The sequence below is a fragment of the Aminobacter aganoensis genome (assembly GCF_014206975.1).
Taxonomy (GTDB): domain Bacteria; phylum Pseudomonadota; class Alphaproteobacteria; order Rhizobiales; family Rhizobiaceae; genus Aminobacter; species Aminobacter aganoensis.
Window position 1 is genome coordinate 1 of sequence record NZ_JACHOU010000002.1, and the last position, 57,671, is coordinate 57,671.

At 63.8% G+C, this 57,671-nt stretch carries 48 protein-coding genes (1 of these 48 running past the window's edge); 20 read left to right on the plus strand and 28 right to left on the minus strand.

Annotated features, from left to right (window positions below; all coding sequences use genetic code 11):
* Positions 1-389 precede the first annotated feature (389 nt).
* Complete coding sequence (locus GGR00_RS04000; RefSeq protein ID WP_343065517.1) at positions 390-1,139, plus strand: DeoR/GlpR family DNA-binding transcription regulator; 750 nt, start codon at positions 390-392, stop codon at positions 1,137-1,139.
* Here GGR00_RS04000 and GGR00_RS04005 read toward each other — a convergent pair.
* The 4 genes from GGR00_RS04005 to GGR00_RS04020 are packed head-to-tail and all read right to left on the minus strand — an operon-like array spanning position 1,134 to position 5,367.
* Positions 1,134-1,310, minus strand: a complete 177-nt coding sequence (locus tag GGR00_RS04005; RefSeq protein ID WP_184698113.1) for a hypothetical protein — start codon at positions 1,308-1,310, stop codon at positions 1,134-1,136. The genes GGR00_RS04000 and GGR00_RS04005 overlap by 6 nt on opposite strands.
* 26 nt (positions 1,311-1,336) lie before the next feature.
* Positions 1,337-2,305, minus strand: coding sequence for a nucleoside hydrolase (locus GGR00_RS04010; RefSeq protein ID WP_184698117.1), 969 nt, complete (start codon positions 2,303-2,305; stop codon positions 1,337-1,339).
* Positions 2,305-4,524, minus strand: a complete 2,220-nt coding sequence (locus tag GGR00_RS04015) for an arylsulfatase (protein ID WP_184698120.1) — start codon at positions 4,522-4,524, stop codon at positions 2,305-2,307. The genes GGR00_RS04010 and GGR00_RS04015 overlap by 1 nt, the downstream gene beginning before the upstream one ends.
* A gap of 15 nt (positions 4,525-4,539) precedes the next feature.
* Positions 4,540-5,367, minus strand: coding sequence for a formylglycine-generating enzyme family protein (locus GGR00_RS04020; RefSeq protein ID WP_184698124.1), 828 nt, complete (start codon positions 5,365-5,367; stop codon positions 4,540-4,542).
* Between the two features lie 224 nt (positions 5,368-5,591).
* Here GGR00_RS04020 and GGR00_RS04025 point away from each other — a divergent pair, with 224 nt between their 5' ends.
* Positions 5,592-6,536 (plus strand): LysR family transcriptional regulator, encoded by a 945-nt coding sequence (locus tag GGR00_RS04025; RefSeq protein WP_055979193.1) that lies wholly within the window; start codon positions 5,592-5,594, stop codon positions 6,534-6,536.
* A 17-nt stretch (positions 6,537-6,553) separates the two neighbouring features.
* Here the strand turns inward: GGR00_RS04025 and GGR00_RS04030 are convergent, their stop codons facing one another.
* The 5 genes from GGR00_RS04030 to GGR00_RS04050 all read right to left on the minus strand — a co-directional run bounded on the left by GGR00_RS04030 (position 6,554) and on the right by GGR00_RS04050 (position 12,503).
* Positions 6,554-8,785: an arylsulfatase gene (locus tag GGR00_RS04030; protein WP_055979308.1), complete on the minus strand. Its 2,232-nt coding sequence runs from the start codon at positions 8,783-8,785 to the stop codon at positions 6,554-6,556.
* A 108-nt stretch (positions 8,786-8,893) separates the two neighbouring features.
* A complete protein-coding gene (locus GGR00_RS04035; RefSeq protein WP_055979189.1) occupies positions 8,894-9,721 on the minus strand; it encodes an ABC transporter permease in 828 nt (275 codons plus the stop codon).
* Positions 9,722-9,724: 3 nt separating this feature from the next.
* A complete protein-coding gene (locus GGR00_RS04040) occupies positions 9,725-10,543 on the minus strand; it encodes an ABC transporter ATP-binding protein (protein ID WP_184698923.1) in 819 nt (272 codons plus the stop codon).
* A 5-nt stretch (positions 10,544-10,548) separates the two neighbouring features.
* Positions 10,549-11,553, minus strand: coding sequence for an ABC transporter substrate-binding protein (locus tag GGR00_RS04045; protein ID WP_055979186.1), 1,005 nt, complete (start codon positions 11,551-11,553; stop codon positions 10,549-10,551).
* Between the two features lie 92 nt (positions 11,554-11,645).
* Positions 11,646-12,503, minus strand: a complete 858-nt coding sequence (locus GGR00_RS04050) for a formylglycine-generating enzyme family protein (protein WP_055979183.1) — start codon at positions 12,501-12,503, stop codon at positions 11,646-11,648.
* Between the two features lie 187 nt (positions 12,504-12,690).
* On the opposite strand from GGR00_RS04050, the gene GGR00_RS04055 reads away from it, so the two are divergent.
* From GGR00_RS04055 to GGR00_RS04075, 5 genes are all read left to right on the plus strand, one after another.
* Entirely contained in the window at positions 12,691-13,440 is a 750-nt protein-coding gene (locus tag GGR00_RS04055) for a GntR family transcriptional regulator (RefSeq protein WP_162244947.1), read from the plus strand.
* The gene (locus GGR00_RS04060) at positions 13,437-14,408 is read left to right on the plus strand and encodes an ABC transporter substrate-binding protein (RefSeq protein WP_184698128.1); all 972 of its coding nucleotides are present in this window, start codon (positions 13,437-13,439) and stop codon (positions 14,406-14,408) included. Before GGR00_RS04055 ends, GGR00_RS04060 begins: the two co-directional genes overlap by 4 nt.
* Positions 14,409-14,419: 11 nt before the next feature.
* Complete coding sequence (locus GGR00_RS04065) at positions 14,420-15,235, plus strand: ABC transporter ATP-binding protein (protein WP_184698132.1); 816 nt, start codon at positions 14,420-14,422, stop codon at positions 15,233-15,235.
* The gene (locus GGR00_RS04070) at positions 15,235-15,993 is read left to right on the plus strand and encodes an ABC transporter permease (RefSeq protein ID WP_184698135.1); all 759 of its coding nucleotides are present in this window, start codon (positions 15,235-15,237) and stop codon (positions 15,991-15,993) included. The genes GGR00_RS04065 and GGR00_RS04070 overlap by 1 nt, the downstream gene beginning before the upstream one ends.
* A 66-nt stretch (positions 15,994-16,059) precedes the next feature.
* Positions 16,060-18,294, plus strand: a complete 2,235-nt coding sequence (locus GGR00_RS04075; protein ID WP_184698139.1) for an arylsulfatase — start codon at positions 16,060-16,062, stop codon at positions 18,292-18,294.
* Between the two features lie 84 nt (positions 18,295-18,378).
* Here the strand turns inward: GGR00_RS04075 and GGR00_RS04080 are convergent, their stop codons facing one another.
* The 6 genes from GGR00_RS04080 to GGR00_RS04105 all read right to left on the minus strand — a co-directional run bounded on the left by GGR00_RS04080 (position 18,379) and on the right by GGR00_RS04105 (position 25,786).
* Positions 18,379-19,503, minus strand: coding sequence for an acyl-CoA dehydrogenase family protein (locus tag GGR00_RS04080; protein ID WP_377863425.1), 1,125 nt, complete (start codon positions 19,501-19,503; stop codon positions 18,379-18,381).
* Complete coding sequence (locus tag GGR00_RS04085) at positions 19,503-20,687, minus strand: acetyl-CoA C-acyltransferase (protein ID WP_184117351.1); 1,185 nt, start codon at positions 20,685-20,687, stop codon at positions 19,503-19,505. Before GGR00_RS04085 ends, GGR00_RS04080 begins: the two co-directional genes overlap by 1 nt.
* Positions 20,688-20,808: 121 nt before the next feature.
* Complete coding sequence (lpdA, locus tag GGR00_RS04090) at positions 20,809-22,194, minus strand: dihydrolipoyl dehydrogenase (RefSeq protein ID WP_055979162.1); 1,386 nt, start codon at positions 22,192-22,194, stop codon at positions 20,809-20,811.
* Positions 22,191-23,501 carry a dihydrolipoamide acetyltransferase family protein gene (locus GGR00_RS04095; RefSeq protein ID WP_055979160.1) on the minus strand — a complete coding sequence of 437 codons (1,311 nt, stop codon included), beginning with the start codon at positions 23,499-23,501 and terminating at the stop codon, positions 22,191-22,193. Before GGR00_RS04095 ends, lpdA begins: the two co-directional genes overlap by 4 nt.
* Before the next feature lies 1 nt (position 23,502).
* Entirely contained in the window at positions 23,503-24,516 is a 1,014-nt protein-coding gene (locus GGR00_RS04100; protein ID WP_055979158.1) for an alpha-ketoacid dehydrogenase subunit beta, read from the minus strand.
* Position 24,517: 1 nt separating this feature from the next.
* Entirely contained in the window at positions 24,518-25,786 is a 1,269-nt protein-coding gene (locus GGR00_RS04105) for a thiamine pyrophosphate-dependent dehydrogenase E1 component subunit alpha (protein WP_055979155.1), read from the minus strand.
* Positions 25,787-25,916: 130 nt separating this feature from the next.
* Here GGR00_RS04105 and GGR00_RS04110 point away from each other — a divergent pair, with 130 nt between their 5' ends.
* Positions 25,917-26,378, plus strand: coding sequence for an Lrp/AsnC family transcriptional regulator (locus GGR00_RS04110; RefSeq protein ID WP_055979152.1), 462 nt, complete (start codon positions 25,917-25,919; stop codon positions 26,376-26,378).
* A gap of 162 nt (positions 26,379-26,540) precedes the next feature.
* On the opposite strand, the gene GGR00_RS04115 is transcribed toward GGR00_RS04110, so the two are convergent.
* Both GGR00_RS04115 and GGR00_RS04120 read right to left on the minus strand, forming a co-directional pair.
* Complete coding sequence (locus GGR00_RS04115; protein ID WP_343065518.1) at positions 26,541-27,746, minus strand: NAD(P)/FAD-dependent oxidoreductase; 1,206 nt, start codon at positions 27,744-27,746, stop codon at positions 26,541-26,543.
* A 110-nt stretch (positions 27,747-27,856) separates the two neighbouring features.
* Positions 27,857-28,225, minus strand: coding sequence for a cupin domain-containing protein (locus tag GGR00_RS04120; RefSeq protein ID WP_055979299.1), 369 nt, complete (start codon positions 28,223-28,225; stop codon positions 27,857-27,859).
* Between the two features lie 117 nt (positions 28,226-28,342).
* On the opposite strand from GGR00_RS04120, the gene GGR00_RS04125 reads away from it, so the two are divergent.
* Complete coding sequence (locus tag GGR00_RS04125) at positions 28,343-28,867, plus strand: TetR/AcrR family transcriptional regulator (protein WP_162244946.1); 525 nt, start codon at positions 28,343-28,345, stop codon at positions 28,865-28,867.
* A 3-nt stretch (positions 28,868-28,870) separates the two neighbouring features.
* The gene (locus GGR00_RS04130) at positions 28,871-29,062 is read left to right on the plus strand and encodes a hypothetical protein (RefSeq protein ID WP_055979143.1); all 192 of its coding nucleotides are present in this window, start codon (positions 28,871-28,873) and stop codon (positions 29,060-29,062) included.
* A gap of 53 nt (positions 29,063-29,115) precedes the next feature.
* On the opposite strand, the gene recQ is transcribed toward GGR00_RS04130, so the two are convergent.
* Entirely contained in the window at positions 29,116-30,915 is a 1,800-nt protein-coding gene (recQ, locus tag GGR00_RS04135) for a DNA helicase RecQ (protein WP_055979296.1), read from the minus strand.
* A gap of 325 nt (positions 30,916-31,240) precedes the next feature.
* Between recQ and GGR00_RS04140 the strand changes: the two genes are divergently transcribed.
* From GGR00_RS04140 to GGR00_RS04170, 7 genes are all read left to right on the plus strand, one after another.
* Positions 31,241-34,141, plus strand: coding sequence for a monovalent cation/H+ antiporter subunit A (locus GGR00_RS04140; protein ID WP_377863455.1), 2,901 nt, complete (start codon positions 31,241-31,243; stop codon positions 34,139-34,141).
* Positions 34,141-34,479, plus strand: a complete 339-nt coding sequence (locus GGR00_RS04145) for a Na+/H+ antiporter subunit C (protein WP_055979137.1) — start codon at positions 34,141-34,143, stop codon at positions 34,477-34,479. Before GGR00_RS04140 ends, GGR00_RS04145 begins: the two co-directional genes overlap by 1 nt.
* Positions 34,476-36,119, plus strand: a complete 1,644-nt coding sequence (locus GGR00_RS04150; protein ID WP_184698142.1) for a monovalent cation/H+ antiporter subunit D — start codon at positions 34,476-34,478, stop codon at positions 36,117-36,119. Before GGR00_RS04145 ends, GGR00_RS04150 begins: the two co-directional genes overlap by 4 nt.
* On the plus strand, positions 36,116-36,601 hold the full coding sequence (locus GGR00_RS04155) for a Na+/H+ antiporter subunit E (RefSeq protein WP_184698145.1): 486 nt from the start codon (positions 36,116-36,118) through the stop codon (positions 36,599-36,601). The genes GGR00_RS04150 and GGR00_RS04155 overlap by 4 nt, the downstream gene beginning before the upstream one ends.
* Positions 36,598-36,879 (plus strand): K+/H+ antiporter subunit F, encoded by a 282-nt coding sequence (locus tag GGR00_RS04160; RefSeq protein ID WP_055979129.1) that lies wholly within the window; start codon positions 36,598-36,600, stop codon positions 36,877-36,879. The genes GGR00_RS04155 and GGR00_RS04160 overlap by 4 nt, the downstream gene beginning before the upstream one ends.
* Complete coding sequence (mnhG, locus tag GGR00_RS04165; protein WP_184698150.1) at positions 36,876-37,244, plus strand: monovalent cation/H(+) antiporter subunit G; 369 nt, start codon at positions 36,876-36,878, stop codon at positions 37,242-37,244. The genes GGR00_RS04160 and mnhG overlap by 4 nt, the downstream gene beginning before the upstream one ends.
* A gap of 112 nt (positions 37,245-37,356) precedes the next feature.
* Positions 37,357-38,688, plus strand: coding sequence for a sensor histidine kinase (locus GGR00_RS04170; protein WP_055979123.1), 1,332 nt, complete (start codon positions 37,357-37,359; stop codon positions 38,686-38,688).
* Between the two features lie 30 nt (positions 38,689-38,718).
* Here GGR00_RS04170 and nadE read toward each other — a convergent pair whose 3' ends face one another.
* Genes nadE through asnB form a run of 4 tightly spaced genes read right to left on the minus strand, consistent with a single transcriptional unit; the run spans position 38,719 to position 43,531 of the window.
* Complete coding sequence (gene nadE, locus GGR00_RS04175) at positions 38,719-39,720, minus strand: NAD(+) synthase (protein WP_055979120.1); 1,002 nt, start codon at positions 39,718-39,720, stop codon at positions 38,719-38,721.
* Positions 39,717-41,258, minus strand: coding sequence for a class I adenylate-forming enzyme family protein (locus GGR00_RS04180; protein ID WP_055979117.1), 1,542 nt, complete (start codon positions 41,256-41,258; stop codon positions 39,717-39,719). Before GGR00_RS04180 ends, nadE begins: the two co-directional genes overlap by 4 nt.
* Before the next feature lie 19 nt (positions 41,259-41,277).
* Entirely contained in the window at positions 41,278-41,565 is a 288-nt protein-coding gene (locus GGR00_RS04185) for an acyl carrier protein (protein ID WP_055979114.1), read from the minus strand.
* A gap of 22 nt (positions 41,566-41,587) precedes the next feature.
* The gene (gene asnB / locus GGR00_RS04190; protein ID WP_055979111.1) at positions 41,588-43,531 is read right to left on the minus strand and encodes an asparagine synthase (glutamine-hydrolyzing); all 1,944 of its coding nucleotides are present in this window, start codon (positions 43,529-43,531) and stop codon (positions 41,588-41,590) included.
* 275 nt (positions 43,532-43,806) lie between these two features.
* Between asnB and GGR00_RS04195 the strand changes: the two genes are divergently transcribed.
* Together GGR00_RS04195 and GGR00_RS04200 are read left to right on the plus strand one after the other, a co-directional pair.
* On the plus strand, positions 43,807-44,490 hold the full coding sequence (locus GGR00_RS04195) for a N5-glutamine methyltransferase family protein (RefSeq protein WP_246441277.1): 684 nt from the start codon (positions 43,807-43,809) through the stop codon (positions 44,488-44,490).
* A gap of 81 nt (positions 44,491-44,571) precedes the next feature.
* On the plus strand, positions 44,572-45,687 hold the full coding sequence (locus tag GGR00_RS04200; protein WP_184698157.1) for a GNAT family N-acetyltransferase: 1,116 nt from the start codon (positions 44,572-44,574) through the stop codon (positions 45,685-45,687).
* A gap of 12 nt (positions 45,688-45,699) precedes the next feature.
* Here GGR00_RS04200 and GGR00_RS04205 read toward each other — a convergent pair whose 3' ends face one another.
* The 5 genes from GGR00_RS04205 to GGR00_RS04225 all read right to left on the minus strand — a co-directional run bounded on the left by GGR00_RS04205 (position 45,700) and on the right by GGR00_RS04225 (position 55,612).
* Positions 45,700-48,045 carry an SEL1-like repeat protein gene (locus tag GGR00_RS04205; RefSeq protein ID WP_156381330.1) on the minus strand — a complete coding sequence of 782 codons (2,346 nt, stop codon included), beginning with the start codon at positions 48,043-48,045 and terminating at the stop codon, positions 45,700-45,702.
* A gap of 32 nt (positions 48,046-48,077) precedes the next feature.
* A complete protein-coding gene (locus tag GGR00_RS04210; protein WP_184698160.1) occupies positions 48,078-50,246 on the minus strand; it encodes a tetratricopeptide repeat protein in 2,169 nt (722 codons plus the stop codon).
* 160 nt (positions 50,247-50,406) lie between these two features.
* Positions 50,407-52,131, minus strand: a complete 1,725-nt coding sequence (locus GGR00_RS04215) for a hypothetical protein (RefSeq protein ID WP_184698165.1) — start codon at positions 52,129-52,131, stop codon at positions 50,407-50,409.
* A 170-nt stretch (positions 52,132-52,301) separates the two neighbouring features.
* Positions 52,302-54,854: a phosphotransferase gene (locus tag GGR00_RS04220; protein ID WP_184698169.1), complete on the minus strand. Its 2,553-nt coding sequence runs from the start codon at positions 54,852-54,854 to the stop codon at positions 52,302-52,304.
* Positions 54,767-55,612: a glycoside hydrolase family 16 protein gene (locus GGR00_RS04225; RefSeq protein ID WP_082496672.1), complete on the minus strand. Its 846-nt coding sequence runs from the start codon at positions 55,610-55,612 to the stop codon at positions 54,767-54,769. The genes GGR00_RS04220 and GGR00_RS04225 overlap by 88 nt, the downstream gene beginning before the upstream one ends.
* 508 nt (positions 55,613-56,120) lie before the next feature.
* Here GGR00_RS04225 and GGR00_RS04230 point away from each other — a divergent pair.
* A complete protein-coding gene (locus GGR00_RS04230) occupies positions 56,121-57,203 on the plus strand; it encodes a GNAT family N-acetyltransferase (protein ID WP_055979087.1) in 1,083 nt (360 codons plus the stop codon).
* 9 nt (positions 57,204-57,212) lie between these two features.
* Here GGR00_RS04230 and GGR00_RS04235 read toward each other — a convergent pair whose 3' ends face one another.
* On the minus strand, positions 57,213-57,671 hold the end of the coding sequence (locus GGR00_RS04235; RefSeq protein ID WP_156381328.1) for a BamA/TamA family outer membrane protein. It continues 579 nt past the right edge of the window; only the last 459 of its 1,038 coding nucleotides appear in the window; the start codon falls outside the window, past its right edge — the gene reads right to left on this strand; its stop codon occupies positions 57,213-57,215.

The window sequence follows — 57,671 nt, forward strand, 5'->3', positions numbered from 1 at the left end:
TGGTCAGCGTGCCGACCCGACGCTCAAGTGCCGAACGATTGACGCAACGCATCGATTCCAGAAAACCAAGATCAAGCGCCATGCCCGGATTGCGCGGCAAGCCGATGTCAGCATCTGACACAGCATGCACCACACGCACACTCGCGCCGCTGCCCTCATGCATTTCCATTGCCAATCCCACCACAAGGCCCACCAGATAAGCGGCCACGTGCCGCGATTGAGGTCACAGCCATACAGCCGCCTTGAATGAAAGGAGGCATTATATATGTGATAATGTCAACATAATTCATGTTATAATTCTCACATTCATGCGGCGAAAAATGCAAAACCTTGTACTGCCCAGGCCAACTTGTTAGGTCTCTGACATCCAGCAACAATGGAGTCTTCCGGTGGCGAGAGCCGGCTCAGCAAAAGCGCAGCGTATGGAGCGCCTCCAGGCAGAGCTGGCACAGGGCCGGGCGTTGCACATCAGCGCTGTCTCCAAACTCCTGGAGGTCTCCGAGATGACGGTGCGTCGAGACATCCAGCAGAACCCAGGCAAACTCGGGTATCTCGGCGGTTATGTGGTGCCACGCGGCATGTTCGAACCAGAGAACTCCTATACGCTCGATATGGCTGCCGACCAGCAGCGCGATGCCAAGCGACGGGCCTGCGAAATCGCCCTGCGCCATGTCCGCGCCGAAGAGACCATCTTCATCGACTGCGGCACGACCCTGATCGAGTTGGTCGACCTCATCCCTAACGACATGCGGCTTACCGTCGTCTGTTACGCGCTCAACGTTGCCGAGCGGCTGGCACACAAACCGAATGTGACGCTCGTGATGCTCGGCGGCGTCTACTATCCCGCGTCCGCTACCTTCTTCGGTCCAGAGGCGCTGGCCACCATCTCGTCGCTGGGAATAAATGTGGCACTGTTGTCTGCTGCCGGTTTCGATTGGGCGCGAGGCGCGACCTGCGCGCATTTTCACGAGGCCGAGATAAAACGGAAGGTCATGGCCACTGCCAGCCGCAATATTCTCGTCATCGACACCAGCAAGATAGGCAGATTGCGCTCCGTCCTGTTCGCAGAAAGCACGAGCTTCGACGCGATCGTCACCGAACTCAGTGGGGATGAGACCTCACAGCACCCCGCGTCATGAGATAACTAGACCGGTCGAGTTGTTCATCAGGGCCAGCCGGTCGAGCGACACCCTTGCATTTGAGACGCCGCCGGCCGGCTTGAAGCCGACGGGAGAGACGGCCTGCTGGTGATGACGTCGGCAACCGCCATCGTTGCCACCATCGAGGCGCGCGAGACATCGCGCTGACATGGAGACTTCTCCAACGATCTGCTTCATCAGGAGCCCAGGATCGTCCGGCGGAACAGCCGCGCGTAGCGGCCGCCATCGACCGCCAGGGCAACATCGACAGGCTGCCCAAGGCTTGCGCCGTTCAATTCGGATTCGCCGCGATGGGCGCGGCGGTCGACGAGCGTCTGGCCGCGCGAACGCGATCCATCGGTGCACACGCTGACCGGAAACCGCTGCGTCGTCAGGCCTTCGGGGTCGATCACGGCACAGACCGCGCCGGCATCGCCGAGTGCCGCAATGGTTCCCGACGGGATGCGTTTCTGGCCAGCATCCTTCACCGCAAGGTGCCGGAAGAGCTTCGCGCACAGCTGCGCGCTCTGCACGCTGGATGTCTCCAGCGCAAACACGTCATCTTCGGATACCGCGGCACTGTAGAAGACGTCGAGGCCATACATCATCGTCGGAATGCCACTGTCGACGACGATCGCCGCCGCCTCGGGGTCGGCCCAGGTGTTGAACTCGGCGACCGGGGTGGCATTGCCGACGCTGGCGCTGCCTCCCATGAAGACGATCCTGTCGAGCCTGGCGGCAACGTCGGGATACATCCGGATGAGCAGCGCGACATTGGTCAGCGGTGCAAGGGCGATCAGGACGGGCGGCGTCGGGCTGGCCAGAATCTGCTGGCGCATGAGTTCGACGGCATGCATGTCGCTGGCGTTTGATGCCGGTGCTTCGAGTTCCAGCCCGGCCAATCCGTTGTGACCGTGGACATGCGCCGCGTTGCGCGGTGCCGCAATCAGCGGACGGGAGGCACCGCGGGCAACGGGGACGTGTGCCGCACCGGCGACGGACAAGACGGCGCGGGTGTTGCGATAGACATCGTCGAGCGGCGCGTTTCCGGCCACGCAGGTCACCGCACGCAGGTTGAAACCCGGGTGAAGGGCCGCAAAAACGAGCGCAAGGGCGTCGTCGACGCCGGTGTCGACGTCGACCAAGATTTCAATCGGCTGCGGCATCACTCAGTGCTTTCCATGGCTTCGGCGACATCCTCGATCAGCGGCTGGTCGAGGAAGTCTATGGTCAATGTCTCGAACGACCTGCCTCTATAGGCGAATTCGCCGGAATATTCGTTCGATACCCGGTCGGCGGCATCCTTGCCTATGTCGATGCCCCAGAACGACAGATGCGCGGCAGTTGTCGGAATGCGCACCGCCCCTACCCTCTGGCGGCCATGCAGGAGCACGAGCTCGGCAGAATGGCCCTGCCGGTTGTGCAGGGCAAATCCGGCCTCGCATGTTCCCGCCGGCAGCGGGGCATCGGCGACGCAGGTGGTACGGCGGCCAAGCTGGACATGTTCGAACACCAGGCGGCCGTCCTTCACGTAGAGCGTGTACCCTCCCCTCCGGTCGCCGCTCGCGACCAGGACGCCGCCCTCTGCCAAGGCCCGATCTCGGAACGAGGCGGTCACGAGCATGGATCGCTCCGAACCGGCGATCATGCTGCTGATCGGCACGTGGCTCTGGCCCGGTCGGAAGACCAGCCTGTTGCGCGACATCAGGCCGATCGGCGGCCGGGCGCGCAACAGCTGCACTAGCGTGCGGTCGTCGAGCGGCAGCACGTTGTTCGCCTCCGCCTCCTGCCACCAGCGGCCGATCATCTCCTTCAAGCGCTCGGGCTCGTCATCGGCACGATCCCTGGACTCCGAAAAATCGCCCTCGGTGTCGTAGAGCCGCCAGTCGTCATCGTCGTAGGCGACGCCTTGCCTGTGTTCGGTTACCGCGCGCCAGCCCTCGTGCCAGATGGCGCGGTGGCCGAGATTTTCCCAGTACTGGGTCGCACGCGGCGCAGGCACGTCGGTCGCAGCAAAGGTCGAGGCGATGCTGCGGCCATCGCATGGCAGCGGATGATCGAGCCCCGCCAAGGACATGATTGTCGGTGCAAGATCGATCACATGGGAGAACTGCGTCCTGACCTCGCCTGTCGTGCCGATGCCCTTGGGCCAGGAAACAACCATGGGCGAACGCACGCCACCGAGGTCGACGTGCTGCTTGTAGCGGCGGAACGGCGTGTTGCCGGCCATGGCCCAGCCTTGCGGATAGTGCGCGCCGCCGTGACGGGTGCCGATCTGGTCGAGATGCTTGAGCTGTTCCTCGACGCTCTGCGGCAGGCCGCTGTAAGGCGCGTTGGTGTCGACAGCGCCATCCTTGCCGCCTTCGCGGCTGGCACCATTGTCGGACATCACGATGATCAGCGTATTGTCGAGCTCGCCCAGCCGTTCCAGTTCGTCGACGAGGCGGCCAAGATGGACGTCGGTGTGCTCCAGGAAGCCGGCATAGGCGGCCTGAAGATGGGTGTAGAGCAGCTTCTGGTCGGCCGAAAGCGAGGCCCAGGCGTCGACCTCGTCGTTTCGGGGCGCCAGTTCCGCGTCCTGCGGCGCAATACCCAATTCCTTCTGCCGCAACAGGCGGTCTTCACGCGTGGCGTCCCAGCCTTTGGCGAACACGTCGACATAGGGCTCGATGAAGGACCGGGGGGCCTGGAAGGGCGCATGCGTGGCGCCGAAGGCCAATTGCAGGAAGAAGGGTTCCTCGTCGCGGAAGACCGTATGGTCGCGGACATAGGAGATGGCCCGGTCAACCAGATCCTCGGTAAGGTGATAATCCTCGCCGAATTCGCGATCGACCTGGTGATTGTCTTCGCAAAGCTCGGGTGTGATCTGGTCGGTGCAACCGGGCAGGAAACCGTAGAAGCGGTCGAAGCCGCGGCCGAGCGGCCAGTTGTGGTAGGGGCCGGCCGGCGAGATTTCATGCGACGGCGTCAGATGCCACTTGCCGACGAGATAGCTGCCATAGCCCTGCTCGCGCAACATCGCCGGCAACAGGGCCACGTCGCGGTCGATGCTGCCGCGTGAATTGGGAAAGCCGGTATCGGTGTCCGACAGGAAACGCATGCCAACTGCATGGTGATTGCGGCCGGTCAGCAGGCAGGTGCGTGTCGGCGAACACAGCGGCGTGACGTGGAAATTGGTATAGCGCAGCCCGCGCGCAGCCAGCCGGTCGATGGTTGGCGTGCGTATCTCGGAACCGAAGCAGCCGAAATCGGCCCAGCCTGTGTCGTCCAGCACGACAACGACGATGTTCGGCTTCTGCTCCTTGTGATTGCAGCTCGTCGGCCACCAGGGCCTGGATTCCGCGACGGTCCGACCGATATGGCCGGGAAACTTGTCATGTTTCATTGCTGTTCCTCGAAATCAGAAAATCGCCGTGCGTGCACCGAGGTCGGCAGTACATCGAAAGCCGAGATGGCTCGAGGCTGCATCGACGGCATTGGAAGTTCGTCCCGAGACGCGGTAGCGGTTGCAGTAGCTGCGGTGGCAGAGATAGGAGCCGCCGCGCATCGCCTTCAGCTGCGGCCGGTCCTTCGACCAACTGTCCGCAGTCCACTCCCACACATTGCCGACCATGTTGAAGAGGCCATAGCCATTGGGCTCGAACGCATCGGCCGGGGCCGTCGACAGGAAGCCATCTGCTGCGGCGTTGTCCATGGGGAAGCGCCCCTGCCAGATGTTGCAGCGATGCCGGCCGTCATCCAGGAGCTCATTGCCCCAGGGATAGATCTTGCCTTCGAGGCCGCCACGGGCGGCGATCTCCCATTCGACTTCCGTCGGCAGCCGCTTGCCGCGCCAGGCGGCGAAGGCCGCGGCGTCATTCCAAGAGACGTGCACGACCGGATGATCGCCGCGATCGCGCCAGTGCGATCCAGTGCCGTCGGGCGTCGACCAATTCGCCCCCTTCACCGGCAACCACCATTCCGGCGAGCCGGTCTGCAGCGACAGGACATCCCGTTCGGCACCTGGATGCAGTTGCGCGTAGAAGACGAACGACCAGCCGATCCGCTCCGCTTCCGTCTCATAACCCGTCGCATCCACGAAGCTGGCAAAATCGCTGTTCGTCACGGCGGTCCTGTCGATCAGGAAGCCGTGGCAATCGACAGTTCGGCATGGCCCTTCGCCGTCTTCGGGATATGCCTCCGGCCCATCATAACCGACCCGCCGGATGCCGGCGGGAATGGCAGCCATGTCCGAGCTGTCCAGACTGCGGGACATAACCTTGGGCTGTCGCATCGGGATCGGCTGCTCCTCGCTTTCCCGGACTGGTAAACAACACGACATCAAGGCGTTTCCTGGTGACGCTTGGATTCTGGGCTCCAAAGCATGGTCGGATTATTTGACAAAGGCTGGATGCCGGCCAATACATTTAGGCTTGAAGGCAATTCCAATTGGTTATGAGCCGGGCATCCCCCATGTCGTTCGAAGTCCCCAACCTCACCTTGCTCAAGCACTTCATCATGGTTGCCGAGGACAAGGGAATCTCGAAGGCGGCGAAGCGCCTGCGCATCTCACAGCCGGCCCTTTCGAAGAACATCAAGCGGCTTGAGGAGATGCTCGGGACACGGCTCTTCGAAAGGCATTCCGGCGGCGCCGACCTGACCCAGACGGGACAGGCCTTCTTCAACCGGGCCCAGATCATCGGGCTCGAATACGAGCACGCCGTGCAGGAAATCCGAAACCTGCTGTCCGAACAGGACGCGACCATCCGGGTGGCGGCCGGGCCGATCTGGTCGTCGACCATACTCCCGGCGGCGGCTTCCCGTTTCCACAAGCGCTTTCCACGCCATCGCCTGTCGGTGCAGACCGGTTCGGTCGACCAGTTGATCGAGGATCTGAGGCTCGGGCGCGTCGACATCTTTGCAGGCGCCGTGATCGCCAAGAGCAGGCTGCCTGGCTTCACGTCGCGGCGCGTCGCCAAGGCGCAGCTCGGCATCATGTGCGCGGAGCATCACCCGCTCGCCCGGATCGAAGGCCCGGTCGATCCCAAGGAGCTCGTCAGCTACCCGTTCGTGTCGTTCAACCTGAACAGGGACGTGCTGAAGACGCTGTCCGACTGGCTCAAGGAACGCGGCGCGCCGCCTCCCCGCTACCTTCTCGAAACCAGCTCGATCTACACCTGCGCGGAACTGGCACGCTCGGGCGACTACCTGTTCTACGAGTCGACGATGGTGGCGAGCAGCCCGATCGGACACGGACTGAAGGTGCTCAAGACCGACAAGGAAATCTTCCAGTACGATTTGGGCTTCGTGTTTCGCCAGGGCATGGACCGGCTGCCGCCGCACAGCGGCCTGATGAAGGCCATGGTAGAGGTGTTCGAGAACAGAGGCCTGCGCAACCTGCCGAGCGCCGCCGAATAGGCGGCGCTCCCCGATCGTCAGTCGATGTCGCCGCTGGGCGGCACGATCTCGCGGTCGTCGCCGAGTTCGATCACCAGCCGGTGGAGCTTGCCCGTGAACGGGAACTCGCCTGCGATCGCATCGCACACCGGCGGCATGCCGCTTCGCCCGATGAACATGGGCGCAAGGGAAATGCGCAGCAGCGTCTGGTGCTCACGCTCGCCGGTTTGCCGCTTACCGTTTACAACAAGCGCGCCAATGCCCTTGAGAAGGCCGGTCTTGCGGTATTCGAAGCCGAGCGTGATGGCACCGAACTCACTTAGCCGCTCCGAAGCCAGTCGCGTGATGTCACCGCAATGGTTGTAGACGTAGTTGAGCCTGCCATCCTTCAGATAGAGGACGTAGCCGCTGCCGCAGTTTCCGTAGCTGACCAACGTGCCTTCCGACTGCTGGTCGATCATCACCTCGGCGGTGATGCGATGCGACGTGTCCTGGGTCAGCGGCGCTGCCGACGAGGGGACGGATTCGAGCTGCGGGTAGAAGACATATCTGCCGCGCGCGCGGATGGAGTCCGGCTTTGCCTTGGCGCGGAAGCGCACCTCACGGTCGTCGAGGGGCATCACGTCATACCGCCCGGCCTCCGCCCACCAGCGCTCGGTCATTTCGCGCAGCTTGGCCGGATGGTCATCCGCCAGGTTTCGGGTCTCGTTGAAATCCTCGTCCAGCTTGTAGAGCTCCCAGTCGTCGAGCTCGAAGTCGTCGCCCCGCTTGTGCTTAGTGACCGCCTTCCAGCCCCTGTGCCAGATGCCGCGATGGCCGAACATTTCGAAATACTGGACGTCCTTGCGCGACTCTGCTTCCGGGGCGTCGAAGGTGTAGGCAAAGCTCGTGCCATGGACGGGCATCTGGGCTACGCCCCTGTAGACCTCGGGCGCCTCGACACCGCAGATCTCGAGTACCGTCGGGGTGATGTCGACGACATGATGGAACTGGTGGCGGATGCCGCCCTTGTCGGCAATCCGCGCCGGCCATGACACGATCATCGGGTCGCGCACGCCGCCGCCATGGGTGAAGGACTTGAACAGCCGCAGCGGGGTGTTGCTGGCCTGGGCCCATCCCCAGGGATAGTTGCTGAAGCTGCGCGGCCCGCCGATCTCGTCGATCGCAGCGAGATTTCGCTCGAACGACTCCGGTATCTGGTTGAAGCGTCGGAGCACGTTGGTCGTGCCCTCGGGACCGCAGTCAATCGACGCGCCGTTGTCGGAGATGACCACGATCAAGGTGTTGTCGAGCTTTGCGCTGGCCTCCAGGAAATCGAGCAGCCGGCCCAGTTGCTCGTCGGTGTATTCGAGGAAACTGGCATAGGCCCGCTGCAGCCTGGCGGCAACCTTCCGCTGGTCGGCCGACAACAGGTCCCAGTCTTCCACTCCCGGAGCATCCGGCGGCAGTTCCGTCGAAGCCGGAACGAGGCCCATCGCCTTCTGCCGTTCGAGCCGCCGTTGCCGGATGACGTTCCAGCCCTGGTCCCAGACGCCCTCGTATCGGTCCATGTAGGCCTTCGGCACCTGATGCGGGAAGTGCCCGGCCGAGAAGGCGAGGTTCAGGAAGAAAGGAGTGTCGGGCGCCAGCGAGACGTGGGCGCCGAGCATGGCGATCGACTTGTCGACCAAATCGGCGGTCAGATGGTAGCCTTCCTCCGGTGCATTTGGCTGCGCGACGGCGTGGTTGTCTTCCACCAGCTCGGGATAATACTGGTCGGTGCTGCCGTTCATGAAGCCGTAGAAACGGTGAAAGCCACGACCGAGCGGCCATTGGTCAAACGGTCCGACGGCGGTGATCTCGTCGGTTTGTGCGACATGCCACTTGCCGACGGCAAAATTGGCGTAGCCGACGCCGCCCAGCATTTCGGCAATGGTGGCGGCGCGATGCGAAATCGATCCGCGTCCGTTCTGGTAGCCGAAGTCGAAATTGGCAAGGCAACGCATGCCGACCGCGTGATGGTTGCGCCCCGTCAGCAGGCAGGCCCGCGTCGGCGAACACATCGTGGTCGTGTGGAAATTGCTGTAGCGGAGCCCCGCCTGGGCGAGCCGATCGAAATTAGGCGTCCGTATCTCTGATCCGAAACAGCCAAGGTCGGCGAAGCCGACATCGTCGAGGATGACGTAGATGACATTGGGGCTGCCGGGCGCGGGCCTGGGCCTGGTTTCAAACCAGTTGTCCGACTCGTGATAGGTGCGGCCAACGCGGCCGGGGGTGCGGTCTCTAGACATGAGCGCCTCGGAACATCGGGTAAATCGGAGATGCCGCATCTCGCCGATCATGCCGCATCCGTTGAATCTTGACCCGACCTGCCCACCGGCAGGCCGGGCCTGTGGCCACTACATGGCCACGCCAGGATCCCAGCGAATGATCCACTTCTCAAGCATCGAGACGATGGCGAAGCCGGTGATGGCAATGACCGAAGCCGTCAGGATCGTTGCAAACAAGCGCGGGGCGTTGAAGTCGAACATGCTCTGCAGCAGGAGATAGCCGATGCCCTTGTTGGCGCCGATCCATTCGCCGACGATCGCGCCGAGCACGCACATCGTCACCGAAATCTTGAGCGCCGAGAAGATGTAGGGCAGCGCGCTGTAGACCCGCACGCGGAGGAAGACCTCGGTCTTCGAAGCGGAGAGCACGCGCATCAGTTCGAGCAGTTGCGGATTGACCGCGCGGAAGCCGCGAACCGAGTTGACCAGGGTCGGGAAGAAGCAGATCAGCGCTGCGATGACGATCTTCGGTTCGATGCCGTTGCCGAGAATGATCTTGAGCACCGGCGCAATCGCCACGATCGGGATCGTCTTGATCAGGATCGCGACGGGATAGAACATCTCCTCGACGACCTTGTTGTAAACGAAGGAAACGGCGACGAGCAGCGCCACTGTATTGCCGAGCAGGAAGCCGAAAAACGCCTCCGTGATCGTCGGAACGGCTGCCTCGAGCAACAGCGGCAGATCCCGCGATACCGCGCCAGCTACGTCGGTCGGTGCCGGCACCAGGTAGGTCGGCACTTTGAACAGGACGATGATCAGTTGCCAGATGATCAAGGTAAGAGTGAGCCCCAGCATGGCCATGCCGAGAGCCCGCGCAGCATCGGGGCTTGGGAAGATGCTCCAGATGCGCGGCAATGGCGCGGCTGTGGTACCGACTGAACGATCGATGCTCATGGCTTATCCAGCTCCCAGCATGTCGCGCAGCCTGGCGACGTAACGGCCCAGTTCCGGGGCGTCCTTCAAGGCGAGGTCGCGTTCCGCAGGAAGATCGACCTCCAATATCCCGCCAATCCTCGATGGCCGACGGCTCATGACGACGACGCGCTGCGACAGGAAGACGGCTTCCTGAAGCGAATGGGTAACGAAGACGATCGTCATCCCGCTCTGCTTCCAGATGCGCAACAGCTCGACATTGAGCGTGTCGCGCACCAACTCATCGAGCGCCCCGAATGGCTCGTCCATCAACAGGACTTTCGGGCGGGTAACCAAGGCGCGCGCAATCGAGACACGCTGGCGCATGCCGCCCGAGAGTTCCGAAGGCAGCGCATCCTCGAAGCCCTCCAACTCGACGAGCTTCAGCGCTTCGCGCGGATCCATGAAGTTGCCGGTCTTCGGATTGGCCCCGCCAACCTCGAACGGCAGCCGCACGTTGTCGATGACCTTGGCCCAGGGCATCAGCACGGATTGCTGGAACACCATGGAGAAGGTGCGCGCCGCGCGTGCCGACGAGGTCGTCCCGGCAAAAATGCTGACCTTGCCTTCCGACGGCTCGATGATGTCGGCGATCGTCCGCAGCAACGTGGACTTGCCGCAGCCCGAATGCCCGATCAGCGAAATAAATTCGCCTTCGTGGACCTTCAGCGAGACATTGTCGATCGCACGCACGGCCTTCGAGCTGCCGCCGAACGTCACCGCCACGTTGTCGATGTCGATGGCAACCCTGGCGGGGGCGATGCCTGCCGTGCCGGTATCAGCGGTCGTCGCCGCATGCGCCATGGCGTTCACCGCTTCGTCCTCTGCGCCGCAACAAGGACACGGTCGTCGAACACGTCGTCGGCCGTGAGTTCCGGCTTGATCTCGCCGATCCTGGCATAGGTCTGCAGCGTCGCGTTCCAGCGGTCCTTGCTGATGTTGGCAAAGCCGTGTTCGCGCGTTTCATCGGTGTAGATGAAATCGGCCACGATCACCTTCAGGGAGGCAAGTTCCTTGTCCTTTTCGATGGCGCTCGACATCGAGGCCACCATGTCGATGGCTTCCTCGGGATTGTCGGCCGCATAGGCCCAGCCCTTGTCGCAGGCCTCCAGGAACTTCGCCAGCATGTCGCTGTCGGACTCGATCAGGTCGGTGCGGGCGATGTAGTAGTTGGACTGGAACTGCAGCCCGTTGTCCCAGATGCTCTGGGTGTTGTAGCCGCCGGCATGCTGCAGGACGGGAGCGTTCTGGGCAACATTGGTCGGCCAGGAGGCGACAACATCGACCTGATCCTGGAGGAGGCCGGGTATCTGGGCCTGGATGAAGGTGATGTCCTCGAACTTCAGGCCACTGTGGTCGAGAACCGCCTTGACCTGGGCGGTTGCACCCTGGCCTGCGCCGATACGCTTGCCCTTCCAGTCGGCGACCGTCTTGATGTTGGCTTCACCGAGCGAATAGAAGGTCAGCGGCGCCTTTTGGAAGGCTGCGCCGAAGGTCTTGATCGGCAGTCCCTGGTTTGCACCATACATGATCTCGGGCGCATAGGTGGTGGCGATCTGCGCCACGCCCGACAGTGCCTCTTGCACCGTATTGGAGTTCGGTCCGCCTGGAAGGATCTCCACGTCCAGGCCCTTTTCTGTGAAATAGCCCTTCTTCAAGGCCACGATTTCACCGGCGGAAGCTGCATTGTAAAGCCAGGCGAGTTGCAGTTTGACCTGCTTCTGCTGAGCATGCGCAGGAACCACGCCCCCAAGCCCCAACGAGGCGAGCGGCATGATGCTGGCGGCTGCCAGAAGTGAACGTCGGCTGATCATCTTTATCCTCCAATCAGACAAGCGCAACGACCTAATCTCGGCGAGGATAGACCGCGTCCAGCGGCTCCACACCATAACATGCTTCTGCGAACTCATTCCATGTGGTTATGGTCGCCACCACGCGCCGAAGCGCGCGAAGAATGCGTCTGGAGGTCGCCCGCACAGCGAAAACCCAGATGGCTCGACGTGGCGCCAAAATGGTTGCAGGTCCGGGCTGCAACCCGATAACGGTCGCAATAGCTCGCGTGGCAAAGATACGAACCGCCGCGCATTGCCATCAATCCGGGTGCCTCGTTCGACCACGGCGAAGCAGTCCACTCCCATACATTGCCGAGCATGTTGTAGAGGCCGAAGCCGTTGGGCGGAAAACTCCGCGCCGGCGCTGTCGCGAGGTAACCGTCGTCGGCCGTGTTGTTGAGCGGAAAGCGCCCCTGCCAGATGTTGCACATGTGGCGCCCGCCAGGATGGAGGCCGTCGCCCCAGGTGTAGACGGCCCTCTGCAGGCCACCCCGCGCCGCCGCTTCCCATTCAACTTCCGTGGGCAGGCGCTTGCCGACGAAGCCGGCAAAGGCGGCGGCGTCATTCCACGAGACATGAACGACGGGATGATCGCGCAACCCATGCAGGGAGGAGCCTTCCCCATCAGGCGCGTGCCAGCAGGCGCCGCGAACAGGGAGCCACCACTCCGGCGCGCGCGCGTCTGCGCCCGCCACGACAGCGGCCTCCGGGTGCGCCTGGGCGATGAAGACGAACGACCATCCGAGACGCTCTGCCTCCGTGACATAACCGGTGGCACTGACGAACGATGCGAAGGCCTCGTTTGTCACCGCGGTCTTGTCGATGAGAAAAGCGGGCAGATCGACATACCTCACCGGCCCCTCCCCGTCATCGGGATTGGCGAAAGCCCGGTCCTCGCCGAGCAGCCAGCTCCCAGCGGGGATTCGCGCCATGTCCGGATGGCCGCCCGCCGCAAGCGAGACGGGAGCAGAGATTTGTTCCTGGGGACGATCGACTGCGGACCGACCCGGAGTGCAACAAGCCATGACGCGGTCCTGTCGAAAAACTGGGATCGTGGAATTTGACTCTTTCTCGATAACACGTAAAGGTAGGACGTCCTACCTCTTGGAGGAAAGAACGATGTCAGGATCTGCCACCGAGCGCGTCATGCAGTACATTCGCCAGCAAAAGCTGGTCGCAGGAGATCGCCTGCCCGCGGAAGTGGACATTTCGCGGATACTCGGCCTCAGCCGCAATTCTCTGCGTGAAGCCTATGCCGACCTGATGGCCAAGGGCCTGCTCAAGAACAAGCACGGCGTCGGCACGTTCATCGCCAACCCGCCCATTCTCAACGCCCTGACAGGCTCGGCCGGGTTCTGGAACCTGATCGAAAAGGCGGGCATGAAAGCGTCCTTTCGCGAGGTCCTGCGCGATCAGGTGATCGCCCCCAAGGAGATCGCCGTCATCTTTGGCCTGGCGGCAGAGAAGCCAACCCAGCGCCTGCGCTGGCTGTTCCTGGCCAACGACCAGCCATGCATTCTCGTCGACCATTATCTGGCACGCAGCATTCCGCCGAGTGCCTTCAACCAGACCACCGAGCATGACGCACTCGCTGCCATCGCGCCGTTCACGGTCGTCGATGGCGCGTCGCTGTCGACACGCACGTCGGCGATCAACGCGACCGACGAAATCGCCGAACTGCTTCAGGTCAACGAGGGAGACGCGCTCCTGTGGAGCACAGCCCTCGTGCACTCGGGCGACGGCAGCGTGCCGCTGGCCTCGCGCTCGTGGATGGTCCCCCACCTTCTCAACAGCCATCAGGTGATGGCTCTCTCTCCCGTTCATTTCCAGGGCAATGCAGCCCCTTCGCCGGAGGACGAACCGAAATGACCCGATTTACCAAGACTGCCCTCGGCCTTGCGTCCAGCCTGTGGCTGTTCTCGGCACAAATGGCCGGGGCGCAGACCCTCCAACCCGTACGCTTCGGCGTCGACGCCTATACCACCGGCTCCCAGATCTGGGTCGCCAAGGAAAAAGGCTTCTTCGAGAAGGAAGGGATCGATCCGCAGATCACCACCTTCGCCACCGGCGTCGAGGCGATCGACGCACTGCTGATCGGCCGCGCCGACATGGCGGTGGGGCTCGACTTTCCGATCGTCTCGCGCATCCAGGGCGGCAAGCTGACCGTGCTTGCCGGGATTTTTCATTCGACGCCGGGCTTCCACAAGCTGGTCGTCAGCAACGAGATCAAGGAAGCCAAGGACCTGGTCGGCAAGAAGCTGGGCATTGCCGCCGGCACGGCTCAGCACCTGGTCACGATGAAATACCTCGAAGAGAATGGCATCGCCGAGGACAAGGTCGAGATCGTCGGCTTCACCAGCCTGCTCGAAATCGTCGCGTCCCTCCGCTCCGGCCGCATCGACGCGGCATTCGTCTGGGCCGACGGCACTCAAAAGTCTATCGATGGCGGCGAGCGCTACGTGCTGACCGACGACGCGGCCGCCAAGCGCAACAGCAGCGCGTATATCGCTGCCCAGACCGATTTCACCGAAAAGCACCCCGAACTGACGGTGGCGACGCTGCGTGCGCTCAACGAGGCAAGCGCTTTCATCACGGCCAACAAGGACGAGGCTTCAGCCATCATCGCCAAGAATACGCGCGCGCCGCGCGACACCGTGCGCGAGCTTCTCAACTACAACGAGTTCGCGCTGGCGCTGACGGACTATGAGCGTCGCGGCTTCCAGGAAGTTGCGGACTTCCTCGCGAAGACCAAGTCCCAGCCAGTGACCTTCGAAACGGGCGTCAACCCGAGATACCTGAAGGAAGCGGCCCCCGACCTGGTCAAGCTGGATAATTGAGCGATACGACCATGACAAACAGCCCAACAAGCGAGACCCCTCCGACGCCGGCGGTGGTCTTCGACAAGGTCGGCATGGCCTATCCCGGCCAGAAGGCCGGCAGCGAACTGATCCTCGCCAACCTCTCGGTTACCGTGCCGCAGGGAGAATTCTTCGTGCTCGTCGGCCCCAGCGGCTCGGGCAAGTCGACCTTGCTGAAGATCGTCGCCGGCACCGAGAAGCAGACCGAGGGTCGCGTCCTTGCCAATGGCAACGTCATCGACGGACCGGACCGCCGGCGCGGCATGGTGTTCCAGTCGATCGAGGAACCGTTGTTCCAATGGCTGACGGTCGCGGAGAACATCGGCTTTGGGCCCAGCGTGGCCGGCAAGTCGCGTTCCGAGTGCCGGACAATCGCGCAGCATTACATCGACCTCGTCGGCCTGCGCGGACACGAGGCAAAGTTCCCGCACGAACTGTCGGGCGGCATGAAGCAGCGCGTGCAGATCGCCCGCACCCTTGCCGCCGAACCGGAACTGATCCTGTTCGACGAGCCGTTCGCCGCGCTCGACGCGCTGACGCGCCGCGTGCTGCAGAAAGAACTGACGCGAATCTGGCGCGAGACCGGTTGCACGATGGTCTATGTCACGCACGATATCCGCGAAGCGGTGCTGCTCGGCCAGCGTGTCGCCGTCATGAGCCGGGGACCGCGCGCCAACATCACCCGCGTCTACGACATCGACCTGCCCTACCCGCGCGACGACCTCGACAGCCGTTTCGCCGACGCCGTGAAGGCGATCGAGGGCGACATCGAAAGGGAGGCGGCTTCGCAATGGGAGCAAAACTGATGCCATCCTATGCATGGTCGGCGCTGAGCGTCGCCACCGTTCTGATCGTCTGGCAGATCGCCTCGACCTGGCTGGTCGACCCGATGTTCCTGCCCGCCCCGATGGCAGTCCTCAAGGGCGCCGGGCAGATGCTGGAAGAAGGCACGCTCAGCCAGTCGGTGCTGGTGTCGATGATGCGCATTCTGTCGGGCTGGCTCGTCGGCAGCGCCATCGCCATACCGATCGGCCTTGCGGTCGGCGTCTCGCCGGTGGCCCGTCACCTGGTCGACCCGTTCATCCACTTCTTCCGCTTCGTTCCGGCGATCGCGCTGGTGACGCTGTTCATCATCTGGTTCGGCGTGGGCGAGATGTCGAAGATCATCCTGATCGCCTACGCGACGGCCTTCATCGTGATGGTCAACACGGCAAGCGGCGTGTCCTCGATCTCGCAGGACAAGCTGAACGCCGCGCGCTGCCTTGGCGCCAACGAACGACAGGTCTTCTTACGGGTGATGATCCCGGCCTGCCTGCCCTCGATCTATGTCGGCATGCGGCTGGCGCTTGCCTCGTCCTTCCTGGTGATCGCGGCGGCCGAAATGCTCGCCGCCGACGCGGGCCTCGGATACATCATCTGGACCTCGCGCCTCTACTTCCAGGTGGACTGGATGTTTGCCGCCATCATCGTGCTCGGCCTCCTGGGTTTCGCCACTGACCGCCTGTGGCGGCTCCTCGGGCGCACCTTGCTCAAGCGCTATTTGCGCGGCGTCACAGGCTATTGATCCAATCGGGCCGGACCTGGCCTCACTTGGGTCCGGCCGTCATCTCTCAGACTTGGGACTGGTTTCATGACTTCCGAATTTCGCGGACGCATTGGCCGTACGCACCACGAATCCGCACGCGACTACGCAGACATCCCGACAGGCCCGGCTGGCAAGCCGAACGTGATCTATGTCGTGCTCGACGACGTGGGCTATTCAGATCTCGGCTGCTTCGGCTCGTCCATCGATACGCCGAATTTCGATTCGCTCGCCAACAACGGCCTGCGCTACAGCAATTTCCATACGACGACGCTGTGCTCGCCGACGCGCGCGTGCCTTCTCACCGGGCGCAACCATCACTCCGTCGGCATGCGCTATCTCGCGAACGCCGACATGGGCTGGCCCTCCGGCCGCGGCGCGATCAGCCATCGCGCGGGAACGCTGGCCGAGATGCTCAAGCAACAAGGCTACGCGACATATGCAGTCGGCAAGTGGCACCTCGCGCCGACCGAGAACGCCAATGCTGCCGGCCCCTTCGACCAGTGGCCGCTCGGGCGCGGTTTCGAGCGTTTCTACGGCTTCATGAACGGCAGCACCGACCAGTTCCACCCCGAACTCTGCCAGGACAACCAGCAGGTTTCGCCGCCGGCGACGCCTGAACAGGGCTACCACCTGTCCGACGACCTTTCGAACCGGGCGGTGCGCTACATCGCCGACAAGATGGCAATCTGGCCGGACAAGCCGTTCTTCCTCTACCTTTGCTACGGCGCCGGGCATTTCCCGCACCAGGCGCCCGAGCCGGCACTGGCAAAATACCGCGGCCGCTTCGCCGATGGCTGGGACGAGGAACGCGTCCGCAGGCTGATCAAGCAAAAGGCGATGGGGCTGGTGCCCGAAAGTACCGAACTGCCCCAGCCGAACCCCGGCGTGCGCGCCTGGGAGGAGCTTGCCGCAGATGAGCGCGAAGTGTCGGAGCGCATGCAGGAGGCCTATGCGGCGCTGCTCGACCACACCGACGCTGCGTTCGGCAAGCTGCTCGATTTCCTCGACCGCACCGGCATCCGCGACAACACGATCATTGTCCTCATCTCCGACAACGGGGCCTCCACCGACTGCGACCCGGACGGCACGACGAACGTGCTGCGCTGGTTCAACCGCTTGCCCGAGGACTATTCGGTCTCGGGCGAGCGCATGGCCGAAATCGGCTCGGCGCGCAGTTCCGGCAACTACCCCTGGGGCTGGGCACAAGCCTCCAACACCCCGCTCAAGCTCTACAAGAGCTTCACCCATGGCGGCGGCGTGCGCGATCCCATGATCTTCTCCTGGCCTGCCGGCATCGCCGACAAGGGCGGGATTCGTGCACAGTTCACCCATGTCACCGACATCACGCCGACAATCATGCAGCTTTGCAATGTCGCCGCGCCCGAGACGATCAACGGCGTGGCGCAGATGCCGATCCACGGCGAGAGCTTCGGCTATTCGTTCGATGCGCCCGATGCGGCAACCGAAAAGCAGTCGCAGTACTTTGAAATGTACGGGCATCGCAGCATCTGGCACCGCGGCTGGAAGGCGGTGACGCAACACAAAGCCGGAAGCGATTTCGACAACGAGCACTGGGAACTCTACCACCTCGACGAAGATTTCTCTGAGCTTCGCGATCTCTCGGTGGAAATGCCGGAAAAGCTGGCCGAGATGAAGGAGCGCTGGTGGGCGGAGGCCGGTCGCTACGGCGTCATGCCGCTCGACGACAGCGACGTGCTGTTCAAGCCTCCCTACCGGCCCGGCGCGCCGCGCTGGCGCAACGAATGCAGCTTCTTCCCGCCGACCTCCTCCATCCCGGCGGAGGCAGCGCCGATGACCCAGGATGTCTCGCATCGCATCACGATCCAGATCGAGCGCGACGATGCGAACCAAGGGGGCGCGCTGGTCTGCTTCGGCAGTTGCCACGGCGGCTATGCCATCGACATCATCGATAACCGGTTGGTTTACACCTACAACTACGCCGGTTTTGAAGTCAGCCGCATCGTTTCGGACCTAGAGATCCCGCTCGGTGCAGCGACCATCGCCTTCGAGTTCGAGAAGACGGGGACGCTCAAGGGGCGCGGCAGCCTGATCGTCGATGGGCGGCCGGCAGGCTCGCACCTATTCGAACGGACACTGCTCAGGCTTTCGCTGTCACCCCTGATGTTTGGGCGCAGCAATGCCGAGCCGGTCGACCCGAAGCGACGGACGAACCCGGATTTTGCCGGGCGGATCATGCGTATCGACTACGCCATCGGCCAGGATCGCGACGTCATGCCGGCGAGCCTGGATGTGGATTGACCAACTTAGGGGCTAAAGCACCACGCAGCTTGCGAGATCGCATTCGTTCCGAAAGGCGGGCGCAGTCCCTGTGCCCGCCACCGTCTAGAGGCCGCGGGCGATGACGAGGCGCTGCACCTCGCTGGTGCCCTCGTAGATCTGGCAAACACGCACGTCGCGATAGATCCGCTCGACCGGGTAATCCGCGAGATAGCCGTAGCCGCCATGGATCTGGATCGCCGCAGAGCAGACCTTTTCCGCCATTTCGGAAGCGAAGAGCTTGGCCATGCTGGCTTCGGTCAGGCAGGGCTTGCCCGTCTCGCGCAGCATGGCCGCGCGGAGCATCATGAGCCGCGCCGCGTCGATCTGCGTGGCCATGTCGGCCAGCCTGAAGGCCACCGCCTGATGCTCGATGATCGGCTTGCCGAAGGTGATGCGCTCCTTTGCATAGCTCAACGCCGCCTCATAGGCGCCGCGCGCCATGCCTACAGCCTGCGCGGCGATGCCGATGCGGCCGCCCTCGAGGTTAGAGAGCGCGATCCTGTAGCCGTCGCCTTCGGCGCCCAACCGGTTCTCGACCGGCACCCGCATGTCGGCGAAGGCCAGCGCGCAGGTGTCCGAACTGTGCTGGCCCAGCTTGTGCTCGACCGAGACGACCTCGTAGCCCGGCGTGTCGGTCGGCACTATGAAGGCCGAGATCCCCTTCTTGCCCGCTGCGGGATCGGTCACCGCAAAGACGATCACCACCGAGCCGTTTCGGCCAGAAGTGATGAATTGCTTGGCGCCGTCGATGACGTAGTGGTCGCCCTCGCGTCGGGCGTGTGTCTTCAAAGCCGATGCGTCCGATCCCGCCTGCGGCTCGGTGAGGGCGAAGCCGCCAATCCATTCGCCGCTCGCCATCCTGGGCAGGAAGCGTGTTTTTTGTTCTTCGGTCCCGAAACGCAGGATCGGCGTGCAGCCTACGGAACTGTGTACCGACACGATGGTCGAGCACGCCCCATCCGCCGCCGCGATCTCTTCCAGCGCCAGCGCATAGGCGACCATGCCGGTTTCCGAACCGCCATACGTCTCGGACACCAGCATGCCAAGAAACCCCAACTCCCCCATCTCGGTCAGTTCGGCACGCGGAAAGGCATGGTCACGGTCGCGTTGCGCCGCACCGGGCAGCAGCCGCTCCTGTGCGAACTGTCGAACAGCCTCGCGGATCTGTTCCTGTTCCTCGGTGAGCATCAGATCATCCTTTCGATGGCGACGGCCGTGGCCTCGCCGCCGCCGATGCACAGCGAGGCAACGCCGCGCCTTTGCCCATGGCTTTCCAGCGCTGCCAGCAGCGTGACCAACACTCGCGCGCCCGAAGCGCCGATGGGATGACCCAGCGCACAGGCGCCGCCATGGATGTTCACCACCTCATGCGGCAGGCCCAGGTCGCGCATCGTCGCCATGGCGACCACGGCGAAGGCCTCGTTCACCTCGAACAGGTCGAAATCGCCGAGTTGCGTCCCGGTCCGCTCAAGCAGCTTGCGGATGGCGCCAATGGGCGCGGTCGGGAACAGGTTCGGCCTGTCGGCATAAGTGGCATGGCCAAGGATACGCGCACGGGGGGTCAGCCCGCGCCGCTCTGCTTCCGAGGCGCGCATCAACACCAGCGCAGCCGCCCCGTCCGAAATCGAGGAAGAATTCGCCGCCGTCACCGTTCCGCCCTCGCGGAATGCAGGCTTCAGCGTCGGGATCTTGTCGATCCGCGCCTTGCCCGGCTGCTCGTCGACGCTGACGACGGCCACGCCGGCGCGCGACGCCACCGATACCGGCGCGATTTCGGCCGCGAAACGTCCTTCGGCGATTGCCGCCTGGGCCCGGGTCAGTGATGCGATGGCGAACGCGTCCTGTTCCTCGCGGGTAAACTGATATGCCCCGGCGCAATCTTCGGCGAAGGTGCCCATCAGCCGACCCTTTTCGTAGGCGTCCTCGAGCCCGTCCAGAAACATGTGGTCCAGCACCTGGCCATGCCCCATGCGATAGCCTGCGCGCGCCTTGGGCAGCAGATAGGGCGCGTTCGACATGCTCTCCATGCCGCCCGCGACAACGATTTCGGCGGAACCGGCCTGGATCGCGTCATGGCCCAGCATCACCGCCTTCATGCCCGAACCGCACATCTTGTTCACCGTTGTCGCCCCCGCGCCCAGCGGCAGCCCGGCCTTCAGCGCTGCCTGCCGCGCCGGAGCCTGGCCCTGGCCGGCCGGCAGGACGCAGCCCATGATGATTTCCTGCACCGCGCCGGGCTCCAGCCCATTCAGGGCAGCCGTGATGGCGGTGGCGCCCAGCGTTGGGGCATCGACGCCTGCGAAATCGCCCTGGAAACCACCCAACGGGGTGCGGGCCAAGCCGGTGATGACGATCGGGTCCTTGTCCATGATGATCTCCTTACTTTGGCGGGTGGTCACTATCGCGATCCTCGCACGAAAATTGAGCTGAGCCTCGGGTGAGTTTGAGAGCTGCGGTCATGCGATCGCCGATCGCTGACGATATTCGCAGATCTCAAATATGCAGCGCATGGCCCAAGGCACGCAGGCTGGCCTCGTGCAGGGCCTCGCCACGTGTCGGATGGGCGTGAATGGTACCGGTGATGTCCTCGATCAGGGCGCACATTTCCAGCGCAAGCGCGAAGCCGCCGGCCATCTCGGCCACACCGGCGCCGACCGCCTGGATGCCCACAACCTCGTGCGTATCTTCACGTGCGGTGACGCGGATGAAGCCCGCCTCGTCATCGGCAGTCATCGCCCGGCCATTGGCGGCGAAGGGGAAGAGACCGCTGATAACCTTCTGTCCCTTGGCGTGGGCCTCGTCGGGCGACAGGCCAACAGTGACAATCTCGGGATCGGTGAAGCAAACCGCCGGAATGGCGCGCTTGTCCCAGACGCGAAGCTCACCGGCGATAATTTCAGCGACCATCTCGCCTTGCGCCATGGCGCGGTGGGCCAGCATTGGATCACCTGTAACGTCGCCGATGGCGCAGACGCCGCGCATTGAGGTGCGGCAACCGTCATCCACGGCAATGAAGCGGCCTTGCATGTCGAGTCCCAGACCCTCAAGGCCGAAACCGTCGATAACCGCCGTGCGGCCCGCGGTGACCAGCACCTTGTCTGCCGCGATTTCCTGCCGGCCATCAACCGTTGCCAGCGTCACGCGGCCATCTGCAAAGCCTTCGGCATTCGCGTCGGTCAGCACCGTGACGCCCAGTGCCTTGAGCCGTGCCGCCACGGGTCGGGTCAGTTCAGCATCATATTGTGGCAGGATGCGCGGCCCGGCCTCGATCACTGTCACGTCGGCACCGAGTTTTGCCATGGCGGTGCCGATTTCCAACCCGATATATCCGCCTCCGACCACGGCGAGACGCGACGGCACCTTCGACAACGAGAGAATGTCCGTCGACGACAGGACATCGCCGCCGAAAGGCAGGGCGGGGATCGACAGCGGCTGCGATCCGGTCGCGATGATCAGGTTCTCCGTCTGGATCCTGATCGGGCCATCGACGCCGTCGACCTCGACCGCCTTGCCGTCGATGATGCGCGCATGACCGTTGACGACACGCACCTTGGCCTTTCGCAGGAGGGCCGACACGCCGCCCGTCAGGCGATCGACGATCCCGTCCTTCCAAGCAACGGTGCGCGCGAGGTTAATGGTGGGCACGGATGTGGAGATGCCGAGCGCGTTCTCAGCCGAATGAGATCTCGCCGCGAAGAATGCGTCCGCTGCGTGGATCAGCGCTTTCGAGGGAATGCAGCCGACGTTCAGGCAGGTGCCGCCAGGCGCTTGTGCCTCGACGACAATCGTGTCCAGCCCCAACTGTCCGGCACGAATGGCGCAGACATAGCCGCCAGGCCCTGCCCCTATGACCAGGACCTTGCAAGTCTCTCGTTTCATGCCTCGTCCTCCATGAAGATCAGAGCTGGCGCTTCCAGCAATTGCTTGATGCGCTGGACGAATCTCGCGGCGTCCCAGCCGTCGATCACCCGGTGGTCGAAGCTGGCAGAGATGTTCATCATCTTGCGCGGCACGAACTGGCTGCCGTCCCACATCGGGCGAACGGCCATCTTGTTCACGCCAAGGATCGCCACCTCGGGGTGGTTGATGATCGGAGTGGTGGCAATCGCGCCAAGAGGTCCCAGCGAACTGATGGTGATGGTCGAGCCCGTGAGCTCGTCACGGGTGGCCTTGCCGGTGCGAGCCGCTTCGGCGAGCCGCCCGATCTCGCCAGCCGTGGCGTACGGGCCATAGGCCTCGGCATGGCGCAGGACGGGAACGACAAGCCCGCTGTCCGTCATCGTGGCGATGCCGATATGGACTGGATTGTGGCGCGTCACGATCCCGGCATCGTCATCGAAATGCGCGTTCATCTCGGGATGATCCACCAGGGCACGGCAACAAGCGGCGGCCATGAAGGGTAGCATCGTCAGCTTCGGCCGGGCCCCACGCGTGGCGTTCATCGTGGCGCGAAGTTCCTCCAGTGCGGTGACGTCGACCTCCTCCACCACGGTGATATGCGGGATGCGCGCATTGGCCAGAGCCATGCGGTCAGCGATCTTGCGACGCAGGCCGATAATGCGGATCGTCTCGCTTCCCTGGCGCCGTCCCCGGCCGGAACGCGGCACGGCGCCTGCGGCATCGGCCGTGGAAGACGCAAACACCGCATCCAGGTCTGCATTGACAATCCGTCCGGCCGGGCCGCTTCCACGCATTTGCCGAATATCGATCCCGGCCTTGCGGGCACGGGCACGAACCGCGGGGGACGCGAGCGGTGGCTGTCCTTCGGGACGCGGCGCGCTGGCCGTGCCGGCAGGCGGAGGGACGGAAGATTGGAGGGGTCGGGCCGCGGAAACCGGCGGATTCTCATCCCGCTCTGCCGATGCCGGTTTGGGCTCGGAGGCCGTCGCCAGAGGTACGGGAGGCGCCTTTTCAGACGAAGGCTCAGCCGAAACCCGGCTTTCTCCCTCATGCTCGATCGTGACAAGGACCGACCCGACCAGAAGCGTCTCGCCGATTTCGCCGCCCAGCGAGACGATGGTCCCCCCGAAGAGACTGGGAATCTCGACAGTCGCCTTGTCGGTCATCACCGCGGCGAGGACGTCGTCCTCGCGGATATGGTCGCCCGGCTTGACATGCCATTCGATCAATTCGACCTCGGCCACACCTTCGCCGACGTCAGGAACCTTGATGTTGCTGATGCCCATTTCAATCCCCCATGACCTGGACCAGCGCTCGGGCGATACGGGCTGGGCTCGGGAAATAATCCCACTCCTGGGCGTGCGGATAGGGTGCGTCCCACCCCGTCACACGCAGAAGTGGCGCGCGCAGGTGCCAGAAACAGGCCTCCTGAACCTCGGCGATCAGTTCGCCGCCAAAGCCGCCGGTGCGTGTTGCTTCGTGGACGACGACGCAGCGGCCGGTTTTCTCAACCGACGTGCGGATCGTTTCCACATCCAGCGGCAGCAGGGTCCGCAAATCGATGATCTCGGCATCGACGCCGGCTTCGGATGCGGCCGCCTCGGCGACGTGAACCATCGTGCCATAGGCGAGGACGGTGACATCGGAACCAGCACGGCGGATCTCGGCTTTGCCCAGCGGCACCGTGTAGTGACCTTCGGGTACCTCGCCCGCCGGATGAGATGACCAGGGAACCGACTTGCCGGAATGGTCTCCGAAAAAGGGGCCGTTATAAATGCGCTTGGGCTCAAGGAAGATCACCGGGTCGGGGTCTTCGATGGCGGAGATCAGCAGGCCCTTCGCGTCGTAGGGCGTGGCCGGGATCACCACTTTCAGACCGGCGACATGGGTGAACAATGCCTCGGGGCTCTGGCTGTGGGTCTGGCCTCCGAAGATGCCACCGCCCGTGGGCATGCGCACGACCAGCGGACAGGTGAACTGTTCGTTGGAGCGATGCCGCAGCCGCGCGGCCTCCTGGGTGATCTGGTCGTAGGCCGGAAAGACATAGTCGGCGAACTGGATCTCGACGCATGGCCGCATCCCCTGCGCGGCCATGCCGACGGCCAGACCAACGATGGCGCTTTCATTGATCGGGGTGTCGAAGACACGCTCCTCGCCATGGCGAGCCTGAAGCCCTGCCGTGCAGCGGAAGACACCGCCGAAATAACCAACGTCCTCGCCGAAGACGATGACCGATGGATCATCCATCAACTTCACGTCCATGGCGCTGCGAAGCGCCTCTATCATGGTCATTCGCGCCATGTCAGCACCCCATTTCCTGCCGCTGCCGCCGCAGATGCTCCGGCAAGTCGGCATAGACGCCCCGGAATATCTCGGCGGGCGAGATCGGCTGCGGATCGACAAAGGTGCCGTGGGCCTCGACCGCCTTCTGGATAGCGGTGACCTCGTCGAGAATCTCGGCTTCGGCCTGCACATGGCGTTCTTCCGACCAGTCGCCACGGACGATCAGGTGGGCCTTCAATCGCTCGACCGGATCGCCGAGGGGCCAGGCTTGCGCCTCGTCCTTCGGCCGGTAGGCCGTTGGATCATCCGAGGTCGAGTGAGCGGCGACGCGGTAAGTAAACCATTCGATCAAGACCGGACCGAATCCTTGACGGGCGCGGTCGATCGCCCAGCGCGACACGGCGGCCACCGCCAGGTAGTCATTGCCATCCACGCGCAAAGCCGGAATGCCGTAACCAAGTGCGCGCGCCGCATAGGTTTCGCTCTTGCCGGCCGCAGTTCCGGTATATGTCGAAATGGCCCATTGGTTGTTCACGACATTCAGAACGACGGGCGGCAGGTAGACCGAAGCGGACAACAGCGCACTGTGGAAGTCGTTGGAGGCGGTCGCCCCGTCGCCGATCCAGCCGGCCGCAATCTTGCCGTTGCCACGCAGGGCGCCGGCCATGGCCCAGCCCACCGCCTGCACATACTGCGTGCCCAGATTGCCTGAAATCGAGAAGAAGCCATAGTCGCGCGCCGAATGCATGATCGGCAGTTGGCGCCCCTTCAGAGGGTCGAGGTCGTTCGAGTACAGCTGCCCCATCAGCGATTCCAGCGGATAGTCCGCTGCGATCAGCAATGTTTGCTGGCGATAGGTGGGGAAGTTCATGTCCCCCCGTTCCAGCTGACGCTGAAAACCGCAGCCTATCGCCTCCTCTCCGGTGCATTGCAGGTAGAACGAGGTCTTGCCCTGACGTTGCGCATTCAGCATCCGCCGATCGACGGCGCGCATCTTCAGCATGTCGCGCAGGCCAAGCCGCAGTTGTTCGGCCGAAACGTCCCCCAGGTATTCCGCCCAGGGTCCAACGGCCCGGCTGTTTTCGTCCAGCACCCGGACCATGCCGACCGCAAAGGACCGGGCATCTTGAGCCTCGATGTCAAGGGGAGGCACGGGCAAGGCACCGGCCGGCGGCACGACAATGTTGGAAAAATCCGGCGGTTGGTCAGGACGCGCGGGCGGGCGCGGAAAACTGAGTTTTGCCGCGGTTATTTCGCGCCGCGCTGCCGGCAAGACAACAGGTTGCATCCTCTCCCCCATCGAACATCTGTCACGACGTCTTCTAGACTGAGGCCGCGCATATGTTTTGCCTTCTTCCTCCGAATTCTGCTACTTTGTGCATTTATGATCTTCATTTATAGGAAAAATTGGCTGAACCATGCACACTGTCGATGAGACGGACTTGCGCATCCTTCGAGCGATGCAAAGCGACGGAAACCTGACCGTGACCGAGATCGCCGAACGGGCTGGCATCTCGCAATCCCCATGCTCGCGCCGGATCGCCATCCTCCAGGAAAAAGGGGTCGTCAAAGGCAAGCAGACCCTCCTCGATGCCAAGAAGCTGGGCTTCGACACGCTGGTCATCGTGAGGATCAAGCTCCAAGGGCACGACGCCACGCTTCTCGAAGCGTTCAAGAAAGCCGTGCGGAGCATTCCCGAGATCCAGATTGCGCTTCTGGTTCTTGGAGATTTCGACTTCTACCTGAGGATCGTGGTGCGAGACATCGAGCACTATCAACGACTTCTGCAGGGTAAGCTCGTATCGCTGCCCGGGGTCCGGGAGATGCAAAGCTCCGTCATCCTTGAAGTCGTCAAGGACTCGGCTGCCTTGCCGTTCTAGCAGGCCGCCGACCTTCTATCTTGCCACGGCCGAATGCCGGGTCCGAGAGGCCGGGCGGTCGCCCCTCACGACGCCGGCTCGACTTCTAAAGCAAACCCAGCCAGCGCGGCGAGCGGCAGTTCGGCCTTCCAGTCTTGCCGTTCATCGTCGTTCTCCCTCGTCTCAGGCCTCGTGTCGGTTCCTGAAAATCTCGTAGGCAAAGCGCGCCCTCACCCCGATATCGAGCAGGGGCCGAGGCGGAACGGGCGCCGGGGTGCCGAGGCTGATCATGTCCGCAATCAGGGGATCATCCTCGCCAAGCGCCATTGCCGCGGCGAGCCGGCCGCTGATCGTGCCCTTGGCGACGCCGACGGCGTTCTGGCAGACCGCGCTCCAGACATTCGGAGCAACCTGTCCGAAGCCCGGTGCGCCATTGCGCGAAAGGCAGATATAGCCAGTCCACGTACGCTCCATGGTGACGCCCTTGAGCATCGGAAAGCGATCGTCGAAGAGGCGTTGATGTTCGGCTCCGACCCTTGCCCGGCGCTCGTCGGACTGGCGCAGGCTCGGGCAGAAATGGATATTCTGCCGGATCAGGATGCGATGATCGTTGGTGTAGCGCATGGTAATGCCCGCAAAGGCATTTGCCGGCGTCGAGCCCCAGGGCGCGATGTTCCCCAGAGCGGCCTGTTCAGCCGCAGTCAGGCGGCGCGACAGGCTTGCATGGGCTGCGAAATTCAACAGCCTGCCCTTCCAGAATCCGAAGCGCATAGCCAGTCCGTTGACGGCAAGGATGACCTTTTGGGCGCGCACCGAGCCGTGCGCGGTCTTCAGGCTGATCGTCGTGCCTAAATCGGCCTCGAGCACGGGGCAGTTCTCGTAAAGAGTGACATTCTCGGGCAGGTTCTCACCCAGCCCCCGGTTGATCGCCGCGGGATTGAGAAGCGCGGTTCCCGGCGTATAAACCGACGCCACGAAATGGCTGGTGCCCAGTCGCTTGGCGGTCTTCCCGGCGTCGAGCCATTCATACGGCTCGTTCAGCCGCTTCAATTCCTCGACAGTGGGCAGCAGAATTTCCTCTGCGCCGCGCTCCGAACTTGCCGTGTGGTATTTGCCTTGCTCGCTCCAGTCGCACTCGATGCCATGACGCTGCACGCTGTCGCGCAGCGAAGCGATCCCCGCTCTCGCAAGCCGCATGTAGGCCTTGCCCTTGGCAAGTTCTTCGAGAGACGAGCCCACATTGTGCGGGAGATCGATGGCAAAGCCCGAATTCCGGCCTGAAGCGCCCTCGCCCAGTTCCTGCGCGTCGAAGACCACGATCTTCGCATGTGGCCTGAGCTCACCCAGACGCCGCGCCGCGCCCAATCCAGCATAGCCCGCGCCGATCACCACGAAGTCCGCAACGATGTCGCCGGACAGCGACGGCTTGGCTTGGCGCGAAGGCAAAAGGGCGCTCCAGCCATTCGTGCGGTCGTCCTTGGGAAGCAATGTGATCCGGGTCATGCGGCAGTAGCCGCATTGACCCAGCTCGCGGGCTGCAGGCTGTAAAAAACGAGAGCACTCGCCGCGAGGTAACGCACCCGCGTTCCGGCCGGCAGCCAGATCGTGTCTATCGGCCCGGCGTCGAGCCGGCCCTGTGGGGTCTCGACCGCAAACTTCCCGGAAATGACCAGGATCAGCTCGTCGTATTGGACTTGCCAAGGGATATCCGCATCGCGAAATCGGGCAAAGCCGCCAGAAAGCTCGCTGCGATCGGCGAGGCCGGCGACTTCCACGACATCGGCCATTTCAGGATAGGCGAAGCGAGGCTGAAAGCTGAGGTCGGCAAAACGGTTCAGGCGCGCGGGCGCCTTGTCGATATCCGTCATCTTTCTCTTCCCCCTGCCATGCCGTCTGTTGTGGTGCAGACAGAAATCGCACATGCCCGTACAGATGTGTACTGAACCATACAACTATTTATGTACATATATGTACAGATCAGTCAAATGAAAAAGCGCCAGGTGATTGAGCGTGTCAGCAGCCAGGCTGAGGAGGACCGCGCCCAGCCCCGGCTGACGCGGGCGGATTGGCTGGAAAAGGCGCTGGAGGTGCTGATCGAAAGCGGCGTCGATGCAGTGAGGATCACCAGGCTGGCGGAGCTGCTTGGGGTCACGCGCGGCAGCTTCTACTGGCACTTCGAGGACCGGAATGAACTGCTCGAGGCCATGCTCGACGTCTGGGAGCAATCAAATACGGCGAGCATCATCCGTGCGGCGACATTGCCGCACACGCTTCAGGACCGCATCCTGCCTCTGTTCATGTGCTGGCTCGATCCCGAGCTCTTCGATCCGTTACTCGATTTTGCGGTGCGCGACTGGGCACGTGGCGATGCCAGGCTTCAGGCGATCATCGCGACGTCGAACCAGCAGCGGATGGAGGCCCTGGTTGCGACATTCGCAGCCCACGGCTTTCCCCAGCAGCAAGCCGTCATTCGCGCCCACAACATCTACTACATACAAATGGGATACTAAGCGTTGAATGTTCGCGAGCCGCTGGCGGATCGGCTCGCCTACGTTGCGACCTATTTCGAAACGTACACGGATGAAAAACTGGACTCACTGGCAGAGGCGGAATTCCGCAAAAAAGTCATCGGGCGAAAGGACCGGGAAGGCGACAGCATTCCAGACAAGAGCAACGACGGGCCAGATACTGCCTCTTCCCAGTGACCAAAACTGGCCCGTTCGCGGCAGCCTGGTGCTCGTCACTCCGCCGCGCCTCGTCATGCGTGCTCGGCAATCACCGCGAGGAAGGCGGGGCCGTAGCGGTCGAGCTTAGCTTCGCCGATACCGGGAACGTTGGCCATCTCCGCGCGCGATGCCGGCCTGGCCGACGCCAGTTCGATCAGGGTCTTATCGTGGAAAATCACATAAGGTGGCACGTTCTGCAGGCGCGCAATTTCCGTGCGCTTCTGCCGCAGCGCCTGGAACAAATCATGGTCCGTATCTGAGACGGCGGCCTGCGCCGCACTACGCGCGACCTTGCCACGTCTGGCGCGCGCCGGTGCCGGCACGCGCAACATCAGCTCCGGCTTGTCGCGCAGGAATTCGCGGCCGGCTGGTGCAATCGACAGGCCACCATGGCCGGCTAAATCGACGTCGATGAGGCGCAGCGCGATCAGCTGGCGCAGGATCGCCCGCCATGTCCGGTTGTCGTGCTCGGTGCCGATGCCATAGGTGGAGATGCGGTCATGGCCGAACTGGGCGATGCGCTCGTTGTCTACGCCCAAAAGCACGTCGACGACATAGGCCTGCCCGAAACGTTCGCCCGTGCGGTAGATGCAGGACAGCGCCTTTTGCGCGGCGATGGCACCGTCGAACAATCTTGGCGGCTCCGCGCAGGTGTCGCAATTGCCGCACGGTTCGCTGTGGTCGCCGAAGTAGGACAAAAGAACCTGCCGGCGGCAGCCCGCCGTCTCGGCCAGCCCCAGCAGCGCGTCTAGCTTGTGCCGCTCCATGCGCTTGCGCTGGTCGGGCGCCTCCGACTCCTCGATGAAGCGGCTACGCAGGGCGATGTCCTCGTAGCCGTAGAGCATCAGCGTATCGGATGGCAGGCCGTCGCGCCCGGCACGGCCTGTCTCCTGGTAATAGGCCTCGATGCTGCCAGGCAGGTCGATATGGGCGACGAAGCGCACGTCGGGCTTGTCGATGCCCATGCCGAAGGCGACGGTGGCGACCATGACAACAGCATCGCCATGCTGGAAGCGCATCTGGTTGGCCTCGCGCGCAGCCTTGTCCATGCCGGCGTGATAGGCGAGCGCGTCGTAGCCGAGACCCTGAAGCCAGGCGGCGGTTTCCTCGGTCCGGCGCTTCGACAGGCAGTAGACGATGCCGCTCGCGCCCTCGTAGCGCTTGAGGAACTCCTTGAGCTGTGCGCGCGGATTGTCTTTTTCCTCGATGGCATAGCGGATATTGGGGCGGTCGAAACCGGCGATGAAGGCATCTGCCTCGTCGATCGCCAGATGCGACAGGATTTCGGCGCGCGTCGGCTCGTCGGCCGTCGCCGTCAGCGCCATGCGCGGCGTGCCGGCAAAACGCGCCACGACCATGTCGAGCTGGCGATAGGAAGGCCGGAAATCGTGCCCCCATTGCGACAGGCAGTGCGCCTCGTCGATGGCGATCAGCGACAGCTTCACATCATCGAGCAGCTCCAGCACATCCGGCCGCAGCAGCGTTTCGGGTGCGACATAGAGCAGGTCGAGCGCTCCTGCGCGAATATCGCGCCACAGGGCACGGCGATCGTCGGGCGAAAGGTCGGAGTTGAGCCCGGCCGCCCGCACCCCAGCCTGGCGCAGCGCCGTCACCTGATCGGCCATCAGCGCGAGCAGCGGCGACACGACGAGACCCATGCCGGGACGGACGATCGCGGGGATCTGATAGCAGAGCGACTTGCCGCCGCCCGTCGGCATCAGCACGAAGGCGTTGTTGCCGGCAATCACATGCTCGACGATGAGCGCCTGCGGTCCCCTGAAGGCATCATAGCCATAAACGGTCTTGAGGATTTCGAGGGCAGTGGCGGTCATCGGCTGCAGCAAGGAGAATCATGGAGAGGTCCTTCATAGCAGCTTCGCCCGGCTAGCGATCACTGATGCACAGTTTTGCGAATCTCCGGACCATAACGGCCTTGCTTGAAAGCCCGAGTCGGCCAGCCTTACAGGTCGATCCAAGCACGCGCAGACGCCAACCGCGCGGCTTCCTGCTTCGTTGATCGCGCCCAACCATGGACAAGCTGGCGATTATCGCGAGGTACCCAAGTTCATGGCACCACCTCGGGCTTTGGCAATTGTCATGACCGCCATCGATGGTTAGTGAGGTAGGGAGCCGAGCGACAAAGGGAGAGCCGAGATACTGATGCCAGACAACAGCTTGCTGACGTTACTTATTGTGCTGCCATTCCTCGGAAGCCTGGTAACCGTCATGCTGGCATCAACGTCGCGAAACCTTGCCGGCGGCATTGCCGGCGCAGTGGCGCTTGCCTGTCATCTGCTGGCCTGGCTGCTCTATGTTCCGGTCCGGGACAACGAGGTGGTCCGCGCGGTGTTCGAATGGGTGCCCAGCCTCGGCCTGACCGTGTCGCTGCGGCTGGACGGCTTCGCCTGGCTGTTCGCGCTGCTGGTCAGCGGGATCGGGGTGCTCGTCGTCCTCTACGCCCGCTACTACATGTCGGCGGAAGATCCGGTGCCGCGCTTCTTCGCCTTCTTCCAGGCCTTCATGGGAGCGATGCTCGGCATCGTCGTCTCGGGCAACCTGATCCTGCTGGTCGTGTTCTGGGAGCTGACCAGCGTCACCTCCTTCCTGCTCATCGGCTACTGGCACCACAACCAGGCGGCGCGCGACGGCGCCCGCATGTCGCTGACCGTCACCGCGATCGGCGGGCTCGGCCTGCTGGCCGGCGTGATGGTGATCGGGCACATCGTCGGCAGCTACGACCTCGACCGGGTGCTGGCATCGGGCGACCTGATCCGCGCCCACCCGCTCTACGTTCCGGCGTTGCTGCTGGTGCTGCTGGGAGCGCTGACCAAGAGCGCCCAGTTTCCGTTTCACTTCTGGCTGCCCAACGCGATGGCCGCGCCGACACCGGTCTCCGCCTACCTGCATTCGGCCACCATGGTGAAGGCAGGCGTGTTCCTGATGGCGCGGCTCTGGCCGGTGCTGTCGGGCACGCCGGAATGGTTCATGATCGTCGGCCTGGCCGGCATGGCCTCGCTCGTCTTCGGCGCCTATCTCGCCATGTTCCAGCAGGATTTGAAGGGTCTGCTCGCCTATTCGACGATCAGCCATCTCGGGCTAATCACCCTGCTTCTCAGCCTCGGCAGCCCGCTCGGACTGGTCGCCGCCATCTTCCACATGATGAACCATGCCACCTTCAAGGCATCGCTGTTCATGGCGGCAGGCATCATCGACCACGAGACCGGCACGCGCGACCTCAGGAAGCTGAGCGGACTGTTCCGCTTCATGCCGATCACCGGAACGCTCGTCATGGTGGCGAGTGCCGCCATGGCCGGCGTGCCGTTGCTCAACGGCTTCCTGTCGAAGGAGATGTTCTTCGCCGAGGCCGTGGCGACGCACGCCGATTCCTGGCTCGACAGGGTGGCGCCCTATGCCGCCGTGCTGGCCAGCGCGCTGGCTGTCACCTATTCGATGCGCCTGATCCACTCGATCTTCCTCGGCGCCCCGCCCGAGAGCTTTCCGCGCGAACCGCACGAACCGCCGTTCTTCATGCGCCTGCCGGTGACGCTGCTGGTGTTCGCCTGCCTGGTGGTCGGCATCGTTCCCGGGCTGACGATCGGTCCATACCTGCACATCGCAATCACCTCGGTGCTGGGCGCCGCGACGCCGGAATACAGCCTCGCGGTCTGGCATGGCTTTACCGTGCCGCTGGTCATGAGCCTGATCGCGCTGGTCGGCGGCGCCCTGCTCTATCTTGCCATCGGCAACTATCTCGAGCGCTCCGAAGGGGCGTTCCTGCTGCGCCGCTTCCAGGCCCAGCGCATGTTCGAACAGGTCATGGTCACCGTCTCCTGGCGGTGGGCCCGTTTCATCGAAACCAATCTCGGCACACGGCGCCTGCAGCCGCAGTTGCGCCTGCTGGTGTTCGTGGCATTCGCCGCGGCCCTGCTCTCCCTGTTCGGCAGCGATATCGGGCTGGCACCGGTGCAGCTCGCCGGCACTGACTGGGTTTTCACTGGCATGTGGGCCGTCGGCGTGACCTGCGCCATTGCCGCCGCGCACCAGGCCAAGTTCCATCGCCTGGCAGCGCTTGCCCTGCTTGGCGGTACGGGCCTGATCACCTGCATGACCTTCGTCTGGCTGTCGGCCCCCGACCTCGCGGTCACGCAGCTGGTCGTCGAGATCGTGACGACCGTTCTGATCCTGCTTGGCCTGCGCTGGCTGCCCAAGCGCTCCCAGGCGCTCACCGAACCGCTGGGGGCGATGGCGCGCGTGCGCCGGCTGCGCGACCTTGCGATGGCGATTGCCGCGGGCGTGGGCATGACCGTCATCGCCTATGCGGTGATGACCCGCCCGGCGCCCGAGACGATCGCCGACTTCTTCCTCGAGAAGGCCTACAGCGAGGGCGGCGGGCGAAACGTGGTCAACGTCATCCTCGTCGACTTCCGCGGCTTCGACACGCTCGGCGAAATCACCGTGCTCGGCATCGTGGCGCTTACGGTGTTTGCGCTTCTGCGCCGGTTCCGGCCAGCGCCCGACAGCGTCGAGCGGCCAGAGCAACAGCGTATCCAGCGCGCCTATGACGAGGCGCAACCGGACCGCCAGCCCGGCGCGACCGCCGCCGACTACCTGTTCGTGCCGTCGGTGATCATGCAGTGGATGTTCCCCGTCATCATCATGTTCTCGGCCTATCTGTTCCTGCGCGGCCACGATTCACCCGGCGGAGGCTTTGCCGCCGGCGTGGCAATGGCCGCCGGCTTCATCCTGCAATACATGGCGGCGGGCACCATCTGGGTGGAAGACAGGCTGCGCATCCTGCCGGTGACCTGGATCGGCGGCGGCCTGCTCGTGGCCTTGTCGACAGGGATCGGTGCCTGGGTGTTCGGCAAGCCGTTCCTGACCTCGTACGCGCAGTATGTCGACCTGCCTCTCATCGGCAAAATACCGCTGGCGACAGCCGCCCTGTTCGACCTCGGCGTGCTGACGCTGGTCGTCGGAGCGACCGTCTTGATGCTCATTGCGCTTGCCCACCAATCGGTCCGCAGGTTGCGGGCCGCGCGCAGCGAGGAGCAGTCATGATGGAACTGACGCTGGCCATCGCCATCGGCTGCTTGACGGGATCTGGTGTCTGGCTGCTGCTGCGCCCGCGCACCTACCAGGTGGTCATCGGACTGTCGCTGTTGTCCTATGCGGTCAACCTCTTCATCTTCAGCATGGGCAGGCTCCGCGTCGGAGCCGCACCCGTGCTGGAGGGCGCCGGAACTGTCAACCCGGCGGACTACGCGGACCCGATCCCGCAAGCCCTGGTGCTGACCGCGATCGTAATCGGCTTTGCCACCACGGCGCTGTTCCTCGTCGTGCTGCTCGCCGCGCGCGGCTTGACCAGCAGCGACCATGTCGACGGGCGGGAGCCATGATGGGTTTCTCGCAGCACCTGCTGATCCTGCCGATCCTGCTGCCGATGGCGGCGGGAGCAATCCTGCTGTTGATCGAGGAGCGTCGCCACGGCGTGAAGGCCGGCATCAACATCGTCGCCACTGCCCTACTCCTGGTCCTGGCCTGTGGACTGCTCCGCCTCGCCGACACCGGCGATGCGGCAGGTGACGCCATGACACACACCTATCGGCTGGGCGATTGGGCTCCGCCGTTCGGCATCGTTCTGGTCCTCGACCGGCTGTCGGCCCTGATGCTGGTGCTGGCCTCCGTGCTCGCTGCCGCGGCGCTGGTCTTCTCGCTGGCGCGCTGGCACAAGGCGGGACCTCATTTCCACACGCTGTTCCAGTTCCTGCTGATGGGCGTGAACGGGGCCTTCCTGACCGGCGACCTGTTCAACCTCTTCGTCTTCTTCGAGGTCCTGCTGGCGGCATCCTATGGCCTGATGCTGCACGGTTCAGGCACCTTTCGGGTCCGTGCCGGCCTGCACTACATCGCGATCAACCTTGCCGCATCGCTGCTGTTCCTGATCGGCGTCAGCCTGATCTACGGCGTGACCGGCACCCTGAACATGGCCGACCTCGCCACGCGCATCCCCGATGTGGCAGCCGAGAACCAGGCCCTGCTTGCGGCCGGTGCGGCCATTCTCGGCATCGCGTTCCTCGTCAAGGCCGGCATGTGGCCGCTGTGCTTCTGGCTTCCATCGGCCTACATGGCAGCCTCCGCGCCTGCTGCGGCGCTGTTTGCCATCCTGAGCAAGGTCGGATTCTACGTGCTGCTGCGGCTCACGCTGCTGCTGTTCGGCGAAGGTGCCGGCCCGCTTGCCGGCCTGGGCAGCCAGGTGTTGCTGATCGGGGGCATGGCAACGATCGCATTCGGCGCGTTCGGCGTGCTTGCCTCGCAGTCGCTGGGCCGGCTCGCAGGCTACAGCATCCTGGTGTCGTCCGGCACGCTGCTGGCCGCAGTCGGGCTTGGCGACCATGCCGTGGTCTCCGGTGCGATGTTCTACGTCGTCACGTCGACGCTCACCGTCAGTGCGCTGTTCCTGATGATCGAACTGGTTGAGCGGGCGCAGGAACCCGGGGCAAACCTGCTGACCGTAACCATGGAGGCCTATGGCGACGACATCGAGCCCGAAGCGGAAGACGAGGAAGAAGTCGGCGTGGCGTTGCCGGGGGCGCTTGCCATCCTCGGCATTTGCTTTGGCTGCATCGGCCTGCTGCTCGCCGGCCTGCCGCCGCTGTCCGGCTTCATCGGCAAGTTCGCGCTGATCAATGCCATCTTCAATCCCGATGGTCTCGGATCCGCTACCGGCGGCCCGGACAGCATCGGCTGGATCCTGACGGCACTTCTGATCCTGTCGGGCCTGGCAGCCCTGCTCGCCATGATGCGAACCGGCATCCGCACGTTCTGGGCGCCGCTGGAGGTCATCGTGCCCAGGGTCCTTGTGGTCGAGATCGTGCCGATCATCCTGCTCATCGGGCTTTGCTTCCTGCTGACGATCCAGGCCGGGACGGTCATGCGCTACACCGATGACGCGGCGCAGGCACTGCACGAACCGCGGTCCTACATCGAAGGCGTGCTACCCGGTCCTGGACAGACGAGCGGGGTGTCGACGCCATGAGACGCATCCTGCCATACCCAGTTCTCACTGCATCGCTGGTCATCGTCTGGATGCTGCTCAACGCGTTTTCGCTGGGCCATTTCCTGCTCGGCCTGGTCGTGGCCGTGGGCGCCTCGCGTGCCATGATGCAGCTCGAGCCGTCGAAACCGCGGCTGCGGCGCTGGCAGCTCATCCCCTGGCTGTGCGGCATCGTCCTGCTTGACATCGCGCGCTCCAACATCGCCGTCGCCACCATCATCCTCCGGGGCGACCGACAAGCGCGCAGAGCCGGCTTCGTTTCGATCCCGCTCGACCTGCGCGACCGGACCGGGCTCGCCGTGCTTGCCTGCATCGTGACCAGCACTCCCGGCACCGCCTGGGTGGAATACGACTCGGCGTCGGGCGTCCTGCTCATCCATGTCCTCGACCTCGTCGACGAGCAGGAATGGGTCGACCTGATCAAGACGCGCTACGAAGCGACCCTGCGGGAGATTTTCGAATGACCGCCACCATCCTCGCCTGGTCGGTGACCGCAGCCCAGCTGATGCTGGTTGCAGCCATGGCCTGCAACACCTACCGGCTCATCATCGGCCCCCGCGCCCAGGACCGCGTCCTCTGCCTGGATGCGCTCTATGTCAACGCGATGCTGCTGGTTCTGACCTTCGGCATCCGCACCGGCAATGCGCTCTATTTCGAGGCGGCGCTGGTGATCTCCCTGCTCGGTTTCATCTCGACTGTCGCCCTCGCCAAATTCCTGATGCGCGGCGAGGTGATCGAATGAGCCATGCCGAAAACCTGCCCGCATGGGCGGCCCTGCTGGTTGCGTTTCTGGTGCTGGCCGGTGCCGGCCTGACCCTGATCGGGGCGATCGGCACGCTGCGTTTCCGCAGCTTCTTCGAACGGGTCCACGCGCCGACTTTGGGCACCAGCTGGGGCACGGGGGCGATCGTTGTCGCATCCATGATCCTGTTTTCGGTACTCGGCTCGCGGCCGGTGTTGCACGAAGTCTTGATCGGCGTGTTCATCAGCGTCACCACGCCGGTGACGCTGATGCTGCTTGCACGCGCGGCACTCTATCGCGACCGTTCGGAAGGCAGCTCCGACGTGCCGCCGGATCATCTCGCCGATAAGCCGGATGAGCGATAGCCATCGTTCACTGCCGGGTGCCCAAAGGAGGGCCGTGAGTATCTGAGACGGAAACGGAACTCCCCGGACGCTGGCCCGTTAAAGCTTACCTAATCCGAAGCGGCGGGCCTTGATGACCAGCAGTGAACATCTCCTCGGCCCGCTGCCTGCCGCAGCCTACACCACCGATGCGAACGGTCGGATCACCTATTTCAACGATGCGGCAGCGGAACTCTGGGGTCACACCCCCGAGATCGGCAAGGACGAGTGGTGCGGCTCCTGGCGGCTGAGGACCGCCGATGGCGATCCGCTCGCACACAGCGACTGCCCGATGGCGCTGGCATTGAGGGAAGGCCGCGCAATTCGCGGCGCAGAAGCCATCGCCGAGCGGCCGGACGGGACGCTCGTGCCGTTCCTGGCCTTCCCTGCCCCGCTGCGAGACGGTTCCGGCAAGATTACGGGCGCCATCAACCTGCTGATCGACATCTCGGCGCAGAAGCAGGCGGAAGTGCAGACGATGCGCCTGGCGTCGATCGTCGAATCCTCCGACGACGCCATCATCAGCAAGGATCTGTGTGGCGTCATCGAGAGCTGGAACGCCAGCGCCACGCGGCTTTTCGGCTATTCCGCGGAAGAGGCCATCGGTAAGCACATAACGATGCTGATCCCCGCAGACCGGCAGGGCGAGGAGGACCTTATCATCGGCAAGGTCCGGAATGGCGAGCGTGTCGACCATTTCGACACGATAAGACGGCGCAAGGACGGGCGAGAGGTGGCGATCTCGCTCACTGTCTCGCCCGTGCGCAGCCCCGCCGGCAAGGTCATCGGCGCTTCCAAGATCGCCAGGGACATCACCGACCGCAAGGAAAGCGAACATCGCATCCGCATGCTGATGCGCGAGGTCAACCACCGGGTGAAGAACCAGTTCGCGGTGATCCTGTCCATGATCCGGGAGACTGGCAAGCACACGGCGACGATTGCCGAGTTCGAGCGCCAGATCCGCAATCGCATCATGGCGCTGTCGCGATCCCAGGACCTGCTCGTCGACGGCGACTGGCGCGGCGCCGACCTCGCCAACCTGGTCGACAACCAGATCCGGCCTTTCGCTGCGGGACATCGTGTCCAGATATCTGGCGAGCCGATCATGCTGTCGACCGTCGCCGTCCAGAATCTCGGCATGGCCTTCCACGAACTCGCCACCAATTCGGCCAAGCATGGCGCGCTGTCGTCACCCGGAGGAACCGTCGAGGTCGTCTGGACCACGTCCGGCCGCTTCCGCCTGACCTGGAAGGAAAACAATGGGCCAACGGTGGAAAAGGCGTCGCGAAACGGTTTTGGCAAGATCGTGCTCGAGCGGATCGCGCCGCTGGCACTGAATGGCGTCGGCCATCTCAGCTTTGAACCGAATGGTGTTACCTGGACGCTGGATGCGCCTGTCGAATCGATCCGTAACGCCGAACTCTAGCCGCCACCTCCCCTGCAGCCGCTGGCGCGTTCAGATCTCGGAGACCGGATCGACGAGCAACGGCGCGCTGTGCAGGTAGCGCGTCGTCTTTCGCTTGGAGGCAATGTCGGTCCACACCCGCCCGACCTGCTCGGCCGACAGCCCCGCGGCACGGCCGACTTCTTCGACCGGCACGCCATTGTTGAGCCCATAGAGGCACAGGTCCATCCGGTCATAGGGCAAGGAGAAATAGAACTCCTCCTGCGTTTGCTGCAGCGAATAGGTGTCCGTCGTCGGCGGCCGCCGGCGGATTTCCTCGGGCACGCCGAGGTGCTCCGCAAGCTGGTAGACCTGCGACTTGTACAGATGCGCTATCGGCTTGACATCGGCCGCACCGTCGCCGTTCTTGACGAAGAAGCCCTGGTCATACTCCAGCCGGTTCGGCGTGCCGATCACGGCATAGTTGAGACGGTCGGCGTGGAAATACTCGACCTGCTTGCGCGTGCGTTGCTTCATGTTGGTGGACGCGACGATGCCGAGATAGACCTGCGGCGGCATGCGCAGCTTGGTCTGCTTGCCTTCGGGGTCCTGCACAACCAGCGAGGAGATGTTGTAGCCGTCATTGGTCAGCGCATTGGCAATCACGATCTTGCACGCCCAGCCGGATCCGTATTCGGGTACCAGTTGACGGATGAAGTCGTCGCGGCGCTCGTAGCAGCCCATGGCCTTGAGCGTCGGGCCGATGTTCTCGACGACTGCCGAAATGCCGAAAGTTTCGGCGACGAGACGTCCGAGGCGCAGGCTTTCGGGGTCGGAATCGTCCTCCGGCATGAACAGCGCAAAGACGTTCTTGGCGCCGACGGCTCGCACGGCAAGGGCGGCACTCACGCTCGAATCGACGCCGCCCGACAGGCCGAGCACGAGGCCGCGCCGGCGCAGCGTGCCGGTCAGCTGGGTGCGCAAGGCAGCAGCAATCCTCGCGGCCTCGGCCTCAGGATCGATCGCCAGCGTCGCAGCGCTGAAGCTTCCGGCTTGGACTACAGTCAGGTTCATCCCGTCGGCTCCATGGATTCGGCGGCCAGGCGCCGGCTCACCTTGCCGGTGTCGGTCCTTGGCAATTCGGATCGAAATTCGATAATTTTCGGAACCATGAAATCTTCGAGATGGCCCTGGCAGTGGCGCAGGATCTCGCGCTGGGTCAGCCCCGGGTCGGACAAGACGACAAGGGCCCCGATCGCATGGCCCAGGATCGGATCGGGCACGCCGATGACCACGGCCTCCGCGATACCGGGACAGGCGTGCAGCACGGCCTCGACCTCCTTGGGCGCGACCTTTTCGCCGCGCGTCTTGATGATGTCATCCTTGCGCCCGACGAAATACAGGAAACCTTCCGCATCGCACCTGAACAGGTCGCCGGTGTAGAGCAGCTTTTCCCAAGGATTCGTCCCCGGGCGCAGCATGCGGTTCGTTGCTTCCTCGTTTTCCCAATAGCCTTGCATGACATGCGGCCCACGGATCACCAGTTCGCCGGGTGTATCTGGCGGCACCGGATTTCCGTCGTCGTCGAGCACGAAGGCTTCCGTGTTGGGAATGGCGATGCCTACCGAGCCGGGACGCCGGTCGAGCTCAGCCGGCGGCAGATAGGTGCAGCGCTTGCACTCGGTCAGGCCGTACATCGAATAGAGGCGCACGCCCGTGAACAGCTCGCGCAGCCTGGCGATATGCGCCGGCGGCAAGGCGGCCGCGGTGTTGGTGACGTAGCGCAGGCTGGGCAGGAAGCCCGGCTTGATGTCGCGCATCTGCAGGATCAGCGCGGCCATCGTCGGGACCAGCGGAAAACCTGTTACATTCTCAGCGCGAATGACATCGAAGATGGCCTGCGGGAAGGAAAACGACTTCTCCAGCACCAGCGTGGCGCCAACCTTGACCGACATGATCAGCTGGTAGAGGCCGTAGTCAAAGGCCAGCGGCAGAACGTTGAGAATGATGTCGTCGGGCGTGTTCTCGACATAGGTGGTAATCGAGTTGGCGGCAGCCTCGATGTTGCGGTGGGTCATCATCACGCCCTTGGGTCGGCCCGTTGAGCCCGAGGTGTAGATGAGCATGGCAAGGTCGACATCGATGCCGCCATGATTGGCGAGTGCCATGTCGCTTGCGAGGCAATCGTTGAACGAGACCGTACCTTTCGGAGCAACGCCAGCCGTTGCGGTCGAGACCACCAGCAAATCCCTGTCGCCGCCGGCCAGTGCCTCGGTGACGACGGGCAACAGCCTGGCCTGGGTCAGCACGGCGCGCGCACGGCAGTTGCCAATGACAAAATCGAGCTTGTCGGCCTTGGTCGATGGGTTGACCGGGCTGAAGACCGCTCCTGCCTTGGCAATGGCGAAGACCGACACCGCAGCTTCCCAGCAATTGTCCATGAACACCAGCACCCGGTCGCCACGGCCAATGCCGAGATCGCCAAGCGCTCCAGCGAGCCGATCGGAAAGGCTGTCGAGCTGGGCGTAGGTGAGGCGTGCGTCGCGCGCAATCAAGGCCGTCTTGTCGCCCCGCAAGCGCGCGCTGTCGCGCAAGAATTGCTCCAGTCGCATTGCCCCTCTCCCGGCGCCGTCAGGCAGCGCCTGCCGCCTGCTCCGTGGGCTGTGCCTTGGCCATCTTGGTCTCGATGAAGGCCGTAATGCGGACCAGCGAGTCCAGATTGGCAGGAACGATGTCGGAGTCCGCCATCTCAAGCCCGAACTGGTCCTCGATGAAGGTAACCAGTTCAAGCACGCCGGTGGAATCGACCACGCCGCTTTCGATCAGCGAGACGTCATCGTCCAAAGCATAGGAGGTGTCCCCGAACAGGAAGTTTTCGATGATGAAGGCTTTGACGGTGTCCTTGATCTGCGGCGTCATGCTCTCTCCTATTGGCCCATCCTCAGGCAGCCACGGTGGCGCCCGACTTCGTCCCGGCAAACGACCGGTTCCATAACTGCGTCGACAGGATGCCCACGAAAGCGGCATTGTCGCGGAAACCGGCCACCGCCTTGTGCCGACATTTTTCCGTCAGCTTTCGTACCGTCGAAACATCAAAAAATCCCGAATCCGCAATCGCTTCCGGGCTCATCGCTTCGCGCATCCAGTCCTGCTCGCCGGTGCCGACGAAAGATTGCGAATCCGGAGCGCGATAAGGCTGCTTGACCCGCCTGCCGATCGACGCCGGCAAGAGATCCTTCGTCGCCTCGCGCAGGATGTGCTTTTCGACCAGCCCCTTGAGCTTCATCGTCGGCGGCAGCCGGCTGGCGAACTCCACCAGGCGATGATCAAGGAACGGAAAACGCCCCTCGATGCCGTGCGCCATCGCCATGCGGTCGCCCTGGCTCGACAGGATGTAGCCCGGCAGCAGGTAGCGGCTTTCGAGATATTGCGCCTGGTGCAGCGGGTGCCAACGGAAGAACCGCTCCGGCAGGGACGCGGCAAGTTCGGCGGCGGCATCGTATGAAGCAAGCTTGGCGCGCAGATCGGCGGAAAAGAAAAGCTTTGCCGCCGCGGTGTTGCGCATCCGCGGACGATGCGAATAGAGCGGATCGTCGAGGCTGTCCTTGCCCGCACCGAAGAACGCGGCGAGATAGGCGGCGGACTGCTTCTGCAGCCCGGGCAGATAGGGATAGAGCTTGCGGAAGATATGCGGCCTGCTTGCCGACCCAGGCTGGCGGTCGCAGAAGCGCCGTACCAGCGTCTCCTTGAAGATGTCGTAGCCAGCGAAGACCTCGTCGGCCCCCTCGCCCGTCAGCACCACCTTGATGCCCTTGGCGCGGACGAGGCCGGAAAGCTGGTAGAGTGGCGCCGGCGCCGTGCGGATGACCGGCCTTTCGGTGGCGTCGATCACCTTGGGGAAGACCGAGGCGATGTCGCCCGGACCGACATTCACCGCGCTATGATGCGACCCGATGGCCAGGGCCATTTCTTCCTGGAACTCGCTCTCGTCGTGCTCGGCACTGTCGAACGTTACCGAAAAGGTGCGCAGCCCGCCGGCCGCCATCGGTGCGGCGAGCGCCGAGACGATGGAGGAGTCCAAGCCGCCCGAGAGGTAGGAGCCGACCGTGACGTCGGCGCGCATGCGAATACGCGTCGCATCGGTCAGCAGCGCCCTGAGCTCCTCCGCGGCGCCGGTTTCGTCGCGCGGTTCGCGGCTCGCTTCGGCGTCGGGGAAATCGAGCCGCCAGTAGGGACGCGTGGCGAGCCCGCCCCTGTCGGCGATAATGATGTGCCCGGGCTCGAGTTCGAAGACGTTCTTGAACGCCGTGCGCGGGGCGATCGGCGCCCAGAGCGTGAAAATCTGGTCGAGTGCTACCTCGTCGAGCTCGGCCGCAAAGCCGGGAACCTGCAGCAGCGCCTTTACTTCGGAGGCAAAATACAAGGTGCCGCGCACCTCGGCGTAGAACAGCGGCCGCACGCCCATCCTGTCGCGAGCCAGGAACATGCGCTGGCGCGGCGCGTCCCAGATGGCGAAGGCGAAATCGCCGTTCATCACATCGACGCAATCGGGACCCATCTCCTCATAGAGATGCAGGATCACCTCGGTGTCGCTTCCGGTCCGGAACCGACGCCCTCGCGCCTTCAGCTCGTCGCGCAACTCGACATAGTTGAATATCTCGCCGTTGAAGGCGATGTGGAGGTCGCCCGAGGCGCTGGCCATCGGCTGCTGCCCGTCGCCAAGTCCGACAACCGACAAACGCGCGTGGCCGAGCCCCGCCCCGGATGAAACATACACCCCCTGCTCGTCCGGTCCCCGGTGCGCGATGCTGCTGGTCATCCGGCGCAGCAGCTTTTCAGCTGCAGCAGGCTCTACATCGCCAAGATACCCAACAAATCCACACATACGCCGAACCCTGATACGCTAGCGCGACGAGCGCACTGTCTAGCGCAGGTTGATCAAATCAGGAAAGCACACTTCGGCTCCCGAGACACATCACAAAGGCGATAGTCTTGGCTTTCCGGGCGCTCGACATCCCAGGTACGAAGCCTCACTATGTAAGCAATTGTATGAACAAGTCATGTTGATGGTCATCCTTGCCGGCGAATGCATTGATCAGTTGACGATCTTGGCACCAGCAGGTTGTGATGGACGTTGCGAAAGACTTGGCGAGGGCAACAATGCATATCGTTAAGGGCGACGGCGACAATATTCGCCTCCACCGCTTCATGGGAATAGAACTGGAGCTCGGACCCGACGTGCTGGTGCCGCGCGAGGAGACCGAGATCCTGGGCAATGCCGCGGTCGGCCTCCTTGGCGGATGCGCAGCCGGCGCGCGCGTGATCGACATGTGTTGCGGCTCGGGCAATCTGGGCCTGGCGGTCGCCACCAAGGTGCCAGGGGCGCAGGTGTGGAGCGCCGACCTGACAGACGCCACCGTGGCAGTGGCCCGAAGAAATGTGGACCGCCTCGGGCTGGGCGACCGTATGAGCGTTGCGCAAGGCGACCTGTTCGGTGCGTTCGACGGGCTGAACCTTGCCGGAACCGTGGATCTGGTCGTCTGCAATCCGCCCTACATCTCGTCTGCCCGTCTGGAGGGCGAACGCAGCGAACTGCTCGCATCCGAACCGCGCGAAGCCTTCGATGGCGGCCCCTACGGCCTGTCGATCCACCAACGGCTGATCCGCGACGCGGTGGCGTTTCTCAAGCCGGGAGGATGGCTGGCGTTCGAATTCGGCGAAGGCCAGGACCGCCAGGTCGCGGCCCTCGTCGCCAGGGCACGGGCCTACGCGCCGGTGGAATTCGCCACCGATGCTGCAAGGTTGCCGCGCGTGGCGATCGCCCGGAAGCTCGACCCGGCGTGACCGGAGTTCGAATTTCGAAACGCTTCCTAGATGTTTCCACCCTAAGCCATTGCTGTCGTGAAATGACCGAGGCTTCGCCCGATGCCTGAAATCCGTCCCTTGCGGGCCGACGATCTGCCTGTCGTGGCAGACATGTTCCAGCGCGTGCTGCGCAAGCGACGCAGCCCGGCGCCCGCGACGCTGGCCAGCTACCTCCAGCGCCTCTATCTCGATTCCACCGACGGCAGCGCCGGATCGCCGTCGCTCGTCCACGTCGCCGAGAACGGCCGGGTTTCCGGCTTCGTCGGGGTGACGTCGCTGCCGATGCGCTTTGGGGAAACCAGGCTGAACGCCTCGATCTGCGGCTCGCTGATGGTGGACGAGGACCAGCGCAACGATCTTTCCGGCGCCAGGCTTCTCAAGGCGTTCCTTGCCGGGCCTCAGGACATTTCGTTCAGCGAGACGGCGAGCGACGTCACCGCCAATATGTGGACGACACTGCGCGGCACGATCTTGCCCCAGCACAGCCTCGACTGGATCAAGGTCATCAAACCCGCGAGCTTTACCATCGCGGGAGCCAAGGTGCGCGTACCGATGGCCCGCTTTGCGGCTCCACTCGCCCGTGCCGCGGACGCCGGCTTGCGGCTCCGGCGCAGCGGCGAATTCTCGCGCTGGTTCGGCGCCCGCGATGCCGCGGCGACTCTCGGTCGCTACACGGTCGCGGACATCGACCAGGACGGCTTCGCCAGGCTGCTTGGCAATTTTACGTCAAGATTCGCGGTTCATCCCGAATGGAACGATGCCTTGCTGGCGCGCATCATGGCGGACGCCTCGGCCAAGCAGGACTTCGGCGCGCCGTTCCGATGCAGGGTGTCGAGCCGAACCGGTGCCGTCATCGGCGCCTTCATGTATTTTGGACGCGCCGGAGAAATCGGCCACGTCCTCCAGGTCCTGGCCCTGCCCGGCCAGGCCGGGGCAGTGATCGACTGCCTGATCGCGCATGCGGCGACAACGGGCCTCGCGGCGGTCAGGGGACGAACCCAGCCTGCATTGCTGGAAGCGATGCTCGGCCGGCAAATAATCTTCATCAACGTCAATTCGACGGTGGTGCACGCCCGCGATCCGGAACTCGTACGGCAGTTCCAGGCAGGAAACGGCTTTTTCAACGGGTTGGTGGGGGAGCATTGGAGCCGGATATTCGGCGACAGGTTCGACTGAGCGGCCGCCGGCTCAGAAGGCGTAGGAGAGAATGTCTCCGGCCTGGCTGCTCATCGGTCCGAAGCGACACGCGCCCCGCATCGATTTCGACACGCAAAACCGGTTGACCGCGCGCGTCGTGGTTCCGCTGAGCACGCCGTTTACCGGACCGTTGTAGAAACCGGCTTCCTTGAGCTGATGCTGGGCCAGGTAGATGTAGGCGTTGGGATGGGTGGTGCGCATCATGCGTATGAGCGATTGGCGCTGCTCCGCCGAAAGCTCTTGCATGCGCGCTGCGATCTGCTGGTAGCCTCCGCGCCCTGAGGGCTCGGCCGAGAACAACATTTCCTCGACAAGCCTGTCGCCCCGCGACAGCCAGGGCGAAACCCCAGCGAACAGCTGGCGCGCGCGCTTCGGATCGGCCCTGATGAAGGTCGTGCGTCCGTAGCGGCGGCCGTCGCGATAATAGCTGATCAGGTGGCGCGCGGCCGCGATGTTGCCGGCCTCGGCAGCCTGAACCAGAAGAGCGACCGCAGCCTTGGCGTCGCGCTTCGTACCCATGCCGTAGAGCATGGCATCGGCCAGCGGGACGACCGCGTCCAGCAGACCCATGGCATCGGCCTGGCGCAGCGCGGCAACGCCGTCGGCTGGCTTGCCGGCATTGCGCAGCAGGCTCTCCGAAAGTGCAGACCCGAGAATGAGCAAGCCGTAGGCATCGCCGGCCTCGGCCGCCTGGCGGTAATATCCGGCCGCGCGCCGTCCGTTGCTCTGCAGCAGCTTGCCTTCGCGGTAGAGGTCGCCGAGCCTGATCAGGCCCTGCGTCCAGCCGAGCGATGCGGCTTCGGCATATTCCCGCATTGCCGCCGATAGATCGGGCGGGCCGGCATCGCCCCGGGTCAACAGGTCGCCCATGACGACATGCGCCTCGCCCTCGCCGCTTTCCGTCGCTTTCCTTACCATGGCGCGACCGGCGGCGACGTCCTGCGCGGTGCCCTGTCCTCGCGCCGTCATGGCGCCAGCCCGGACCTCGCCTGCAACGCTGCCGCGCGCAGCAGCCTGGCGGTAGTAGTCGAGCGCCTTCGGCAGATTCACGGCAACCGTCATGCCGTCGCTGTAGAAATCGCCGAGCCGCACCAGTGCATCCGCATCCTCGAGATCGGCAGCCCGCTCGTAGGCTGCAACCGCGCCTTCGCCGTCGACCTTGCCCGATTGCGGTTCCCGCAGCAGGTCGCCCAGGGTGATCAGCGCCACGGCATTTCCGGCATCGGCGATCCGCCGAACGATACTGCGCCCTGCCTCCACGTCGCGTGGCGTACCAAGCCCATGCGCCGTCAGTTCGCCCAAACGCAAGGCAGCGTGGACGTTGCCGGCGGCACTTGCCTGCCTGTAGTAGGCGAGTGCTGTCGGGAAGTCGGCTGCCGGCACGCCCGACGTTTCACGGCTATAGATGTCGCCGAGCACCGAAAGCGCCTCGGCATCGCCTGTGTCGGCGATCGCCTTTATCGCGGCCAATCCGCCCTCGACGTCCTGGCGCGTGCCTTGCCCCCGAAACGTCAGTTCGGCGACACGCAGCTTGCCGAGTTGCTGCCCTGCCCTTGCCGCCGCCCGGTAGAATTCGAACGCCTTGGCAAAGTCCGGTTTGCCGGCGCGGCCACTGCCATAGAGATCGCCGAGCCTCAGTGCCGCATCGAGATGACCAAGGGCTGATGCCTTGGCATAGGCTGTCTCCGCTTCCTGGATATCGAGCGCGCCAACCTTGCTGTCGCTCATGAGGTCGCCCAGGGAAACGAGCGCGTGCAAATTGCCGCGATCGGCGAGCGAACGCACCAGCGCGCGCCCGGCCTCACTGTCCTTTTCGGCACCTTGGCCGCGCGCCAGCATTTCTCCGCTGCGCAGTATGCCTGTTTCATTCCCTGTCGCCGCGGCGCGGCGGAAGTAGTCGTAGGCGCGGGGCAGGTCGAGCGACAGCCCGCGGGTGCCGGGGCGGCTGTAGAGGTCACCCAGCAACGCAAGGGCAGCGCCGTCGCCAGAGGAAGCGATCTCTTCGATGGCGGCGAGGCCGGCATCGACATCGCTTTCGGTGCCTTCGCCAAGGACGCGCATTTCGCCGACGCGAAGCCTGGCAGTTGCACTGCCGGCCTCGGCAGCCTGACGATAGTAGTCGAATGCCCTGGAAGGATCGCGGCTGGTGTTTCCAGCGTCACTGTAGAGGTCGCCAAGGCGCAGCAGCGCGTCGGCGTTGACGATGCGGCCAGGTGTTGCGGCATCGCCGGCGCTTGCCGATGCGCCCGTCTCCGGCGCGGTCTGTGCCGACAACGCGGTGGCCGCCAACAAGGTCACGACCGAGGCCGACAACACCACATGACATAAACGCGACAACGCCAACTCCCCAGCCGCAACACCTGCGCTGTTCAGTAACGAACGCTTTCGCCCGGCGCCGTTGCCGTCGGGTTTTCTGCGTCGACTGCTTTCAGATAATACTCCGCCGCCTTCTTGCCGTCCGACGGCACACCCTTGCCGTCGCGATAAAGATCTCCGAGCCGGAGCAAGGCATCCGCCCGCCCCTGCCGGGCAGCACTCTCGTAGGCCGCCACAGCGGCCGGGCCATCGATGGCCCCAATGGCACCCGAAAGATGCAGGTCGCCGAGCACGACATAGGCATAGGGGTCGCCGGCCGCGCCAACCTGCCGGACGAGTTCGAGGCCCGCCGCGATGTTCTGGGGCGTACCTTCGCCGCGTGCGGTCATCTCGCCCTGGCGCAATCGGCCGGTCTCATCTCCGGCCAGCCCGGCCCTGCGGTAGAACTCGAATGCCTTGCCCGAATCGACTGGGATAGGTCCGCCCTGGCGATAGATGTCGCCGATGCGCACCAGCGCCTCAGGTCGGCCGAGGACCGCCGCCTTCTCATAGGCACGCACCGCCTCCGGCGCATCAAATGTCCCCGTCGAGCCGTCCGCCATCAGTGTTCCCAGCGACATCAGCGCGTCGCTGCTGCCGGCATCTGCCGCAGCCCGCACCAGCGCGAGGCCACTTGCCACGTTCTTGGCCGTGCCCTGGCCACGAACCATCATCTCGCCGGCGCGCACGCTGCCGATGACGCTGCCAGCATCGGACGACTTGCTGAAATAGCCGTAGGCCCGGGCCGGATCGGCCTGCAAGAGTCCGCCGATGCCACGCTGGTATAGCGCGCCAAGCAGGTTCAACGCATCGGCGTCTCCGTCTTTCGCGAGCGCATTCATCTGCGCGAGCCCCGACTCGACATCGCGGTTCGTGCCACGCCCGAGCAGGGTCATCTCGCCGGCGCGCAGTTTTCCCAAGACGTTGCCCGCCTGCGATGCCCTGGCGTAGTAGGAGAACGCCCTGGGCAATTCCGACGTGATCGAGCCGTTGCGGCTGTAAAGATCGCCAAGCCTGACAAGGGCATCGGAATGGCCGAGCGAAGCCGCCTTGTCATAAGAAGCAACAGCCGCAGCGAGATCGACGGGCGCCACAGTCGCATCGCTGAGCAGATCGCCAAGCGCGATGAGCGCGAAGGTATCGCCCTGGTCGGCAAGACCGGCCAGCATGGCGCGCCCCGCCTGATAGGACTGGCCGGTGCCGCGTCCTCGGGCCAGCATCTCGCCGGTTCGCAGGATACCAGTCTCGTCTCCGCTGTCGGCGGCGCGGCGGAAATAGCCGAACGCCTTGGCAAAATCGATCGAGATGACGCCGCCGTCCGAACGGCTGTAGAGCGAACCGAGAAGCACAAGCCCGGCAGGATTGCGGGTGCGGGCCACCACTTCCTCGATCATCGCGATCCCGGCGGTGACATCCTTCGCCACGCCCTGGCCGATGGCCGTCATTTCGCCGATCCGAAGCCTGGCGACATCGTAGCCGAGAGCGACAGCCTTTCGGTAGAAGTCGAACGCCTTGGCCGGATCCATTGCGACCATGCCCTGGCCGCCCGGCCTGTATAGATCGCCGAGCAGCACGAACGCCTCGGCGTTGCCGCCATCGGCAAGGGCGGTGATGACGGCCAGCCCCTTGCCGGTATCGCGTGTCACGCCCTGCCCGCGCGCCAGCATCTCGCCCACCCTCAGCCTGGCATCGTCGCTGCCGGCCTTGGCTGCCTGGTCATAGAAGAGGTAGGCACGCTTCGGGTCGGCGGCCACCACCCTGCCCTCGCGGTAGAGATCGCCAAGCCGCATCAGCGCTTCGGCACTGCCCATGGATGCGGCCTGCAGGTAGAGTTCGGTCGCGGCGAAGGGATCGGCCGTGGCGTCCCTGGCGATGCCGATCAGATCGGATGGCGCAATGATCGCGTAGACGGCATCGGGGCGGCCCGGATTGGCCATAACGCGATAAAAAGCGAGCGCCGCCTCGGCACCCTCGACCGTCGTCTTGCCGTCGCGATAGAGGTCGCCGAGCGCCATATAGGACGCAGCAAGCGCCTTGGTGAAGCCGTCGGGACGCGCCGACTGCTGGCTTTGCCCGACTGGCGGCCCGACTTCAGGAGACGTCGGAGCCTGCCCGTCGGGACTGGCTTCAGCCGCCATTCCCGACATCACAACGCTGGCGACAAACAACCAGCCGAAACGCATGGGCCCAAGCTCCCGACAGCGCGCAGGCTGCATTCAATGCAGCAACGCTAATATGAAACAATCATTGCACTTTCCCGGCAAGAACAATTTCGAGCGGCATGCCAGCCACGCCTGTTCGCGCAGGCCGGCAGCGCGATACGACACCCATGGCGGCACGCTTCTACCTGACCCATTCGCCCATCCTTATGCCTTCGCCGTCCGGAGCGAAGATACTGGCGTCGGGCGTCGCCCTCACCAGCCGAAACCGCGCCGAAGCCCGCAAGGCGCTTTCGATGTCATCAAGCGACCCTTTCGGCATGACGCCGAGGTCGTCGATGTATGCCTTCTGGCTTCGCGTGATGATGACGAACGACGTGCCCGGCGACCGGCCTCGCAACCAATGCGACAACTCCGCAGCAGGGTCGGCCAGCACGGCAGCGATGGACTGCTTGCTCTCTGCGGAGATCGGCACATAGGTGAAGTGCTCGTAGTTCATGAACTGCTCGGGGTAATTTGGCGCCCCCTCGACCAGGACAGAACCGACCGGCGCATGCGCATAAAGCCATTGCGAGGCCTGAACCTCGGCCTGGGTGAAGCTGTACTGCCTGTCCTTGCCATTGTTGGCGAGCACGAACGCCACCGACAATGCCGCACCCATCGTTGCCAGGGCATAGCGCGCGATCGCGTCACGCTGCGTCCCCGACCATGGAAAGAACAGGGCAGCGGCGAAGAAAGCGAGGAATGGCAGCGCAAACAGGTAGACACGGAAGGCGATCTCTCCGCCATAAGACGTCGCGACCAATAGGAAAGCAGGGGCAAGCGTCAACACGACCGCAGGCCCATCACGGTAGCCCGCTGCCAGCCGCCGCAATCCGCCGAACACGGCGGCGAGCGCAATGATGCCAGTCAGCGCGCGCGAGGCCCACGACACCACCACCTGTCCCGGGCTTACGATAGAGGTGTCGACGAGGCGCTCGCCGATCTCGGTGGAGGTGTCGCCGAAGCGCTGGACCAGTTCCGGCAAGACCGAGGCCATGTAGCCGTCGGCGTAAAACAGCAGCCATGCCGTTTCGACCAGCACGGCAAAGACCAGATATCCCAGGCTGAGCTGCCCGAGGAACCACAGGCCGCCGAGAGCCACCATGACCACCATCGGCGTCAAGGGATGGGTCGCCACGATGGCAAAGATCAGCACCATCGCCAGCACCGAGGCCATCACCCGCACGCGCGGCTGCTGCCCCAGCGTCATCAACGGCTGGCCACGCGAAACCAGGCCGAAATAGCGACCGCAGAGCCCGACGAGGCTGCGTCCGCCGGGATCGGCCCAGGATTGCTCCGCGCGAAGCGGACCGACGCACACGGCGATGAGCATCAAGTAGAAAAGGAATGCGACACCCTGCGGCGAGTAGTAGTCCTGACCGATCCAATTGCCGACGGCGAAGAGCCAGACAGCGCCCCAGACAAGCCTGGGGTCAGCGGTAAAGCGGCGGTAAATGAGTGGCAGCACGAGGATGTAGAGCAGATTGAGCACCGGCGGCGAGAACCGTGCGATGTTGGCGACCTGGAGCGGCTTGATGTCGAACAGATTGGCAATGGCGGCGCTGACGACGAACAGACCAGGCCAGTTGCTGTAGGCGGCAAGGAAGGGGGCCGTCGGATCGATCTGGCCATGCCGCTGCACGTAATCGACGACACCGACATGCTTCCATGCCCAGGCATAACGCAAGGTGTCGTAGACGATTGCGGGGGTGCCGTGGAGCAGCAGGACCAGCAGGGCGATCTGCAGTAGCGGAATTTGGGTCTCGCATACGCCACGTTTCAGGCTGAGTGCGAAGCCCGCGCCGACGGCTGCGTAGGCCGCCCATATCGTGGCCGGCAGAACCGAGAACAGGCCGTAGTCGTCCACGCCTGCAGTGTCCGTGAGGAAGAGGCTGGCTATCCAAAGCGCGAACCCCAGGCCGAGGCACGTCAGTGACAAGATGGCCGAACGATCGGAAAACCAGCCCGCCCTTGTAGCGGGTGGATGCTCGACTGCCGTAACGATGGCAGCAGGGATCACTTCGGTCGCCATCACATTCATATCGCGCCTCCATTGGAGGATACGATACGAAGGACGCGATCGACATTCGAAACTATCCAGAGCCGGCTGACTTCGCTGCGATTGCGATCCCTTGACCGCTCGCTGACCTGATGCAGCCAGACCAGACCAACCATTGCGCGGATCGCTTCGGTATCTCTGCTCCAGTGGCGATCGTCGTCAGCAGCGCCGGAAAGCCAGGTTCTTTCGTCCACATGCCAGGCCGGCTCCCAAAGAAGGTCGGCAACGACACCACCCAACGGTTCCGTCGAAGCGCTCATGCGCGCCGCGATCGCTAGGCCGCAACTGTCGAAACCGCCTGGCGCGTTCGATCGCGCATTGCCCCATTCAAGAATGCTCGCGAGCCTGACGCCGGCGCCGCCAGTCCTGGAAAACCGGAGATTGCGTAACTGCAGGTCGCCGTGGCACCAGCCGAGACGCTCGTCCCGCTCCAGCCAGTACCTGCGCTGCGCCGCCACAAACATTTCGAGCGCCTGCTTCCGCCGGGCCGGCGACATCAGCGAACCCTTCAGGTGCAGCAACTGGGCCGCGGGGCGCTCGACCCATTCCCGGAACCAGATTTCGTCGATGGCTTGCAAGGATGATGTCTGGTCGTGCAGCAGGGCCATGGCGCGGGCCGCTTCCGCGAGCCCGAACTGAAGGCGCATCGGGGTTTGCAACAATGCATTGCCATCCTCGCCCGCAACCATCGACTCCATGCATTCGACAATGCCGTCCGCACGCCGGACGGCCAGCAGAGAGGGCAGCAGCGGCAGCAGCCCTTCAAGTCGCGGGTCGGCGCGCAGCAGGTCGAGATTGTCGATCATCCGCTCGAGATAGGCGGCGGCGACGGGATCGCGCGCGCTGCGCAAAATGGCATGCGTATCGAAACCGTGTTCAGCGCGACCATCGTCAGCATGATCGCCAAGGTAAATGATTGCCGTTCCTTCCGGTCCCTGCCCGGATGACAGCGCCTGCCAGCGGAAAGCGTCCGGCGTGCCGGTCAAACCGAGCACCGGCACGAGATCGGTCTCGCCGGGCAGAACGGCCACATGGCGACGTCCCGACGGCAGCAACGGGCCCGCGAGCCGGCTCAGCGAGTGCGCCAAGGCCAAGCTCCAATCGTGCAGGCTGTGGCGTCGATTGCTGACAAGGGCGACGACGCCAATGCCGCATGTGACTACCAGCATGGCCAGCAGCCAGGCATGGGCCATACCGATCGGCCCCTGGAGGCGCACGAGAACGGCACCAGCGCCAAGCGCCAGCACCATCAGCGAAACCTCGACGGCAGCGACCGACCGCATCCAACCCTTGGTGCGGGCAATCGAGAGGTAGATCGACAGTACCGCGGAGACGACGCTGGTGATCGTGAAGACACGCAGGATGGAGGCACCTTCGGCGGCGTAGGCGGCGCCGAAGACCGACATCACCGGATGCGCGAACACCAGCATCAGCACCACGAGGCCGAGCAGCGGCAGCACCGACATGACGGCGGCATCGGCGGCGAGCGTGCGCAGCCTGCCGCTGTCGCTTGCGCCTTCGGCGAGCAGCGAAAGCCCCATCGAACTGCCGACATAGTAGAGGGAGGTGAAGATCGTCCACGCAACGAAGAAGCTGGCGCTCTCGGCAGCACCGACGAGGTTGAGCACAATCAGGGGGGTGGCAGTCCATGCCACCATCATCGACACCGAACCGATATAATCCCAGCCGAAGAAGCGGGCCATGGCGCGGCGGTCGAACAGCCGTGGATCCCCCGGTCCGGCCTTCGGCAACAGGTGCCTGAAGATCAGCAGGTTGACGGCAAGGACAAAGACCAAGACCGGCGCCGTCCAAGACAGCGCTATCGCTTCCCAACCGAGGCCGACGAGGGCAAGCGGCACCAGCATCGCAATCTTGACGACCTGATAGATCGTCTTGGAGACGGGAACCCATATCGACTGCCGCAGGCCCGAAAGCGCGCTGTCCTGCAGGGCAAAGACCGACCAGATGGCGACGGTCGCCACGAACCAGGCGATGACGCCGACGCTATCCGTCAGCACGTCGAGCTTCGGCATGAATGCGCCGACGACGAGCAGGAAGACTGCCGCCACGATGACCGAGGCAACCACCGATGTCGCATAGGCAAACAGAATCAGCCTGCCGGAGCGGTTCCCGATGGTCGGAACAAAACGGACGAGCAGATTGCCGAAATTAAGCTGGGCGGCATTGGAGAGGTTGACGATGGTCGCAGTGATCGCACCACCGAGACCGATCGCCTCCTGCGAGCAGTAGCGCGCCGCCAGAAACCAGAAGGCCAAGCCCAGTACGGCGCTTAGCCCGCTGTTGGCGATGAGGGCGTAGCCGTTGCGCAGCAGCGACGACGCCATCAATCCCGACGGCACAAGCGATTTCCAGTTCCACCCGCGCCTGCCTCTGCCCGGGATAGGTCCCGATCCAGAGTGCCGCAGGCTGGGCGGATGTGCGGTCATTGCCCGACGCGCCGCCAGACCCGGACATAGTCGACCAGGAACTCGGCCGGGAACTTCGTCCTGGCATTGGGCGAGCCCGGCCAATTCCCGCCCACCGCCAGGTTGATGAGGAGGTACATCGGCTCCTGGGAAATGCCTTCCTGGTTGGTGTAGCGCCACATCTCCTTGCCATCAAGGTACCAGATGACGGCGTCCTTTCGCCACTCCAGCCCATACACATGCCAGTTGTCGGCGAGGTCGACGGTCTTGGCATTCTTGCCGGCGCTCTTCCAGTTCTTCTGCTTGTCGAGATAGTGCAGGTGCATCTCGTAAGTGCTGGTCGCGTGGCCGAGCACTTCAAGAATGTCGATCTCAGGGCGCGGTTCCTGCGTCGACGGCAGCAGCCAGATGGCCGGCCACAGGCCCTTGCCGCGCGGCACCTTGGCCCGGATTTCGAAGTAGCCGTACTTCGTGGCAAAACGGTCGAGCTGTGCCCGCTCGAGGTAGTCGCGCCCCGTCGTCACCATGCCGGATGTGTAGTTGAAGATACGGCCCTCGTGGCCTGAAACGTTCTCAGGCCGTGCCGTCAGGCGCAGATGCCCACCGGCAACGCTGACATTGTCGGGCATGTACCACTGCAGTTCATTGTTGGCGAGGTTGGTGCAGCCGCCCTTGTCCCACCAGTAGCAGCGGGTCCATTTGCTGCGGTCTAGCCTCGGCCGGTTGAACTCCTCGGTGAAGATTCGTTCCCATTGCCCCTTGATGAGCGGCGGCTCGAGGTTTCGGGCCGAAGCGCCTTCAAGCGAAAACCACCAAACACACGCCAGCCCTACCAGCGCCGCACCCCAAGATCCCATAACCATGCACCAACCCAATAGGTCCGACTACATTGGCCCGCCGTAGTACATGCCAGCCTGAAGTTGCCTGCGTGGTTCCGCAAAACGGATCGCGCGCATTTGCCAACTGTGTCAGGCAGTCCGTCGCTTACGATCTGTTAACTAGGGCCGACCGGAGCACGGTTCGTCAAGCAATTTTACCTGTCGCGGTAAATGACAATGCCGTTACAGGGCACCAGGAAAGATCACCGAAACCGAAAACGATCACGTCAATTTGAGCAGACCAACTATCTCTACATACTCGTAATAGATCGAATGATTTACTTACATGCTGATTTTCAAGTCTATAATCCACACCGCAGCGAACAAATAATAAATTGTTGATCGAAAATCTCTATCAATTCAGATTATGGATGCTTCTTGAAAAACACGAAACTGTGAAAGTAAATCTCGCCTGCGCGCAATTGCAATTTTGCAAGACCAGCGACACCGGCCGGCAAAACGGGAGGGGTTCACGGACCCGACGGATTTCACGATGACCGAGAACCCGCTGGCAGCGGCAGTCGCGCGATCGCGCGGGTTCGTCGTCCAAAGCCCTGCGCCGCGCGAGGTCTGGCGGCGCCTGATGCTGCTCGATCACGAAGCCCTTCCGTATCAGTCGCCGGCTTGGCTCGACGCCCTTTGCGCACTCGGCAAGCACAAGGATGCAAGCCGCGCCTATCGCTTCGACAGTGGCCATCAATACATCCTGCCGATGGTCAGCCGCAGTGGGCTGCCCGATCGGCTGTCGGTCGCCGAGTCAATGCCCTATGCCTGGGGCCGCGGCGGGGTCATCTCTTCGGCACCACCCAGGATAGAACACCTGCGCGCCATTTTCGAGGACCTGGCCAGCCTGCCCTATCTCAGGGTTGCGGTCAGGCCGAACCCACGGCATGCACATCTGTGGTCGGCCGCAGCGCCGCCGTCCGTCACCGTCGTGCCGGGGCTTGCCCACGTGCTCGACCTGAAAGGCGGCTTCGAAGAAGTTTGGTCGAAACGTTTCAAGAAGACGACACGCACACGCGTTCGCAAGGCCGAGCGCACGAGCATCGTCGTCGAGCGCGATACGACCGGAAGGCTGGTGCCGGTGTTCCATCAATTGCTTCGCTCGTCCTTCAACCGATGGGCTGACAAGCAGCACGAGCCACGCCTGCTCGCAAACCTGCGCGGCGGCCGACGCGACCCGATGGCCAAGTTCAGCTCGATTGCCAGGCACTTCGGCGAGGCATGCCACGTCTGGATCGCGTGGGTGGACGGCAGGCCGGCAGCGGCCGCATTCGTGCTTCAATATGGAAACGTCAACGACGCCCGCGGCGCGATAGATCGGCAGGCACTCGGCACATCCGGCGCCAACGACCTGATCCAGAAACTGTCCATCGAGGAAGCCTGCCGCAGCGGATGCCGGTATTACCATTTCGGCGAGACCGGCGCCTCCGCCTCGCTGGCACACTACAAGCAGCGATTTGGCGCCACGCCACATCCGCATGCAGAATATTTCCTGGAGAAGCTGCCGATCACGGCTGCGGACGCACGCCTGCGCAGGGCCGCGAAGTGGATGATCGGCTTCAAGGACACCTGAAGACGGACATCATCCCGGCACTGCCAGCAACACCAGCCGCTGCGCTGCGAAAAAGAACGCCGCCGCGAGCACCACCATGGTCGCTGCCTCGAGCCACCATGGCCAGCGCGTGCGATCTGGTCGCAAGCTGGCAACCGACATCTGGCGAAAGGCCAGAACCGCGATGGCCGATGCCACGGCAATGAGACCATTGCGATAGCCGCCGGCAGCGTCGTCAACTCCCAACTGCTCCTCGCCAATCTCTGCCTTGAGCTGCAACTGGCCCTTGTCGTCAACGCCGTCGGCGCTCAGCACCCTTGCCGTCCTGATCGAGGGATGGGCGATCAGCGCCTCACGGAAACGGTCCAGCACCAGCGGATCATAGGCGTCGCCAGGCTTGAATGGCTGCAGGCGGACTAGTTCCGCTTCCTTGAGGCCGACAAGCCCGCTGTAGGTGACGGCACCAATGCTGGCCATGGCGCCAGGATC

What these genes read in the sequence shown, in the direction of transcription:
- GGR00_RS04005 (WP_184698113.1), bottom strand. Translation starts at nt 1,310, where the DNA reads ATGTCAGCGCGATGTCTCGCGCGCCTCGATGGTGGCAACGATGGCGGT.
- GGR00_RS04010 (WP_184698117.1), bottom strand. Translation starts at nt 2,305, where the DNA reads ATGCCGCAGCCGATTGAAATCTTGGTCGACGTCGACACCGGCGTCGAC.
- GGR00_RS04015 (WP_184698120.1), bottom strand. Translation starts at nt 4,524, where the DNA reads ATGAAACATGACAAGTTTCCCGGCCATATCGGTCGGACCGTCGCGGAA.
- GGR00_RS04020 (WP_184698124.1), bottom strand. Translation starts at nt 5,367, where the DNA reads ATGGCTGCCATTCCCGCCGGCATCCGGCGGGTCGGTTATGATGGGCCG.
- GGR00_RS04025 (WP_055979193.1), top strand. Translation starts at nt 5,592, where the DNA reads ATGTCGTTCGAAGTCCCCAACCTCACCTTGCTCAAGCACTTCATCATG.
- GGR00_RS04030 (WP_055979308.1), bottom strand. Translation starts at nt 8,785, where the DNA reads ATGTCTAGAGACCGCACCCCCGGCCGCGTTGGCCGCACCTATCACGAG.
- GGR00_RS04035 (WP_055979189.1), bottom strand. Translation starts at nt 9,721, where the DNA reads ATGAGCATCGATCGTTCAGTCGGTACCACAGCCGCGCCATTGCCGCGC.
- GGR00_RS04040 (WP_184698923.1), bottom strand. Translation starts at nt 10,543, where the DNA reads ATGGCGCATGCGGCGACGACCGCTGATACCGGCACGGCAGGCATCGCC.
- GGR00_RS04045 (WP_055979186.1), bottom strand. Translation starts at nt 11,553, where the DNA reads ATGATCAGCCGACGTTCACTTCTGGCAGCCGCCAGCATCATGCCGCTC.
- GGR00_RS04050 (WP_055979183.1), bottom strand. Translation starts at nt 12,503, where the DNA reads ATGGCGCGAATCCCCGCTGGGAGCTGGCTGCTCGGCGAGGACCGGGCT.
- GGR00_RS04055 (WP_162244947.1), top strand. Translation starts at nt 12,691, where the DNA reads ATGTCAGGATCTGCCACCGAGCGCGTCATGCAGTACATTCGCCAGCAA.
- GGR00_RS04060 (WP_184698128.1), top strand. Translation starts at nt 13,437, where the DNA reads ATGACCCGATTTACCAAGACTGCCCTCGGCCTTGCGTCCAGCCTGTGG.
- GGR00_RS04065 (WP_184698132.1), top strand. Translation starts at nt 14,420, where the DNA reads ATGACAAACAGCCCAACAAGCGAGACCCCTCCGACGCCGGCGGTGGTC.
- GGR00_RS04070 (WP_184698135.1), top strand. Translation starts at nt 15,235, where the DNA reads ATGCCATCCTATGCATGGTCGGCGCTGAGCGTCGCCACCGTTCTGATC.
- GGR00_RS04075 (WP_184698139.1), top strand. Translation starts at nt 16,060, where the DNA reads ATGACTTCCGAATTTCGCGGACGCATTGGCCGTACGCACCACGAATCC.
- GGR00_RS04080 (WP_377863425.1), bottom strand. Translation starts at nt 19,503, where the DNA reads ATGCTCACCGAGGAACAGGAACAGATCCGCGAGGCTGTTCGACAGTTC.
- lpdA (WP_055979162.1), bottom strand. Translation starts at nt 22,194, where the DNA reads ATGAAACGAGAGACTTGCAAGGTCCTGGTCATAGGGGCAGGGCCTGGC.
- GGR00_RS04095 (WP_055979160.1), bottom strand. Translation starts at nt 23,501, where the DNA reads ATGGGCATCAGCAACATCAAGGTTCCTGACGTCGGCGAAGGTGTGGCC.
- GGR00_RS04100 (WP_055979158.1), bottom strand. Translation starts at nt 24,516, where the DNA reads ATGGCGCGAATGACCATGATAGAGGCGCTTCGCAGCGCCATGGACGTG.
- GGR00_RS04105 (WP_055979155.1), bottom strand. Translation starts at nt 25,786, where the DNA reads ATGCAACCTGTTGTCTTGCCGGCAGCGCGGCGCGAAATAACCGCGGCA.
- GGR00_RS04110 (WP_055979152.1), top strand. Translation starts at nt 25,917, where the DNA reads ATGCACACTGTCGATGAGACGGACTTGCGCATCCTTCGAGCGATGCAA.
- GGR00_RS04120 (WP_055979299.1), bottom strand. Translation starts at nt 28,225, where the DNA reads ATGACGGATATCGACAAGGCGCCCGCGCGCCTGAACCGTTTTGCCGAC.
- GGR00_RS04125 (WP_162244946.1), top strand. Translation starts at nt 28,343, where the DNA reads ATGAAAAAGCGCCAGGTGATTGAGCGTGTCAGCAGCCAGGCTGAGGAG.
- recQ (WP_055979296.1), bottom strand. Translation starts at nt 30,915, where the DNA reads ATGACCGCCACTGCCCTCGAAATCCTCAAGACCGTTTATGGCTATGAT.
- GGR00_RS04145 (WP_055979137.1), top strand. Translation starts at nt 34,141, where the DNA reads ATGGAACTGACGCTGGCCATCGCCATCGGCTGCTTGACGGGATCTGGT.
- GGR00_RS04150 (WP_184698142.1), top strand. Translation starts at nt 34,476, where the DNA reads ATGATGGGTTTCTCGCAGCACCTGCTGATCCTGCCGATCCTGCTGCCG.
- GGR00_RS04155 (WP_184698145.1), top strand. Translation starts at nt 36,116, where the DNA reads ATGAGACGCATCCTGCCATACCCAGTTCTCACTGCATCGCTGGTCATC.
- GGR00_RS04160 (WP_055979129.1), top strand. Translation starts at nt 36,598, where the DNA reads ATGACCGCCACCATCCTCGCCTGGTCGGTGACCGCAGCCCAGCTGATG.
- mnhG (WP_184698150.1), top strand. Translation starts at nt 36,876, where the DNA reads ATGAGCCATGCCGAAAACCTGCCCGCATGGGCGGCCCTGCTGGTTGCG.
- GGR00_RS04170 (WP_055979123.1), top strand. Translation starts at nt 37,357, where the DNA reads ATGACCAGCAGTGAACATCTCCTCGGCCCGCTGCCTGCCGCAGCCTAC.
- nadE (WP_055979120.1), bottom strand. Translation starts at nt 39,720, where the DNA reads ATGAACCTGACTGTAGTCCAAGCCGGAAGCTTCAGCGCTGCGACGCTG.
- GGR00_RS04180 (WP_055979117.1), bottom strand. Translation starts at nt 41,258, where the DNA reads ATGCGACTGGAGCAATTCTTGCGCGACAGCGCGCGCTTGCGGGGCGAC.
- GGR00_RS04185 (WP_055979114.1), bottom strand. Translation starts at nt 41,565, where the DNA reads ATGACGCCGCAGATCAAGGACACCGTCAAAGCCTTCATCATCGAAAAC.
- asnB (WP_055979111.1), bottom strand. Translation starts at nt 43,531, where the DNA reads ATGTGTGGATTTGTTGGGTATCTTGGCGATGTAGAGCCTGCTGCAGCT.
- GGR00_RS04195 (WP_246441277.1), top strand. Translation starts at nt 43,807, where the DNA reads ATGCATATCGTTAAGGGCGACGGCGACAATATTCGCCTCCACCGCTTC.
- GGR00_RS04200 (WP_184698157.1), top strand. Translation starts at nt 44,572, where the DNA reads ATGCCTGAAATCCGTCCCTTGCGGGCCGACGATCTGCCTGTCGTGGCA.
- GGR00_RS04210 (WP_184698160.1), bottom strand. Translation starts at nt 50,246, where the DNA reads ATGCGTTTCGGCTGGTTGTTTGTCGCCAGCGTTGTGATGTCGGGAATG.
- GGR00_RS04225 (WP_082496672.1), bottom strand. Translation starts at nt 55,612, where the DNA reads ATGGTTATGGGATCTTGGGGTGCGGCGCTGGTAGGGCTGGCGTGTGTT.
- GGR00_RS04230 (WP_055979087.1), top strand. Translation starts at nt 56,121, where the DNA reads ATGACCGAGAACCCGCTGGCAGCGGCAGTCGCGCGATCGCGCGGGTTC.